The 57,671-nt window shown below is 31.8% G+C and carries 59 protein-coding genes and 1 tRNA gene (1 of these 60 running past the window's edge); 48 read left to right on the forward strand and 12 right to left on the reverse strand.

Going from position 1 to position 57,671, the window contains the following annotated elements:
- Nucleotides 1–122 precede the first annotated feature (122 nt).
- Genes thiI through nikR form a run of 6 tightly spaced genes read right to left on the reverse strand, consistent with a single transcriptional unit; the run spans nt 123 to nt 5,269 of the window.
- Complete coding sequence (gene thiI / locus OWM07_RS08875; RefSeq protein WP_423303354.1) at nt 123–1,292, reverse strand: tRNA uracil 4-sulfurtransferase ThiI; 1,170 nt, start codon at nt 1,290–1,292, stop codon at nt 123–125.
- A complete protein-coding gene (locus OWM07_RS08880) occupies nt 1,289–2,395 on the reverse strand; it encodes a cysteine desulfurase family protein (RefSeq protein ID WP_423303355.1) in 1,107 nt (368 codons plus the stop codon). Before OWM07_RS08880 ends, thiI begins: the two co-directional genes overlap by 4 nt.
- Nucleotides 2,392–2,649, reverse strand: coding sequence for a hypothetical protein (locus OWM07_RS08885; protein ID WP_423303356.1), 258 nt, complete (start codon nt 2,647–2,649; stop codon nt 2,392–2,394). Before OWM07_RS08885 ends, OWM07_RS08880 begins: the two co-directional genes overlap by 4 nt.
- Entirely contained in the window at nt 2,636–4,312 is a 1,677-nt protein-coding gene (locus OWM07_RS08890) for a molybdopterin-dependent oxidoreductase (protein WP_423303357.1), read from the reverse strand. The genes OWM07_RS08885 and OWM07_RS08890 overlap by 14 nt, the downstream gene beginning before the upstream one ends.
- The gene (locus OWM07_RS08895; RefSeq protein WP_423303358.1) at nt 4,312–4,809 is read right to left on the reverse strand and encodes a TlpA family protein disulfide reductase; all 498 of its coding nucleotides are present in this window, start codon (nt 4,807–4,809) and stop codon (nt 4,312–4,314) included. Before OWM07_RS08895 ends, OWM07_RS08890 begins: the two co-directional genes overlap by 1 nt.
- Nucleotides 4,810–4,867: 58 nt before the next feature.
- On the reverse strand, nt 4,868–5,269 hold the full coding sequence (nikR, locus tag OWM07_RS08900; protein WP_423303359.1) for a nickel-responsive transcriptional regulator NikR: 402 nt from the start codon (nt 5,267–5,269) through the stop codon (nt 4,868–4,870).
- 57 nt (nt 5,270–5,326) lie between these two features.
- On the opposite strand from nikR, the gene OWM07_RS08905 reads away from it, so the two are divergent.
- The 5 genes from OWM07_RS08905 to OWM07_RS08925 all read left to right on the forward strand — a co-directional run bounded on the left by OWM07_RS08905 (nt 5,327) and on the right by OWM07_RS08925 (nt 10,583).
- Nucleotides 5,327–6,121: a metal ABC transporter substrate-binding protein gene (locus OWM07_RS08905; RefSeq protein WP_423303361.1), complete on the forward strand. Its 795-nt coding sequence runs from the start codon at nt 5,327–5,329 to the stop codon at nt 6,119–6,121.
- A complete protein-coding gene (locus OWM07_RS08910; protein ID WP_423303362.1) occupies nt 6,114–6,896 on the forward strand; it encodes a metal ABC transporter ATP-binding protein in 783 nt (260 codons plus the stop codon). Before OWM07_RS08905 ends, OWM07_RS08910 begins: the two co-directional genes overlap by 8 nt.
- Nucleotides 6,889–7,689 (forward strand): metal ABC transporter permease, encoded by an 801-nt coding sequence (locus tag OWM07_RS08915; protein ID WP_423303363.1) that lies wholly within the window; start codon nt 6,889–6,891, stop codon nt 7,687–7,689. The genes OWM07_RS08910 and OWM07_RS08915 overlap by 8 nt, the downstream gene beginning before the upstream one ends.
- 128 nt (nt 7,690–7,817) lie before the next feature.
- Nucleotides 7,818–9,023 carry a rhodanese-like domain-containing protein gene (locus OWM07_RS08920; protein WP_423303364.1) on the forward strand — a complete coding sequence of 402 codons (1,206 nt, stop codon included), beginning with the start codon at nt 7,818–7,820 and terminating at the stop codon, nt 9,021–9,023.
- Nucleotides 9,024–9,098: 75 nt separating this feature from the next.
- Complete coding sequence (locus OWM07_RS08925; protein ID WP_423303365.1) at nt 9,099–10,583, forward strand: hypothetical protein; 1,485 nt, start codon at nt 9,099–9,101, stop codon at nt 10,581–10,583.
- A gap of 24 nt (nt 10,584–10,607) precedes the next feature.
- Here OWM07_RS08925 and OWM07_RS08930 read toward each other — a convergent pair whose 3' ends face one another.
- Genes OWM07_RS08930 through OWM07_RS08945 form a run of 4 tightly spaced genes read right to left on the reverse strand, consistent with a single transcriptional unit; the run spans nt 10,608 to nt 13,482 of the window.
- Entirely contained in the window at nt 10,608–11,246 is a 639-nt protein-coding gene (locus OWM07_RS08930) for a carbonic anhydrase (protein ID WP_423303366.1), read from the reverse strand.
- On the reverse strand, nt 11,230–11,637 hold the full coding sequence (gene mce / locus OWM07_RS08935; RefSeq protein WP_423303367.1) for a methylmalonyl-CoA epimerase: 408 nt from the start codon (nt 11,635–11,637) through the stop codon (nt 11,230–11,232). Before mce ends, OWM07_RS08930 begins: the two co-directional genes overlap by 17 nt.
- A 28-nt stretch (nt 11,638–11,665) precedes the next feature.
- A complete protein-coding gene (gene gatB, locus OWM07_RS08940) occupies nt 11,666–13,102 on the reverse strand; it encodes an Asp-tRNA(Asn)/Glu-tRNA(Gln) amidotransferase subunit GatB (RefSeq protein WP_423303368.1) in 1,437 nt (478 codons plus the stop codon).
- Nucleotides 13,099–13,482: a gamma-glutamylcyclotransferase family protein gene (locus tag OWM07_RS08945; protein WP_423303370.1), complete on the reverse strand. Its 384-nt coding sequence runs from the start codon at nt 13,480–13,482 to the stop codon at nt 13,099–13,101. The genes gatB and OWM07_RS08945 overlap by 4 nt, the downstream gene beginning before the upstream one ends.
- 106 nt (nt 13,483–13,588) lie before the next feature.
- Here OWM07_RS08945 and OWM07_RS08950 point away from each other — a divergent pair, with 106 nt between their 5' ends.
- Nucleotides 13,589–14,617, forward strand: a complete 1,029-nt coding sequence (locus OWM07_RS08950; protein WP_423303371.1) for a zinc-dependent alcohol dehydrogenase family protein — start codon at nt 13,589–13,591, stop codon at nt 14,615–14,617.
- Nucleotides 14,618–14,622: 5 nt separating this feature from the next.
- On the opposite strand, the gene OWM07_RS08955 is transcribed toward OWM07_RS08950, so the two are convergent.
- Nucleotides 14,623–16,119: a DUF445 family protein gene (locus OWM07_RS08955; protein WP_423303372.1), complete on the reverse strand. Its 1,497-nt coding sequence runs from the start codon at nt 16,117–16,119 to the stop codon at nt 14,623–14,625.
- Nucleotides 16,100–17,008 carry a Ppx/GppA phosphatase family protein gene (locus OWM07_RS08960; RefSeq protein ID WP_423303373.1) on the reverse strand — a complete coding sequence of 303 codons (909 nt, stop codon included), beginning with the start codon at nt 17,006–17,008 and terminating at the stop codon, nt 16,100–16,102. The genes OWM07_RS08955 and OWM07_RS08960 overlap by 20 nt, the downstream gene beginning before the upstream one ends.
- Nucleotides 17,009–17,093: 85 nt before the next feature.
- Between OWM07_RS08960 and OWM07_RS08965 the strand changes: the two genes are divergently transcribed.
- The 42 genes from OWM07_RS08965 to OWM07_RS09170 form a co-directional block, all read left to right on the forward strand.
- Entirely contained in the window at nt 17,094–18,539 is a 1,446-nt protein-coding gene (locus tag OWM07_RS08965; protein ID WP_423303374.1) for a thiolase C-terminal domain-containing protein, read from the forward strand.
- A gap of 166 nt (nt 18,540–18,705) precedes the next feature.
- Nucleotides 18,706–19,143, forward strand: a complete 438-nt coding sequence (locus tag OWM07_RS08970) for an Hsp20/alpha crystallin family protein (protein ID WP_423303375.1) — start codon at nt 18,706–18,708, stop codon at nt 19,141–19,143.
- 45 nt (nt 19,144–19,188) lie between these two features.
- Entirely contained in the window at nt 19,189–20,301 is a 1,113-nt protein-coding gene (gene dnaJ / locus OWM07_RS08975) for a molecular chaperone DnaJ (protein ID WP_423303376.1), read from the forward strand.
- A gap of 10 nt (nt 20,302–20,311) precedes the next feature.
- Nucleotides 20,312–20,692 carry a heat shock protein transcriptional repressor HspR gene (locus OWM07_RS08980; protein WP_423303378.1) on the forward strand — a complete coding sequence of 127 codons (381 nt, stop codon included), beginning with the start codon at nt 20,312–20,314 and terminating at the stop codon, nt 20,690–20,692.
- Nucleotides 20,693–20,706: 14 nt separating this feature from the next.
- Nucleotides 20,707–23,310 (forward strand): ATP-dependent chaperone ClpB, encoded by a 2,604-nt coding sequence (gene clpB, locus OWM07_RS08985; RefSeq protein WP_423303380.1) that lies wholly within the window; start codon nt 20,707–20,709, stop codon nt 23,308–23,310.
- A 138-nt stretch (nt 23,311–23,448) separates the two neighbouring features.
- Complete coding sequence (locus OWM07_RS08990; RefSeq protein ID WP_423303381.1) at nt 23,449–24,369, forward strand: sigma-70 family RNA polymerase sigma factor; 921 nt, start codon at nt 23,449–23,451, stop codon at nt 24,367–24,369.
- Between the two features lie 9 nt (nt 24,370–24,378).
- Entirely contained in the window at nt 24,379–24,711 is a 333-nt protein-coding gene (locus tag OWM07_RS08995) for a phasin family protein (protein ID WP_423303382.1), read from the forward strand.
- Nucleotides 24,686–25,273, forward strand: coding sequence for an NUDIX hydrolase (locus tag OWM07_RS09000; RefSeq protein ID WP_423303383.1), 588 nt, complete (start codon nt 24,686–24,688; stop codon nt 25,271–25,273). Before OWM07_RS08995 ends, OWM07_RS09000 begins: the two co-directional genes overlap by 26 nt.
- 183 nt (nt 25,274–25,456) lie before the next feature.
- Entirely contained in the window at nt 25,457–30,142 is a 4,686-nt protein-coding gene (locus OWM07_RS09005) for an NAD-glutamate dehydrogenase domain-containing protein (RefSeq protein WP_423303384.1), read from the forward strand.
- Nucleotides 30,143–30,376: 234 nt separating this feature from the next.
- A complete protein-coding gene (locus OWM07_RS09010) occupies nt 30,377–31,801 on the forward strand; it encodes an aldehyde dehydrogenase family protein (RefSeq protein WP_423303385.1) in 1,425 nt (474 codons plus the stop codon).
- 10 nt (nt 31,802–31,811) lie between these two features.
- A complete protein-coding gene (locus tag OWM07_RS09015) occupies nt 31,812–33,152 on the forward strand; it encodes a 3-oxoacid CoA-transferase (RefSeq protein WP_423303386.1) in 1,341 nt (446 codons plus the stop codon).
- Between the two features lie 64 nt (nt 33,153–33,216).
- Nucleotides 33,217–34,536: an NADH:ubiquinone reductase (Na(+)-transporting) subunit A gene (gene nqrA / locus OWM07_RS09020; protein WP_423303387.1), complete on the forward strand. Its 1,320-nt coding sequence runs from the start codon at nt 33,217–33,219 to the stop codon at nt 34,534–34,536.
- Complete coding sequence (locus OWM07_RS09025; RefSeq protein ID WP_423303388.1) at nt 34,536–35,735, forward strand: NADH:ubiquinone reductase (Na(+)-transporting) subunit B; 1,200 nt, start codon at nt 34,536–34,538, stop codon at nt 35,733–35,735. The genes nqrA and OWM07_RS09025 overlap by 1 nt, the downstream gene beginning before the upstream one ends.
- The gene (locus OWM07_RS09030; protein WP_423303389.1) at nt 35,725–36,492 is read left to right on the forward strand and encodes a Na(+)-translocating NADH-quinone reductase subunit C; all 768 of its coding nucleotides are present in this window, start codon (nt 35,725–35,727) and stop codon (nt 36,490–36,492) included. The genes OWM07_RS09025 and OWM07_RS09030 overlap by 11 nt, the downstream gene beginning before the upstream one ends.
- Before the next feature lie 10 nt (nt 36,493–36,502).
- Nucleotides 36,503–37,117 carry an NADH:ubiquinone reductase (Na(+)-transporting) subunit D gene (locus OWM07_RS09035; RefSeq protein WP_423303390.1) on the forward strand — a complete coding sequence of 205 codons (615 nt, stop codon included), beginning with the start codon at nt 36,503–36,505 and terminating at the stop codon, nt 37,115–37,117.
- Nucleotides 37,110–37,721: an NADH:ubiquinone reductase (Na(+)-transporting) subunit E gene (gene nqrE, locus OWM07_RS09040; protein ID WP_423303391.1), complete on the forward strand. Its 612-nt coding sequence runs from the start codon at nt 37,110–37,112 to the stop codon at nt 37,719–37,721. Before OWM07_RS09035 ends, nqrE begins: the two co-directional genes overlap by 8 nt.
- Before the next feature lie 20 nt (nt 37,722–37,741).
- Complete coding sequence (nqrF, locus tag OWM07_RS09045) at nt 37,742–38,962, forward strand: NADH:ubiquinone reductase (Na(+)-transporting) subunit F (protein ID WP_423303431.1); 1,221 nt, start codon at nt 37,742–37,744, stop codon at nt 38,960–38,962.
- Between the two features lies 1 nt (nt 38,963).
- Complete coding sequence (locus tag OWM07_RS09050; RefSeq protein ID WP_423303392.1) at nt 38,964–39,095, forward strand: hypothetical protein; 132 nt, start codon at nt 38,964–38,966, stop codon at nt 39,093–39,095.
- A 40-nt stretch (nt 39,096–39,135) separates the two neighbouring features.
- Nucleotides 39,136–40,170, forward strand: a complete 1,035-nt coding sequence (galE, locus tag OWM07_RS09055; RefSeq protein WP_423303393.1) for a UDP-glucose 4-epimerase GalE — start codon at nt 39,136–39,138, stop codon at nt 40,168–40,170.
- A 52-nt stretch (nt 40,171–40,222) separates the two neighbouring features.
- A tRNA-Leu gene (locus OWM07_RS09060) sits at nt 40,223–40,311 on the forward strand.
- Nucleotides 40,312–40,542: 231 nt separating this feature from the next.
- Nucleotides 40,543–40,797 (forward strand): ComEA family DNA-binding protein, encoded by a 255-nt coding sequence (locus tag OWM07_RS09065; RefSeq protein WP_423303394.1) that lies wholly within the window; start codon nt 40,543–40,545, stop codon nt 40,795–40,797.
- A gap of 579 nt (nt 40,798–41,376) precedes the next feature.
- Nucleotides 41,377–41,730, forward strand: a complete 354-nt coding sequence (locus OWM07_RS09070; protein WP_423303395.1) for a nucleotidyltransferase family protein — start codon at nt 41,377–41,379, stop codon at nt 41,728–41,730.
- On the forward strand, nt 41,709–42,191 hold the full coding sequence (locus OWM07_RS09075) for a ribonuclease toxin HepT-like protein (RefSeq protein WP_423303396.1): 483 nt from the start codon (nt 41,709–41,711) through the stop codon (nt 42,189–42,191). Before OWM07_RS09070 ends, OWM07_RS09075 begins: the two co-directional genes overlap by 22 nt.
- A 258-nt stretch (nt 42,192–42,449) precedes the next feature.
- A complete protein-coding gene (locus OWM07_RS09080; RefSeq protein WP_423303397.1) occupies nt 42,450–43,718 on the forward strand; it encodes an ATP-binding protein in 1,269 nt (422 codons plus the stop codon).
- A gap of 213 nt (nt 43,719–43,931) precedes the next feature.
- Entirely contained in the window at nt 43,932–45,071 is a 1,140-nt protein-coding gene (locus OWM07_RS09085; protein WP_423303398.1) for an ATP-binding protein, read from the forward strand.
- A gap of 409 nt (nt 45,072–45,480) precedes the next feature.
- Nucleotides 45,481–45,615, forward strand: a complete 135-nt coding sequence (locus OWM07_RS09090) for a four helix bundle protein (protein ID WP_423303399.1) — start codon at nt 45,481–45,483, stop codon at nt 45,613–45,615.
- A gap of 235 nt (nt 45,616–45,850) precedes the next feature.
- The gene (locus OWM07_RS09095) at nt 45,851–46,132 is read left to right on the forward strand and encodes a hypothetical protein (RefSeq protein WP_423303400.1); all 282 of its coding nucleotides are present in this window, start codon (nt 45,851–45,853) and stop codon (nt 46,130–46,132) included.
- 13 nt (nt 46,133–46,145) lie between these two features.
- The gene (locus OWM07_RS09100; RefSeq protein ID WP_423303401.1) at nt 46,146–46,313 is read left to right on the forward strand and encodes a nucleotidyl transferase AbiEii/AbiGii toxin family protein; all 168 of its coding nucleotides are present in this window, start codon (nt 46,146–46,148) and stop codon (nt 46,311–46,313) included.
- Nucleotides 46,314–46,424: 111 nt separating this feature from the next.
- Nucleotides 46,425–47,291, forward strand: a complete 867-nt coding sequence (gene rfbA, locus OWM07_RS09105; RefSeq protein ID WP_423303402.1) for a glucose-1-phosphate thymidylyltransferase RfbA — start codon at nt 46,425–46,427, stop codon at nt 47,289–47,291.
- Between the two features lies 1 nt (nt 47,292).
- Nucleotides 47,293–47,850 (forward strand): dTDP-4-dehydrorhamnose 3,5-epimerase, encoded by a 558-nt coding sequence (gene rfbC, locus OWM07_RS09110; RefSeq protein WP_423303403.1) that lies wholly within the window; start codon nt 47,293–47,295, stop codon nt 47,848–47,850.
- On the forward strand, nt 47,847–48,743 hold the full coding sequence (rfbD, locus tag OWM07_RS09115) for a dTDP-4-dehydrorhamnose reductase (RefSeq protein ID WP_423303404.1): 897 nt from the start codon (nt 47,847–47,849) through the stop codon (nt 48,741–48,743). Before rfbC ends, rfbD begins: the two co-directional genes overlap by 4 nt.
- Nucleotides 48,744–48,747: 4 nt before the next feature.
- On the forward strand, nt 48,748–49,848 hold the full coding sequence (gene rfbB, locus OWM07_RS09120) for a dTDP-glucose 4,6-dehydratase (RefSeq protein ID WP_423303405.1): 1,101 nt from the start codon (nt 48,748–48,750) through the stop codon (nt 49,846–49,848).
- Between the two features lie 475 nt (nt 49,849–50,323).
- Entirely contained in the window at nt 50,324–50,458 is a 135-nt protein-coding gene (locus OWM07_RS09125) for a four helix bundle protein (protein ID WP_423303399.1), read from the forward strand.
- Between the two features lie 235 nt (nt 50,459–50,693).
- Nucleotides 50,694–50,975: a hypothetical protein gene (locus OWM07_RS09130; protein ID WP_423303400.1), complete on the forward strand. Its 282-nt coding sequence runs from the start codon at nt 50,694–50,696 to the stop codon at nt 50,973–50,975.
- Complete coding sequence (locus tag OWM07_RS09135; RefSeq protein WP_423303406.1) at nt 50,941–51,570, forward strand: nucleotidyl transferase AbiEii/AbiGii toxin family protein; 630 nt, start codon at nt 50,941–50,943, stop codon at nt 51,568–51,570. Before OWM07_RS09130 ends, OWM07_RS09135 begins: the two co-directional genes overlap by 35 nt.
- A gap of 286 nt (nt 51,571–51,856) precedes the next feature.
- Complete coding sequence (gene gmd / locus OWM07_RS09140; RefSeq protein WP_423303407.1) at nt 51,857–53,041, forward strand: GDP-mannose 4,6-dehydratase; 1,185 nt, start codon at nt 51,857–51,859, stop codon at nt 53,039–53,041.
- A 64-nt stretch (nt 53,042–53,105) separates the two neighbouring features.
- Nucleotides 53,106–53,468, forward strand: a complete 363-nt coding sequence (locus tag OWM07_RS09145) for a four helix bundle protein (protein ID WP_423303408.1) — start codon at nt 53,106–53,108, stop codon at nt 53,466–53,468.
- Nucleotides 53,452–54,801, forward strand: coding sequence for a GDP-L-fucose synthase family protein (locus OWM07_RS09150; RefSeq protein ID WP_423303409.1), 1,350 nt, complete (start codon nt 53,452–53,454; stop codon nt 54,799–54,801). The genes OWM07_RS09145 and OWM07_RS09150 overlap by 17 nt, the downstream gene beginning before the upstream one ends.
- Nucleotides 54,802–54,909: 108 nt before the next feature.
- On the forward strand, nt 54,910–55,638 hold the full coding sequence (gene cysC / locus OWM07_RS09155; protein ID WP_423303410.1) for an adenylyl-sulfate kinase: 729 nt from the start codon (nt 54,910–54,912) through the stop codon (nt 55,636–55,638).
- Between the two features lie 118 nt (nt 55,639–55,756).
- Complete coding sequence (gene cysD, locus OWM07_RS09160) at nt 55,757–56,665, forward strand: sulfate adenylyltransferase subunit CysD (RefSeq protein ID WP_423303411.1); 909 nt, start codon at nt 55,757–55,759, stop codon at nt 56,663–56,665.
- A gap of 92 nt (nt 56,666–56,757) precedes the next feature.
- The gene (locus OWM07_RS09165; RefSeq protein WP_423303412.1) at nt 56,758–57,123 is read left to right on the forward strand and encodes a four helix bundle protein; all 366 of its coding nucleotides are present in this window, start codon (nt 56,758–56,760) and stop codon (nt 57,121–57,123) included.
- Between the two features lie 13 nt (nt 57,124–57,136).
- Nucleotides 57,137–57,671, forward strand: the beginning of a protein-coding gene (locus OWM07_RS09170; RefSeq protein ID WP_423303432.1) for a sulfate adenylyltransferase subunit 1. The gene runs 1,031 nt beyond the window's last position; 535 of the gene's 1,566 nt are visible here — the first part of the coding sequence; it begins with the start codon at nt 57,137–57,139; the stop codon falls past the right edge of the window.

Here is a 57,671-nt window from a genome sequence, read left to right on the forward strand (position 1 = left end):
TTAAAAATTAAGCATAATTTAGCAGAAAATAGATTAAATATCAATATGTTATATAAATTTTACTGTGCAACACCCTTGAAAGGTGTGTCATAATATAAAAACTTACTTTTAAATTATTGTTTTTAAAAAGGGGTGAGATGTTTTGTTTCCACTTCAAAGGGGAGATCGTAATTTAGAGCTTTCAAAACTTTTTCCTCTTCCTCTTTTACCATATCAATTTTGCCCCTTGTTTCAGGATTTTTTGGTGAGAATAGATGACAACAATCTATCCCTTCTTCAATCGATATGGGGTAAGTGCCAATTTTTTTCGCAAGATTTTCTATCTCCTGCTTATCAAAACCTATCAATGGCCTAAAAACAGGTAGGTTTGAAGCTTCATTTACACAGTAAAGATTTTCTAAAGTTTGGCTTGCCACTTGGCCTAAAGCATCACCTGTGATTATACCTAAAGCATTTAAATTTGTTGCTATTTCATTTGCAATTTTAAGCATAAATCTTCGAGAAAGTATTGTAGTAAATTTATCATGGGCATATTTTTTAATGGCAATCTGTATTTGAGTAAAATTAATCATATAAAGTGTAATTCCATTTACACTATAAAGAGAGAGAGTTTTAACAAGTCTTTCAATTTTATCGGTTAATTTATTACCAGTATATGGCGGAGTATAAAAATGTAATGGTACAACTTCGCACCCTCTTTTCATCATAAGCCATGTGGCAACAGGTGAATCTATCCCTCCTGATAAAAGGGAAACTACCTTTCCAGCAGAGCCATAAGGGAGTCCACCAATACAATCAATGATTTTAGTCATGATAAAGCTAAAGTTTTTATGAATTTCTACAATTATTTCCATGTCTGGGTTATGGACATCAACTGTTAGTTCTGGATAATTATCTAAAATGTAGCCACCAAGCTCTCTATTTATTTCCATAGAGTTTATGGGAAAACTTTTATCTGCTCTTTTTGCATTGATTTTAAAAGTTTTTACCCCTTTTTTCTCTGTTGTAAGCGCTTTTGCAGCTAAACAGATTTTATCGAAATCTTTATCTGTTTTGTATCCAAGGAAAATTGATTGTATCCCGAAGATTTTTTCAAAGTATTCCAGACTTTTTTGCAGTTGAGATTCATTATATATTTCTAAATAAAAGCGACCTCTTATAAACCAGGTTTTACCAAGATTAAAATGTTTAGCTATATTGTTTATATGGTGATAAAGTTTATCTTCAAAAAATTTTCTATTCTTTTTTTTTAATGATATTTCAGAGTAGTTGAAAACTAAAATCTTTTTCATATAGCAAACCTGTCTATGCACTCTAAAAGCTTATTTTTAAAACAATCTATTTCTTCAAAAGAGGTATCAGGATGAATGGATACTCTCAAAGAAGTATTTACTATGATATCAGAAAAACCAAGATTTTTAAGCACTGAAGAGCTTTTCCCCCTATCGCAGGCTGAGCCACTAGAAATTGCAATATCATTGTCTGAAAGGTAATTAATTACGGCTTCACTTGGCAATTTCAAAGTGGAAAAGTTAAAAATATAAGGCACAGAGTACTCAGGGGAGTTTATCACAAAACCGTTTTTCTTGCAAAAATCTACTAAATCATTTCTTATTGTTTCTAATTTATCCCAGTTAGCATTAAATTTTTCATGAGTAATTTCTAAAGCTTTTGCAAACGAATATGCTCCGAGCACATTTTCAGTACCACTTCTTATATTGTTTTCCTGTCCGCCACCTTCAATCAAAGGGTGGATGATATATTTATTTTTTATGTATAAACCAGCGATCCCTCTCAATCCTCCGATTTTATGGCTGCTAAAAGTGGCAAAATCGATATTTTCAAGATTTAGCTTTATTTTACCAAAGCTCTGCACCATATCACACATAATCAAAATATTTTTATCAAAGTTTTTGATAGCTTCAGCAATCTCTTCAATTTTGTTTATGGAGCCAAGTTCATTATTTACATGCATTATACATACAATTTTAGTATTACTATCAAGGTAGGGAAGAATTGTATCTTTAGTGATAAAGGGTTTCCTATTATTTATGATGTGGATGTCTGCACCTAAATCTTTTAAAAACTTATCCTGTTTTAAAACAGATTTGTGTTCAAGAGCCCAAATTATAACTTTACTTCTATCTTTATAATTTAGACCTTTTAAAACAATATTATTTGATTCGGTAGCGGATGATGTGAAAACGATATTATCAGCAGAAATATTTAGATAATTTGCGATATATTTTCTCTGATCTTCATAAAAATTCTTTGTTTTTATTGCTTCTTTGTATCTACCAGAAGGGTTAAATGGATACTGCAGTGCAATTGAGGATAAATCGTTTGCTATTTCTTTGTAAATTGGTGTTGTTGCAGCGTAATCAAGATAGATCATGGTAGAAAGCTAAACTTTTTGATAGGTTTCAAAGCCTTTGTAATGGGGAGTTTACCTTCTAAATTTTTGTATTCTTCTTTAGTGATTATGGTTTTTTCAACAAGTTTCCCATTATTATCAAATATGTATAGCTCATATTTATCTACTGATCTGTTGTTATAACTGATAAGAAGCATCAATAATACTATTATTACAAAAGCAGTATACCAGTATTTAAGATATTCCCCGCCAAAATATTTGTTAAATTTTTTCATACGCTTTTTTTACCTCGACAAAAGTATCGTAAATTGCAACCGCATTATCACTATCAGTAGGAATGGATTTTGTCAAGAGATTAAGGGGTTGGTTGTCATAGTATCTATTTTTATACATCATAATATAACCGCTGCTAATTTTATCACTTATTTTTGCTTTAGTTTTTACTTTGCCAAGTTCGTTTTGAAGAACAATTTCATCACCATCATTGATATCCAAATTTTGAGAGTCAGAAATGCTTATATAACAAACATCTTCTTTTTGATAGTTTTCAGCAAGCTGGGAATTTAAATAAAAATAGTTTGAGCAGGTAATAAGTCTAAATTTATTGGTTTCAATATAAGGCTTTTCTAATTTTGGAGGAGAAGATTTTTTATAAACCCTCTTTAGTGATTTTTTAGTTAAAGGGATGTTTCTTATTTCTGGTATTTCAAAATTAATGTTTAAGTGCTTTGAAAGCGATTTAATTACATTGATATCGTTTTTTAATTTAGCAATCGGTTTTTCTCTAATATTGTCAAAATTGAAGAAATAACTTCCCATAGCATCAGGCTGAGCAAACATTCCACCTACTTTTATGAAAAAGTCAGCAAATCTTGATGTTTCAGTAAAATTTGTATCTATGACGATAACTTTAGAATTTTTCAAAGCTTTATACCAAAGATTTGAAGTGGGGTGAGTAACTAAAGGGTTTCCAGCTACAATGACTATAATATCAAAAAAATCTTTTTCTAAAAATTTAGAGATTTCATAAATTTTGATTTTCTTTTTAGGTAAAACTGTTGGTTTTTCAAAACTTTCTTTAGATGATCTGCCAAAGTAAAGATAGTCAAGGTTATCTGTTATTACAGCTAAATAATTTATCCAGTTAATAATATTTTTTCCATTTGAATATCTTTGAAGCCCCATACCTGTGATTATGCCAGTTTTACCTCTTTTAAAAATATCAGCTAAATAAAACAAATCTTCTGTTTTTACATTTGTTATCTTTTCAAAATCGTTATCCACTTGTTTATTTTGTAATATATTGATGATATTTGCTACAAGGATGCCGTCGGTCGCAGGGTTTATCCTTATAAATTTATCAGCCAGTTTTACGGTTTCTGATTTAATCGGATCGATATAGATTATTTTTTTCCCTTTCTTTTTTAATCCCTTTAGATATGCATAAAGATGAGGGCTTGTTACTTTGCAGTTTTTCCCAAAAAGTATAATATTGTCAACTAACTCTAAATTTTTAATGTCAGGGTTTGTTATATTTTCAAAATCTTCTATGTGAGCTGTAATACCTGTTTCATCGCAAAGACTTCCTTCAACAAAGTAGCAGTTTTCAAACTGCTGAAAAATAAGATCATAATAGCTCATATAATACCCAAGGCTACCACTTCCTCTAATATAAAGGATATTTTTATCAGCATTTTCTTTTAAAAAGTGTGCTGTGATTTTACAAGCTTCTTCAAACTCTTTTTTAACTGTTTTATTATCAATCTTTATAAAAGAGTAATCGTCAGTTAAAACTTCACGCTCATAAAATTTTTTTAGCTTTATGCATAGAAAATTTTTAAAACCATTGATTTTGTTTATATAGAAAAAATTGCCCTTTTCATCTACGGAAAAAGGGCAACAGTCAGGGCAATCTTTTGAGCAGAAAAAAGATGTCATTATTGAGCTAAAAGAGATTCAATGTATTTTTCCAAATTTTTCTCATCAATAGCACCTACATGAAGGTTATATAAATTCCCTTTTTTATCGTAGAAAATATTTGTTGGAATTGTTCTAATGTTAAAATATGACTCTAACCCTCTATCAGCATGATACACTGGGTAGGTGATACCATATTTGTTTACAAAATTTACGGCATCATCAATATTATCGTCAATTGATAAACCAATAATTACAAAACCTTTATCTTTAAGTTTGTTATATACTTTTACAAAACCTGGTGTTTCTTCATTACAAGGTGGACACCAAGAAGCAAAGAAGTTTACTAAAATAACTTTTCCTGCATGTTGATTTTTGAGTTGTTTAAATTGAACTAAATTTAATTCTTCCAAACTTGAAACAATTTTTTTATTAGATGATTGCTCAGTTTTACTACAGCTTACAATAAAAGCAAAAGCTAAAATTAATATGAAAATGCCAAGAATTTTTCTTTTCATTTCATTATGCCCCCTTTTTTTTGTGTATTAATATATTAAAATATTCTAAATTTCAATTTTATTCTACATCTGCTATTGTCAAATTTGTTTGTTTTATGTTTTTTAAGAATTTTAATTTTGAAAATAGTTCATTAATTTTTGCACCTTTACCTTTTACTATGATTACTTCAAAGCAGTTGTCGTGATCAAGATGAATATGTTGAGATGAAATTATTATATCGTGATAATCGTGTTGCAGATCAAGTAAATTGTTAACGGTAGTTTTTTCGTGGTGGTCATAAAGTATGCTTATGATACCAGCTATTTGTTCGTTTGATTCCCATTTTTTTTTGGTAATATAATTTTTGACGAGGTCGTATATGGCTTTTGACCGATTTTCATACCCATCTTTTTTTATTACATCATCAAACGATTTTGCTATTTCTTTTGGCAATGAAACACTAAATCTTACAACTGGCATAAAAACCTCTTTATAAAATATTAATTTATAATATTATATAACGCTGGTGGGTGCAATATGAAAATGAGAATATTTTTTGTTGCAATTATTATATGGTTTTTTGTTTACAATGGTTATTGCTTAAAGGTTGCTACTACGCTTTTTCCTATTGCCGATTTAATTTCTCAGATTGGTAAAGATAAGGTTGATGTGGTTTATCTTATAAAAGCAGGAGAAGATCCCCATCATTTTGAACCTTCAATTGGTGACATAAAAAGATTGCAAGGTATTTCAATTTATTTTGCTGTAGATAAAAGGTTTGATGGTTTTGCTGTCAAGTTTTTCAAGGATGTTTTATTTTTAAATGATGAGATAGAATCTAGTAATCCTCATATTTGGTTATCTTTTGATAATTTGAAGCAGATTGGGAAAATTATTAGTGAAAAATTGTGTGAACTAAATAGCAGAAATTGTAAATTTTATAAAGATAACTATAATAATTTTTTAATCAAAATTAATTCTATAAAAAATAGATATATGTTTGATAATGTTAAAGTGTTAGAGTGTCACCCTGCTTGGACAAAACTTTTATCTGAGATTGGTATTACATCTATTGGTTATATTAAAAAAGGGAAAGAGCATGAGCCAGGTATTAAGTCACTTAAAAGGGTGGTAAAACTTGCCAGAGAAAATAATGTGCATCTTATGGTTTGTGCAAATAATGATAAAAATAGGATATTTGATAAATTGTCAGATGATTTAAATTTAAAAGTGATTTATTTAGAGCCAGTGGGCGGCTATGATGGGTATAATAATATTTTTAATTTATTTGATAATAACTTAAAAGTTTTGTTGAAGGTTATCAATGAATAGTCATAACGTTTTAGAGATAAAAGATTTAAATGTAGCTTTTGGTAATAAAGTAGTTTTAGAAAATATAAATCTATTTTTACATAATAAAGAGATAATGGCAATAGTAGGGCCAAATGGTGGTGGAAAAACAACACTTTTAAAAACTATTTTAGGTATTTATAAACCTATCAAAGGTGAAATAAAGATTTTAGGTAACAAATATAAGAAACTTCCAAAGGGGTTAGTGGGTTATCTGCCTCAAAAGGATTTGATTAATTATAATTTCCCAGTTTTGGTAAAAGATGTGGTATTTATGGGCCGTAAAATTTTAAAATCGTTTCCATATATTTTGAATGATCAGGATAGGGAAATTTGTTTTGATGCTTTAAAAAGGGTTAATATGGAACATCTTATTAATACTTCATTTTCGAACCTTTCAGGTGGGCAAAAACAAAGAGTTTTGATTGCAAGGGTTTTAGCAATGCAACCAAAGATATTGATGTTTGATGAACCTGCCACTGGGCTTGATGTGGTGGGGCAGGAAGATTTTTATGAGTTGATTAACAAGTTGAGAGAAGAGGATAATATTACGATTTTGATGGTTACCCATGATATTGGAGTAATCTCAAAGTATGTTGATACAGTGGCTTGTTTAAATAAGAAAATCCATTTTCATGGTTCACCTTTAGATGGGAAGTTGTCTGAAGTTTTAGATAAAGTTTTTGGTAAGAATATGCAGTTTATTGTCCATGATAGTAAGTGTTTAACCTGCATGGGACATCATACTCATGAGTGACATTTTTGGGATTGAGATTGTAAAATATGCTTTTTTAAATGGGGTTATAATAAGCATCTTGTGTGGATTTTTATCATTTTTTGTTGTTCAAAAAAGGATGTCTTTTTTGACAGTTACAATCTCTCATTCTGCATTTGGAGCTATAGGGCTTGCGTTGTTACTAAATATAAATCAGCAGCTTGCTTTGTATGTTTTAAGTTTTTTAATAGCTGTAATTGTTTTTGAACTTAAAAAAAGGTCAAAAATTGAGTTTGAAACAATACTGGGGATATTTTTTGCTATCACCATGGCAATAGGGGTAATTTCATTAAAATTTGCAAGAAACAGCAGTTTTGATTTGAGTGGTATACTTTTTGGAAGTATTTTATCATCTAATAGATGGGATTTGTTTATTTCAATTATTATATCATTAATTGTATTTGCAATGTATTTTATTTTTTTTGATAAAATTATTTTTACGATTTTTGATGAAGAGGTTGCAGAAGTTTCTGGTGTTAAAACTAACTTGATGAATTATATAATTTTAATTTCTTTGACCCTTGTTGTAGTAATTTGTATAAAAATTACTGGGATTATTCTACTTACAGCATTTTTGACTCTACCTAGTGCAATTACACTTTTATTTACAAAAAGTTATCGGATTACAATTATATTATCTATTATTTTATCATTAATTATATTTATCTCTTCCTTTTTTGTTGCCTATTCATTTGACTTGCCACCAGGGACGGTTACAGTTTTAGTTGGTGGCATAATATACTTAATTTCTTCTTTTTTAGTTAAAAAAGCCTGAAAATCTTTTCATATTAATTCCTACAAACTTTATATGAATTTTATTATATGTAAAAAATTGCATATTATAATTTACAAAAATTTAGAAGTGTGGTAATATTATAATAGATTGATTGTAGGAGGTGTAACATGTACAAAAAAATATTTTTAACAGTTTGTTCTGTGTTTATTGCATTAATTTTGTTATCGGGATGTGCCAAGCAAGTTGAGGCTCCTAAGGCTGAAAAGCCTAAAAAGTCAGTTGAGCAGTTGGTCAAAGAGGCTGGATTTGAGATTGTTGATTTTGACTATGTAAACGGGTTGGTAGGAAATGGTTTGAGAAAATTAGACAAAGTGGTGTTTATTGATGCAAGACCAGAGAGAAAATACGATGCAGGCCATATCCCTGGTGCTATCAATATCCCTGATACTAAGTTTGATAAGTATGTTGGGCAGCTTGATCAGCTTAAAGTTTCTAAAGACACATTATTAATAACTTATTGTGGTGGTTTTAAATGTGTAAAAAGCTATCATGATGCTAAATACTTGAGAGAAAAAGGTTACACGAATATCAAAGTGTATCTTGCAGGTATGCCAGATTGGTCAAAGAAGTCTTACGCTGAAATTACCTATAAATATGCTAAAAAATTACTTGATAAAGGCGTACTTTTTGTAGATGCGAGACCAGATAGAGTTTATAAAAAAGGGACAATACCTGGGGCAATTAATATTCCTGATACTAAATTTATGAGAGATCCAAAACCTTATTTAAGTATGTTGCCAGAAGATAAGAATGCACCTATAGTTGTTTTTTGTGGTGGTTATAAATGTGTTAAATCTCATAATGTAGCAAGATTATTAAAACATAAGTTTGGATATAACAAGGTTTATGTATATGCTGGTGGTGTCCCAGAGTGGAAAGAGAAAGGTTTCCCAGTAGTTGAGCCAGGTAAAGCTGTAACAATGAAAACAACTGTAGCTAAAAAAAGAGTTTCTGCAATAAAGCCTGGAGAGGATGAAGGAACAGTTGATATCGAGTTTTTCAAAAAGATATTGAGCGATAAGCCATCTAATATTCATATAGTTGATGTTAGATCCCCTGAAGAGTTTGAAGGTGGTCATGTTAAAGGTGCAATCAATATTCCAGTAGATGATATGTATAAAAAAGGGTGTGATTATACTGTAAATCAGCTTCCAAAGGATGGTTATATAATATTTATGTGTGCAACTGGTGGTAGAGCTAGTGAAATGTATTTTGGACTAAAAGAAGACTGCAACTACAAAGAGATGGATAGGTTATACTTTTTGGATGCTCATGTAAATTGTGATGCTGGTAAGTGTGAAATAGCTAAATAATTTTTAATATTTATTTAAAAAGGTAGCTCATTTTGGGCTACCTGTTTTAGAATTGATTTTAAATTGGAAGGCTTTATGAAAAGGTTATTATTTATTTTCATTACTTTAGTAATATTAGTTGGAAATCTTTTTGCAGATGGGTATTTTGATGAAAAAAATTATTATAATAGTAATGAATATCAAAAATATAAGGAGAGAAGTGCAAGAAAAGCTAATCCTCATAAATCTCTTACAGGTTATACAGGTGCTTTTTACTGTGAAAAGTGCCATCCTGGTGCTATAAAAGAGGTTATGAATTCTGTCCATTACAAATGGTCAGGAAAGGTGCCACCTAATTATTTGAAAGATGAAAATGGTAAGTTTGTAACGGGTGGCAAAGAGGTTGGTAAGAAGTTTAAGCTGGGTAGCTGCCCTGGTGCCTATCCATTGGCAAATTATTTGGGGATGTTGCCTGATAAAAATGGTAAAAAAATAGGGCTTGGTTGTGGTAAGTGTCATATTGGAGGTGGATTTCCTCCTGTAGATTATAAAAAAGCTACAATTGAAGTTAAAAATGCTGTTGAATGTTTAATATGTCATGCTGAAGAATATGATATGTCAAAAAGAAAAGTTATAAAAGTAGGCGAAAATAATGGTAAACCAATTTTAAGGTTGACTCAGGATATGAGTGATAAAGCACTACAATCTGTTGGTAGACCAACTGTTGAGGCTTGTATGAGATGTCATTATACTGCGGGTGGAGGTCCATTTTTCAAAAGAGGTGTAGATTACGCTAGTGATACAGATGTTCACGCAGCAAAAGGTTTATTATGTGTCGATTGTCACACCCCAAGACCAAGAAAAGGGCATGGAATGCTTAGAGGCCCAGGACTTGAATTATGGAATTATGATGCTTATAGTAAAGAAGAAGGGTGTGTAAGATGTCATGTGGGTAAAATTCATAAAGATGAAAGATATGATAAAAGTTGTAATGAAAAAATTGCATGTGTTACTTGTCATATCAAAACAACTGGTGGTTTAGTGTTTAAAGATTTTAGTGAGATGCACCAGAGTAAAAAATCTGGGTTTTGGTTGTTTAAAGCAGTAGTTAAAGATGAACATAGCGTTCCTGTGGAATATATGTGGTGGGATAAAACTGCTAAAGAGCCTTTCGTTCCAGAAGGTTCACCTAAAGACAAAAATAGTAAGCTGTATGTGTTTAAAAAATATGAGCAAATTGTACCAGTTGATAAAAATGGAAATAGACTCCCTTATAAACTTGGTATAGTTACCAAGGATGGTCCAGGAGAAGATAAAAATAATAATGGTATTGGTGATAATCTGGAAAAAGCTGCTTTAGTTGGTGTTAAACTTGGCAAATTTTTAAATGGGAAACCTGAAAATCCTAATATCATGAAATCTCCACTTGCTGGATTTAAAAAGGTTACTGAATATTTTATGGTAAGTCATGGTGTATTACCAAAAGACGAAGCTCTCACCTGTAAAGATTGTCACGGGGAAAAACCCGTTATCAACTGGGAAAAATTGGGATTAAAAAATCCAAAGATAATCAATGAATAAAAAAGCCCCTTAAAGGGGCTTTTTTTATTTTATGTTTAGAGGTTCGAATTTTTGTTTTTCAAAATTGAAAGTAAAAATATCACCTGTTTGAATTATGTAGTGCCATCCAAAAATATGTAATTTTTTATCTAAAACTTTCTTTTTTATATCTGGATATGTGAGAAGATTTTTTATTTGATATACGATGTTATTTTGCTCTACATAAAGTTGAAGATAGTCTGGGTTTTTTATTTCTATTGTTTTTAATTCATCTAAAATGGGAGTTGATATTTTAAGCCACTCTTTAATATTTGGGAGATTGTCCAATTTTTCGATACCATGTAATAAAGTTTTACATCCACCACAGTTTGAGTGTCCGCAAACAATGATATTTTCTACTTCTAAAATGTTTACAGCATATTCTATTGCTGCAGTTGTTCCAGCATAATCTTTTGCAATACGGTAGGGTGGTACAATATTTGCAACATTTCTTACAACAAAAAGCTCACCTGGTAGTGTTTTTGTAATTAAATTAGGAATAACCCTCGAGTCAGAGCATCCAATAAAAAGGGTATGGGGCTTTTGTTTATCTTTTAAGTCAATATAAATATTACGAAGTTTTTCAAAATCTTTCTCTTTAAACTCAAAGACACCCTTTAGGAGCTTTTCAATGCTTTTTTGCATGCTCACAGAGCTCCATTAAAACGCCATTGGTGCTTTTTGGATGAACAAAGGCTATTAATTTTCCATGAGCTCCTGCTTTAGGCTCTTCATCTATAAGCTTAAACCCTTTTTCTTTAAGATTTTTTAAGCAAGATTTAACATCCTCCACAAGATAAGCAATATGGTGAATCCCTTCCCCTTTTTTTTCTAAAAATTTTGCTATAGGGCTATCTGGTGAGGTGGGTTCTAATAGTTCTATATTTGATTCTCCAACTTTTATAAATGCGGTTTTAACTTTTTGAGATTCCACTTCTTCAAAATGATAAGGGATTATTCCTAAAGTTTTATAAAGAGATAAAGCTTCATCAATATTTTTGACGGCAATACCTATATGATCAATCTTTTTTAACATGACATCCCCCCACAGCTTAATCTAAAATTTATGATAAGAGTTTTTGTAATAACTGGTTTACAAGTTTTGGATTTGCTTTCCCTTTTGTCTCTTTCATTACCTGGCCTACAAAGAAACCTTGAAGTTTTTTCTCCCCATTTTTATACCTTTCCACTTCTTTTGGATTTGCTTCAAGCACTTTTTTAACTATTTCTTCAATTGCTGATTCATCACTAATTTGTATTAACCCTTTCTCTTCTACGATTTTAGCCGGTGATTTCCCACTTTCTAAGACAAGCTGGTACACCTCTTTACCAATTTTACCAGAGATTTTACCTTCATCAATCAGTTTTACAATTTCTGCAATGTGTTCAGGTTTTACATTTAACTCAAATATATTACACCCTTTTTCGTTGACATCTCTTAATACTTCACTCATAATCCAGTTGCTTATTGCTTTTGGGTTGTTATGTTTATTCACAGCTTGCTCAAAGTAATCTGCATAATGTTTGTTTGATGTTAAAACTTCAGAATCATAAGAAGGAAGTCCGTAATCTTTTATAAATCTTTCTTTTTTCGCATCAGGAAGCTCTGGTAAAGTAGATTTTACTTTTTCTATCCAATCATTTTCTACTATCAATGGTACCAAATCAGGGTCAGGAAAATATCTATAATCGTGTGCCTCTTCTTTGCTTCTCATTGATACTGTAATCCCCTTGTTAGGTTCCCAGAGTCTTGTTTCCTGAATGATGGTTCCACCTTCATCTAAAATTTTGGCCTGTCTTTTTATCTCATATTCAAGAGCTCTTTGGACATTTCTAAAAGAGTTCATATTTTTAATTTCAGTTTTTGTCCCAAATTTTTTTTCACCAACAGGTCTAAGGGAAATATTTGCATCACATCTTAGGGAACCTTCTTCCATATTACAATCTGAAACTTCAATATATTCGAGTATAGTTTTTAATTTTTGTAGATAGGCTCGAGCTTCTTCTGGAGTTCTGATATCTGGCTCACTAACAATTTCTATCAAAGGGACACCTGTTCTGTTTAAATCTACATAACTGTGAGCTGGTGAACCCAGATTTTCGCCATGTATCGATTTCCCTGCATCTTCTTCCATATGGATTCTAGTGATACCTATTTTCTTTTTTACCCCATCGACTTCTATTTCGATGTATCCGTTTAAACAAATAGGTAGTTCATATTGTGATATCTGATAACCTTTTGGAAGGTCTGGATAAAAGTAGTTTTTTCTGGCAAAAACACTTTTCCTCTGAATATCACAATTAAGTGCTAATCCTGCTTTTATGGTGTATTCGACAGCCTGTTTGTTTAAAACAGGTAAAACTCCAGGCATCCCTAAACATACAGGGCAAACATTTGTATTGGGATCTGCCCCAAATTCTGTGGAGCAGGAACAGAAAATTTTACTATTCGTCGAAAGTTGAACATGTACCTCTAATCCGATTACCGCTTCGTATTTCATATATTCTCCTCGTTTAAAAATTTTTTTAGATATTTTCCATCTTGTAAAAGAGTGGCATTTTTAATACTCCCAGTATATACATAAATCCAGGCAATAACCTCATTACCATTATTATCATAAACTGTTGTAATTTCCCTTTTATACCCTTGTTCAATATAATCTAAAATTTTAAAAATAATTTTAGTATTAGCAATATAATACAAAGTCCCTTCTATTTTATAATTGCCATCTTTAATATATGCAGGGTGTTTGTTGTTAAATAAATATAGAGACCCATAGGTATAAGCTTCTGTAGCAGTGATAATATATGGTTCTAAAATAGAATAATTTGGAAACCCTTTTTTCAATAATCCATAAGCAAACAGTTTATCAATTAACATGCTGCTTTTTTATTATTATTTTTAAATTTTGTAAAGATTTGATTATATTATTTATTGAAAAAGTAATTTTGAACTTTAAAATAGACTAATGATAGTGAGGGGTAATATGAAGGCAATGGTTATAGAAAAAATATGTGATTTATCAAAAGAAGATAAACCTTTATCACTTGTAGAGTTACCAATACCGAAAATAGAAAGTAATGAGATTTTAGTGGAAGTGGCTGCATGTGGTGTTTGTCATACAGAGCTCGATGAAATAGAAGGTAGAACTGCGCCACCAAAATTACCTGTAATTCCAGGTCATCAAATTGTAGGAAGGGTTGTAGAAAAAGGGGGTGGTGTCACAAAATTTAATATTGGTGATAGAGTGGGCATAGGATGGATTTATGCAGCCTGTGGTAGTTGTGAATTTTGCAAAAATGGTTTGGAAAATCTTTGTAATGATTTTAAGGCTACAGGTCGGGATATGCACGGTGGTTATGCGGAGTATTTTAAAATAAATGAAAATTTTGCAGTGAAAATTCCAGATTTTTTCAATGACTATGAAGCTGCACCACTTTTATGTGCTGGAGCTATTGGTTATAGGTCATTAAAACTTGCAGGCATTAAAAATGGAGATAGGTTAGGCCTTACAGGCTTTGGAGCTTCTGCGCATCTTGTATTAAAATTGGTAAAATTTATTTATCCAAATTGTGATGTTTATGTATTTGCCAGGAACCCTTCTGAGCGAGAATTTGCTTTATCACTTGGTGCGGTATGGGCTGGAGATATCACAGATGTTTCACCAGAAAAACTTCATGCTATAATTGATACAACTCCAGTGTGGAAACCTATAGTAGAAGGGATGAAAAATTTGTTACCTGCAGGAAAAATGATAATAAATGCCATAAGAAAAGAAGATTTAGATAAAGGTTATTTATTAAATTTTAAATATGAAGAGCATATTTGGATGGAAAAAGTTATTAAATCTGTTGCTAATGTTACTCTTAAAGATATTGAAGAGTTTATTGAAGTTGCAGCTAAAGCTGGTATTAAACCAGAGTATCAATTATATGAATTAACAGAGGCTAATATTGCTTTGAAGGAGCTTAAAAACAAAAAGATAAGAGGCGCAAAGGTCTTAAAGATTAGATAAAGTAATTAGGCAAAAAATAAAATAACTGATTGAATAAGACCAAAAATAAAACCTAAAATAAACCCTAAAATATTTATCCATTTAAATTGGTCTTTCATAAATGAAAAAATTAGATCTTCCAATTTGTATAAGTCTAAAGAATTAATCTTGTCTTCAACCAATTTATCAATATTTAAAGATGTCACTATTTTATCTATGTTCGAACTTAAAATTTCGTTTACACCTTTTATCACGGATTTTTTGATACTAAAAAATGTTTTTTTTGGTATTTTGTTATAAATATTGCCAATTTGAAAATTATTCAAAATATCTTCAATCGATTTTATTAAAATTGGATATATGGCAACAGTTTCTTTATCCGTAATTTGTAAATTAATTTGGGATAGATCTATTCCACCCTTTTTAAGTAATTCTTCAAAAGTAATATCAGGGTTTTGTGATAGATAGTTTTTAATTTTTTCAACAATTTTATTTTTTAAACTTTCTGATAGTAAATTATTTTTTAACCAGTTGATAAATTTTACATAAAATGAATAAATATTTTCTAAACCTACTTTTTCTGCCAATTTATAAAGAGGTGTTGAGAGTAATTGATCTGTCTTGTTTTTAATAAAATCTTCTATTTTTAGTTTAGTGTTTTTATCCTCTTTTAGAGCTTGCACCAATTTTGGAAGTTCGTTATTGACTAGCTCTTTTATTGTTTCTTCATTCAGGAAAATATTTAAAACACCCAGCTTAAGTTGATCAAAAAAACCGTTACCAAAATATTGATTTTTTATCTCTATTAATTTTTTGACAATATTATCCTTTAACTTTTCATCTTGAAGCAATTTATCAAAAAAACTTAATATACTTTCAGATAAAGCGGCAGTTTTTTCAATTATTAAACTTTTTTGTTCTTCAGATAATATATCTGATAATGATTTACCAGATAGTAAAAAGTTGTTTATATATGAAATAACCTCATTTGCTAAATACTCTTTTAATTTATTGTTGCTAAAGATATTATTTGCTATATTATCTATGATTTCTTCAAAGTTATTTATACTATTAGCTTTTTTTTGTAAAATATTTGATATAAATGTCTTGCTAATATTATTAATAAGCTCTGTAAGTTGAGAGGATTTTGAGTAGAAAATTGTTTGTAATATGTCGTCTATATCTAAACCAAATAAATCTATTATATTAGCTAATGTCCCAAAATCTTTGTTTAAAAAGTTTTTTATCTCATTTTCTATAGTATGTTCTAAAACATATTGAAATTTTTCCGATTCTATGGCTTTTTTTAGCTCTGTATCTGTGATTAATTCGTTACCTACTAATTTTCCAATTTCGTTTGCAAGTTTATTTCTATTTTTTGGTATGACTCCTTGCCAACCAAAGGAATACCATTTTCTCTGATGGGGTCTAAATAACATTTTGATTGCAAGATAATTTGTGAAATATCCTACAAATCCTGTTAATAATGGTGTTGTAACTAAACTAATGACATGAGGCTGCATAGATGGCTACACCTTCCCTTACACCAAAGTCGCTAACTGTAATATTGTCAATGTTAGCTATTTGCATAATTTGTAAAATTATCAAAGTTCCAGGGATTATAAGATCTTCTCTGCCTGGTTCAAGCCCAATGATATTTTTCCGTTCTTCGGCTGTTAAGTTGGACAAAGTTTTCAAAATTTCTTCAATCTCATTTTTAGTTAATGTAATACCATGGACTTTTTTATAGTCGTAATCTTTTAATTTTAAATGTATTGCAGCTAATGTGGTAGGGGTGCCTGCTGTAGCAATAAGTTGATTAGCTTTTTGTATAAAGTCAACCTCTTTTAGCATATCAGAAATAGTTTTGTTAACATCTTCAACGAGATTTTGTGATATTTTGGAACTAAAGTTATACATATCAGCAAGCTTTACAACACCTAATTTGATGCTTTTGAAAATAAAGTTATCATTTTGTTTTAAAATAAACTCAGTAGAACCACCGCCAATATCAAAAATAAGAAAGTTTTCAGATTTTATCTCTAATCCTGAGGTAACACCTAAAAGGGTTAATTGGGCTTCTTTTTCTCCATCTATTATATCCACATTAAAGTCTATCTCATCGCATAGTTTGATAAATTCTTGGCCATTTTCAGCTTCTCTAACAGCACTTGTGGCTACTGCATAATATCTATTAATCGAAAATAGGTCTAAAATATTTTTAAATTGCTTTAATGCTAATATAGTTCTTAAAATAGCCTTTTCAGATAATCTTTTAGTTTTTATAAAATCTTCTCCAAGCCTTGTTATTTTTCTGTTTTGATAAATAATTCTATCTATTTTATTATCTTTAATATCTGCAATTAATAATCGTACTGTGTTTGTCCCTATGTCTATACCAGCTACTCTCATGGATTCCTCTAAAAAGTTTTTGTTTTTTTAGTTTTTATTTTTTCAAAATTCAAGTTAAAATAATATAAAAAGGTGGGGGAGTTAAATGGGTGTTTTTATCTACAAGGCAGGTTTATCAAAATTTGGGAAAAGGAAGTCTAATATAATTCATCTCATACAAGAAGCAGTTTTTAATATGAAAGCTGATATAAGTGATGTGGATGCTGTGTTTATTGGATTGATGAACCCTGAAGAATTCACAGGTGTGGGGAATATTGCTTCTTATGTTTTGGATAAGTTGGGGCTTTATAAAATACCTGCAGTAAGGATAGAAACTGCCTCAAGCACTGGTGCTGCAGTGTTATATTACGCTTATGCTGCAGTAAAATCAGGTATTTATAAAAATGTTTTGGTTTTAGCAGCTGAGAAAATGACAGATATGCCAACAAAAAAAGTTACAAGTATATTATCAGAAGTTATCCATCCAGCTGAAAGAAAGACTGGTGCTACCATGCCAGCTTTAGCAGCTTTGGTAACTAATAGATTTGCCTATGAAAATAAATTAAAATACGAAGAACTTAAGAGATTGCTTTTTTATGTAGCTGAGAAAAATCATTATTATGGCAAATTTAATGAATATGCTCAATTTAGAAAAGATATTGATTTTGATACTTATATGAAAAGTAAGAATGTTGCTTTCCCTTTATCCCTTTATGATTGTGCTCCCATAAGTGATGGAGCAGCAGCAGTATACTTATCATCAGAAAAAGGGGATATTTTAGTTGCTGGTATTGGGCAGGGGACAGATAAGCAAGCCTTATGTGAGAGAGCCTCAATAACATCTTTTGAATCAACAAAGGCTGCAGCGTTTCAAGCTTTGCAGATGGCTGGGTTATCACCTGATGATATAGATTTTGCTGAGATACATGATGCCTTTACCCCTTTTGAGATTACAGGATTGCTTGATTTAGGTTTAGTTAAAAAAGATGAAATTTTAGATTTTTATGAAAACAGAAAAGGGTTTAATGATGGTAGTTTACCCATTAATATTTCTGGAGGTTTAAAGGCAAGGGGGCATCCTGTAGGTGCATCAGGTTTGGCTCAAGTTGCGGAAGTTTTTAGGATAATGAGCGGTTTTTATCCTGCAGAAATAACACCAAAGAAATGTGATATAGCTTTAACTCAAAGCATAGGTGGGCTTGCCACAAATAATTTTGTAATAATTCTTAAACGGAGAGAAAAAGCTTTAAAAAATGTGCCCGTAAATACAGATATTAAAACATTAGAAAAATCTAAAAATGAAAAAGTTAATAAAGTCCCAGTAGTATACTCTTTTACAGAATTATTTATTACACCAGATGGTATAGAATCCCCATTAAACTTAGTAATTGTAAAGAGAAAAAATAAGAAGTTTTTGGCTCGTTATAAAGGGGAGTTTAAGCCTAAAATTGGTATGAAAATAAAAATTGAAAAAGATGTAAAGGGGATTTTAAACGCTTATCCAGAAAAAAGTATCATAAAAAGGTTAAAAGAGAAAATAAGTAAAAAGTAATATTCCAGATTGTTCCCTGAATATTAATCATTACAATATTAATGCTATTTTAAATGGTAATATTTTGAACTTTAAAAAATATGAGCATATCTTTATAAAAAGACTTGACATAAATTGGCTCAAATATATTTTATTAAGTGATTATAAATTTTAAAAGGAGGTTATTATGGCAATTGTTAGATGGGATCCTTTGAAAGATCTTGTTTCAATTCAGGAAAGGATAAACAGATTATTTGATGATGCACTTTCATCAAGAAAAAGTGGTGTACAATCAGACTGGATTCCACCTGTCGATGTTTTAGAGACTGAAAAAGGGGTTTTATTGATAGTAGAGGTTCCAGGATTAAAAGAGGATGATATAGATATTCAAATATCTGATAATATCTTAACGATTAAAGGTGAGAGAAAATTACCAGATGTTGAAAAGGAAAATTATTACAGGCTCGAAAGACCTTACGGTAAATTTTCAAGGAGTTTTCAATTACCAGACAATGTGGATGTAAACAAAGTTAAAGCAAGCCTTAAGGATGGGATATTAAAAATATCTTTAGAAAAAAGTGAAAAAGAAAAACCAAAAGTAATTAATGTTATTAAAGAAGACTAAACAATAAAAGAGGGGTGTTCCCCTCTTTTTTAATGAGGGTGGGTTATGGCAGAGACTTATTATGATATTTTGGGTGTTAGTAAAAATGCTACACAGGATGAGATAAAAAAAGCTTATAGAAAATTAGCCAGAAAGTACCATCCTGACTTAAATCCTGGGAATAAAGAAGCAGAAGAAAAGTTTAAAAAGATATCAGAAGCATACGCTGTATTATCTGATCCTGAAAAAAGGAAACAGTATGATACATTAGGACATGATGCTTTTACTTCAAGTGGTCAAGGGTATGATTTTTCAAATATGAATTTTGAAAACTTCAAGACCACTTTTGGTGATTTTGATATATTTAAAGATATTTTTGAGGATCTTTTTGGAACAGGCACTAAAACAGGCAGATCTAAAAGAGCTTCAGCCCCTCAAAGAGGGGAAGATTTATACTATAATATCCAAATCCCATTTCGTGATGTAATTTTTGGCAATGAAGTTGAGCTTAATGTTAGAAGGTTGAAAAACTGTGATACTTGTTTTGGTAAGGGTGGAGATAAGTCTATATGTGGTGTTTGTGGAGGTAGTGGAGTTGTAAGGCAAGGATCAGGATTTTTTGCAATATCAACCACTTGCCCACAGTGTAAAGGTGAAGGAGAAATAATTTATAAGCCATGTAATAAGTGTGGAGGAAAAGGTAGATTTTATGTAACTGAAAGAATTAAAGTAAGAATACCGCCAGGTGTAGATAATAACTCTAAAATAAGAGTACCAGGTAAAGGTAATGATGGTTTAAACGGTGGATTGAGTGGCGATTTATATATTGTAACTAATGTTATACCTCATGAGATTTATAAAAGGGAAGGTGATAATTTATATGTAAATGTAGATATAGATATGTTTGAAGCTGCTTTAGGTGGGAAAATCACAGTACCTACCCCTTATGGTGCTGTTAATATAAATATCCCTGCAGGGACACAGCCTGGTCAGAAGTTTAGAATAAGAGGTAAAGGTGTGCCTCATCTAAAAGGTGGAGGCAATGGAGATTTATATATAGTTATCAATGTGAAAATTCCGCAAGTGGCGGTAGATGAAGATAGAAAGTTGTTGCGTGAAATGTCTAAACGATATCCTCTAGCAAATAGAGATCAACTTTTAACCAAAGGTAGATTATAGGGGGTGAACTATGAAAAAGAAACCTTTGTATGTAATTAGTATTGTTTCTGAGATGCTTGACATACACCCCCAGACTTTAAGGCAGTATGAAAGGTTAGGTTTTGTCAAACCGACAAGGACAGAAGGGAATACCAGGCTTTATTCGGATGAGGATATAGAAAAATTAAAATTTATAATTACGCTTACAAAAGATTTAGGGGTAAATTTGGCAGGTGTAGAGATTATTTTGAACATGAAGGAGCAGATTAATGAGTTACAAAATCAGGTAAAGATGTTGGTTGATTATATAAAAAACAGATTAGGGGAGGATTTGGATAAGAATATTAAAGAAGGCGCAATAGTGCCTACTAAACAGGCAAATATTATTAAAGTAAAAATTGAAAAAGAGTAGTTTGGAGGTGAATTATGATAAATTGGAATAAAATGACTATAAAAGCTAGCGAGGCATTGCAAAATGCCATAAAGCTGGTTGAAGATAAACAGCAACAACAACTTTTACCAGATCATATTTTATATGCATTAATTACCCAGGAAGATGGTCTAATAGTTCCACTTTTACAAAAAATAGGTGTCAATGTAGCTTCATTAAAAGAAGATGTTATAAAAGCTATTGATGGTTTGCCAAAGGTTAGTGGCTCAGAGCAAGTTTATATGTCTCAAGATGCTAAAAAAGCTATCGATTATGCCTTTGAAGTAATTAAGCAATTTAAAGATGAATATGTTTCTACTGAGCACCTACTGCTTGGTATTGTTGAACATGCTGGTTATGGCTTAAGGCAGATATTTACAAAATATGGGATTGATAGAGCTGTAGTGGAAAAAGCTATTAAAGAGATTCGTGGTTCAAGCAGAGTAACTGATCAAAATCCAGAAGAAAAAATGAATGCTTTGGAGAAATACACTATCGACTTAACTGAGGCAGCAAGAAGTGGAAAACTTGATCCAGTAATTGGTAGGGATGAAGAGATTCGAAGAGTCATACATGTTTTGTCAAGAAGGACAAAAAACAACCCTGTATTAATTGGTGAGCCTGGTGTAGGTAAAACTGCGATTGTAGAGGGGCTTGCCCAAAGAATTGCAAATGGGGATGTGCCGGATTCGTTGAAAAATAAAAGAGTGCTTGCACTTGATATGGGTGCATTGATTGCAGGGACAAAATTTAGAGGAGAATTTGAAGATCGATTAAAATCGATTTTAAAAGAGATAAGGAAAAGTGAAGGTGAAATTATCCTTTTCATCGATGAATTACATACTTTAGTTGGAGCTGGTGCTGCTGAAGGAGCTATGGATGCCGCAAATATCTTAAAACCTGCTTTAGCTAGAGGTGAATTACACTGTATTGGTGCAACGACACTTGATGAGTATAAAAAATATATAGAAAAGGATGCAGCGTTAGAAAGGAGATTCCAGCCTGTATTTGTGGATGAGCCATCAGTTGAAGATACAATTTCAATCTTACGTGGTCTTAAAGAAAGATATGAAGTTCATCATGGTGTAAGGATAAAAGATACAGCATTGGTTGCTGCTGCATATCTTGCACATAAATATATAAGTGATAGGCATATGCCTGATAAGGCAATCGATTTAATTGATGAAGCAGCAGCTAAAATAAGGATGGAGATAGACAGTCTTCCTACAGAGCTTGATGAGTTAGAGAGAAAAATGAGGCAGTTGGAAATAGAGCGTCAGGCTTTGAAAAAGGAGAAAGATGAAGCAAGTAAAAGCAGATTGGCCAAACTTGAGGAAGAAATAAGTAATTTACAAGAAAAAATAAGTGAGTTGAAAACTCATTGGCAAAACGAAAAGAATCTCATTATGGAATCCCGTAAGATAAAAGAGGAGATTGAACAGGCTAAAATAGAGATGCAAAAAGCTGAAAGGGAAGGGAATTTGGAGCTTGCTTCACAGATAAAGTATGGAAAGTTGATTGAGTTGCAACAAAAGCTTGAAGAAGTAAATAATAAGTTGAAAGAGATTCAGAAGAATAAGAAAATGCTAAAAGAAGAGGTTGACGAAGAGGATATCGCTTCAATTGTATCTAAGTGGACAGGGATACCAGTTAATAAACTCTTAGAAGAAGAAGCTGATAAGCTTATAAAAATGGAAGAGCATTTGCACAAGCGTGTAATCGGTCAAGACAAAGCGATAAAGGCAGTAAGTGAGGCTATCAGAAGAAGTAGAGCCGGATTGAATGATCCAAAAAGACCTATAGGTTCATTTATATTCCTTGGTCCAACAGGTGTGGGTAAAACAGAGCTTGCAAAAGCGTTGGCTGAATTTCTTTTTGACTCAGAAGATGCTATGATTAGGATTGATATGAGTGAATATATGGAAAAGCATGCCGTTGCAAAACTGATTGGTGCTCCTCCTGGTTATGTGGGTTATGAAGAAGGCGGACAACTTACTGAAAGGGTAAGAAGAAGACCATATAGTGTGATTTTATTAGATGAAATAGAAAAGGCTCATCCTGATGTGTTTAACTTATTGTTGCAAATACTTGATGATGGTAGGTTGACCGATTCAAAAGGTAGAACAGTAAACTTTAGAAATACAGTAATCATTATGACTTCCAATATTGGTAGTGATTTAATTCAAAATGAATTTTCAAAAGAGGGTAGCTGGGAAGAAAAGTATGAAAGGATACACAATCTGGTATTTCAACAACTAAGTAACTACTTTAAACCAGAGTTTTTAAACAGGGTTGATGATATTATAGTGTTCCATCCACTTGGGGATGAACATTTAAGGGAGATTGCTAAATTGCTTCTTAATAATTTTGCAAATAGGTTGAAAGAGAATAATATAGAAATTGAGTTTGATGAAAGCGCTATAGATATGGTGGTTAAGGCTGGTTATGATCCAAAATTTGGTGCAAGACCTATGAAGCGATCTATACAGAGATTAATAGAGAATAAAATAGCCGAAGAGATAATTAAAGGGGAAATAAAACAAGGGGATAAAATTAAAGTATCTTTTCAAAATGATGAACTTGTTATCTCAAAGATATAAAATTTTTTTACAAAAAAGAGGGGGGTTCCCCTCTTTTAAAATTTTTTATTATTTTGCTTACTAAATTGTAAAAAATATGTTATAATTATTGAACAAATAGTATAATTATTAATCCTTTTAATAAAGTGTTGGTGGGGTATGGAGAATATAAATACTGATAAAGATAAAGAATTTAAAGATACAGAAGAGTTTTTGGAAGAGGATGAATTTTTTGAAATACCTATACTTGCTGAAATTTCAGAGGATGGTTTAAAGAATTATCTAAATAGGATTTCCCAGTTTAAGCCTTTAAGTAGAGAAGAGGAATATGAGCTTGGTAAAAGGATACAAAAGGGTGATGTGAAAGCATTGGAAAAGCTTGTATTATCCAATTTAAAATTTGTTGTCTCTATTGCAAATAGATATAAAAATACTGGTTTGCCTCTTGCTGACATAATAAATCAAGGTAATTTAGGATTGCTTGAAGCTGCAAAAAGATTTGATCCAGATAGAGGTGTAAAATTTATTTCTTATGCTGTATGGTGGATAAGACAGGCGATAATTCAAGCATTAGCCGAGCAATCTGGGACAGTAAAACTACCTTTAAAACAAGCTAGTATCCTATACAAAATAAATGAAGCTATAGAAGTGTTAAGTAAAGATTTGGGCAGAGAACCCACTTCAGAGGAGATTGCGCTATACCTTGAGATGGATCCAGAGGATGTGGAAAATGTTTTAAGGGTTTCTAGGAATTATTTATCTTTAGAGGCTCCTATAAAAGATGGTGAAGATAGAGCTTTTATAGATTTATTGGAGTCTGGTGGTAAAAGTGTTGAAGAAGAGATATTTTTAAATACTTTGAAATCGAATATAGAAGAGATAGTAGATGAATTAAATGAAAGGGAAGCTCAAATAATTAAATGGCGATTTGGACTGGAAGGTGAAACACCAAAAACTTTAGAGGAAATAGGCGAGATACTGAATATAAGTAGAGAAAGGGTTCGTCAGATTGAAGCTAGGGCATTGAATAAGTTAAAAAAGAAAGCTCTTAAAAGAAAGCTTAATGATTTCCTTAATTAGGAGGGCTTTATGAACGAGTTAGCTAAAAAATTTATTGTTTTGGGGTTAGGTTTGGCAGCAATGACTGAGGAGAAAGCAAAAGCATTTTATGATAATGTAATTAAAAAGGGGGAGCAATCACTTAATCAGGATTCAAAGTTTTTGAAAGATGTAGTGGAAAATTTTGAGAAAAATAGCAAAGAAGTGGAAGAGATAATAGAAAAGATGCTGAAATCTTTTGCTGATAAAATGGGACTTGTTACTAAAAATGATTTAAAAAAATTTGAAGTTAAATTAGCTGAAATAGAATCTAAAGTGGAGAGATTAAATAGGGAGATTGAGGCTGTCAAAGAAGGAAATTGATTGTATATCTGAGATTCTAAAAGGGTACAAAAGAGAAAAAAAAGAGAGCACACATAGGGCAGCTGCAGTATTAATCCCTATTATATATAATAAAAACGATCTTGAAATAGTTTTTACCAAAAGACAACCTTGGCTCAATAATCATAGTGGAGAAGTTTCTTTTCCTGGTGGTGGAGCGGATAATACGGACAATAAATTAAGTGAAACTGCGCTTAGAGAAATGTTTGAGGAGACTGGTGTTAGTAAAGATTATATTACTATTTTGGGAAAATTGGATGATGAGTATTCCATTACTAATATAAAAGTGACACCTTATGTAGGTTTTATAAAGGATGATTTGAGCAGGATTAGATTTGTAATGGATGAATATGAGGTGGAAAGGATTTTTACTGTTCCTATTAAATATTTTTATAAAAAAGATATTTTTTGGACAGAGAATTGGGTAAGAAACGGTCTAAAAAGAAAGGTTTATTTTTATAAATATAATGATTTGATTATCTGGGGCTTAACAGGTAGAATACTCTATAAGTTTTTAAAAATGATTAAAAAATGTATAGTGTGATTGAAATTAAGGGATGTCTTAATTGTTATTTAATTAACTAATATTATCTCAGTAAAATTACTAAAAAAATAATATTTTTTTTAAAATTAAAATAATTTTTTTATTATCAATAAAATAGCTTGTTTATTTATTCAGTTTGTTATATTAATAAAAAGTTGAAAAAATCAATATCGGGAGTGTCTTATGTTAAATATATCCTGTTTAACTGCCAAAGAAATATTAAAAGATCAAGGTCAAAAAGAAAATTTTAAAAGGTATCATGATGTAGTATTAAAAAGTTATGGTGATAAAGGTGTAAAATATAATTTTGCAAATCTTCTATATAAGCATTTACCCCAAAATTTATTAGGTATTTTGAGTGATGATGATCTTATAAGTTTTTTGGATTATCTTTTCTCTATTTTAAATAATCGGAAAAGGAAGAAATTTTTTATAGAGAAGACACATGCTTTTAAGTCAAAGTTTTTTATTGGGAATTTTTCTTTAATTTCTATTGTTACCGATGACAGACCCTTTATTGTGGATAGTATTAGAGAGTATTTTTATGAAATACAGTATAATCAGCAGTTTTTATTACATCCAATTTTTTCTGTTAAAAGGGATAAAAAGGGGGATGTTGTTGATATTGGGGAATCGGATTTAGGGTGCAATAATGAATCTTTTGTAATAATCTTTTTAGAGGAGGTTGATGAAGAAAAATTACAAGAAATAACTAATGAAATATGTCAAATTTATGAAGAGCTTTCATTAGCAGTAGATGATTTCCCTAAGATGTTAAAAGTCTTAAATAACCTTTCTGATTATTATAAAAATAAAAATCCTGAGATTTCAGATTTTATAGATTGGCTTGTTGATGGAACTTTTATAATTCAAGGTGTTAGGATACTTGATGTTTTTGATCTTGCAAATGGGAAGTTTAAAGTAGATCAATTTGGTGTGTATAGACTTAATAGAACCACCAATATAATCCCAAAACTTGTCGATGCTATAAAAGAAAAAAGAATCAAGTTTATTGAAGGTTATCCAATTGTTTTGGATAAAGCTATATTTAAATCGAAAATCAAAAAGAGAAGAAATTTTGACAGGATTATGTTTGTTGATTATGAAAATGGTAAATGTAGAGCTATAACAGTTTTAGGGATATTTGGTAAACAAGGGATAGCCACACCCCCTCACAAAATATCTATATTAAGGAAAAAAATAGATTCGCTTTTTGAGTATTTTAAGTTTGTAAAAGGTTCCCATGATTATAAGTGGATTCAGGATACACTTAATAACTATCCAAAAACTGAGATTTTTAATCTTGGTTGTGATGATTTAAAGGATGTAATAAGGCTTTTGTTAACTATTCAGGGGAAAGACCAAATTAGGATTTATACAAGAGATTTTAAGCCATCAAAACATTTTTATACCTTGATAATATTTCCTACTGATAGATTTTCTGCTGAGACAGTAAACAGTATTAATAAAAGAATTGCTGAGCTTTATAAGGCGAAAATTCTAGATGTTTCTATTAGATATGATGAGCATGGTTACACATTTTTGCACTTACACCTTCTTGTCAAAGATATGACAGCTATTGATGCAGTTAAAGAAAATGATTTAAAAGACATTGTTATCGAAGAAATTAAAGATTGGAATGATATCTTTTATGAGATGTTATCTTATAAATTTTCAGGTAGAAAGGCTGATGAGTTATATTATCAATTTGTTAATGGTTTGTCAGAAAGCTATAAATCTAAGATGCCCCCAAAAGAAGGGGTAAGAGATGTTAGTATCCTTTCTGATTTAAAAGATTTTTATTCAAGATTAGCCGTAGTTAATAATAATGTTTATTTAAAGTTATATTCAAAAAAGAGAATACTTTTAACAGATATTATGCCAGTTATTGATAATATTGGTTTGAAAGTTATTGAGGATGAGATATATGAGGTTAAAAAAGGTGATGAAGCTTTTTATATAAGTAGTATTCTTTTAGCTAGTATTGATGATCCAGAACAGTTTTATTCAAGGTTTAATAAGATACTACCTGAAATGGTTAAAGCTGTAATTGAGGAAAAGTGTGAAAATGATAAGCTGAATTCACTCCTTTTATTAGAAGGGTTAAATTATAGAGAAGTTAAGATTTTAAGAACGCTGAGGAATTATATATCTCAGGTGGATTTTAAGCTGAGTAAATCAACTATTAATCAAACTTTATTAAAGTATCATAATATTGCAAAAAAAGTTGTTGAGATATTCAAAGAGAAATTTGATGTAAATAAAACAGAAAGGAAATATGAAGAAATTAAAGATATAGCATGGGGGCTTCTTGAAGAAGTACAGACTCTGGTTGAAGACTCTGTATTTAGGGAAATGTTTAAATTAATGGATGCAATTGTTAGGACAAACTTTTACAAAAAACCTGAGAGAAATTATATTTCTATTAAGATTTCTAGTAGGCAGCTTGATTTTATTCCAGAGCCTAAGCCCCTTTATGAGATTTATGTTCATAGCCCCAAAATGGAGGGTGTGCATCTTAGAGGTGGCAAAGTAGCAAGAGGTGGTTTAAGGTTTAGTGATAGACCTGATGATTTTAGAACAGAAATTCTAGGCTTGATGAAAACGCAGGTTGTAAAAAATGCGGTAATAGTCCCCACTGGTTCCAAAGGTGGTTTTATTGTTAAGAAGAGATTTTCAGATAGACAAAAGGATATGGAACATGTAGTTGAGCAGTACAAAACATTTATTAGAGGTCTTTTAGACATAACTGATAATTATCAAGGGCGTAAAATTGTTCACCCTGAAGATGTAGTTGTTTATGATGAAAAAGACCCATATTTAGTTGTAGCTGCTGATAAAGGTACAGCTACTTTTAGTGATATTGCAAACAGTATTTCTTTCGAATACGGTTTTTGGCTTGGAGATGCCTTTGCTTCTGGTGGTAAAACAGGTTACGATCATAAAAAGATAGGTATTACAGCTAAAGGTGCTTGGGAGAGTGTAAAAAGACATTTTAGAGAGCTTGGTAAAGATATTCAAAAAGAGGAGTTCACGGTAGTTGGTATTGGGGATATGTCTGGTGATGTTTTTGGTAATGGTATGCTGCTATCCAAAAAAATTAGGCTGCTTGCTGCATTTAATCATATACATATATTTGTCGATCCTAATCCAGATGCTGATACAAGTTATATTGAAAGGTTGAGATTGTTTAAACTACCAAGATCCACATGGAAAGATTATAACCCAAAATTGATTTCTGAGGGTGGTGGAGTATTTGATAGATCAGCAAAAAGTATAAAACTTACCCCACAGATGAAAGAGATGTTTAAAACGACCAAAGATGAAGTTTCAGGGCAAGAGCTTATACAGATGATATTGAAAATGGATGCAGAACTGCTCTGGAATGGTGGTATAGGAACATATGTTAAAGATTCCAGTGAGACAAATGATGAAGTTGGTGATCATGCAAATGATGCTGTAAGGGTTAATGCTGAGGATTTAAAGGTTAAAGTAGTAGGAGAGGGTGGAAATTTAGGCTTTACACAAAAAGCAAGGATTAAATTTGCTTCTCTTGGTGGTAAAATAAACACAGATGCACTAGATAATTCAGGTGGGGTAGATATTTCTGACCATGAAGTCAATTTGAAAATTATACTTGATCAATTCTTGAAGAAAAAGCTGGTTAAAGATTCAAAAGAAAGGGATAAGTTAATATTAGATTTGACAAAGGCTGTAGAAAAATTAGTTTTACACGATAACTATATGCAATCTCAAACTGTAAGCTGTGATTTAATCCGCTCAAAAGAGAATCCAATTATCTTTCAAGAAACTGCAAGGTTTCTAAAAGATATAGGACTATTGGATTTTAAATTAGAAAATATAAACTTTATTAAAGAAAATAGGGATATAACAAGGCCTGAACTTGCTGTTCTGCTTTCTTATATTAAGATATTTTTGTATAACGAGGTTGAAAAAAATATAGATTTTAATGACCCTGTGGTTAGGAAGTTATACTTAAGTTATTACCCAGAATACATGGTTAAAAGGTTTGGGGATAATCTTTTTGAACATAGGTTGGCAAAGGAGATAACAGCTACAGTTATTGTAAATAAAGTTATAAATCAAACTGGTATTACATTTTTTATTGAGCTTTATAAAAATACAAATCAACCATTTGAAAAGCTAATAGATAAGTATTTGCAAATTGATGAGCTGTTAAATACTGATAATTTCAGAAGTGCTATTTATGCGTTGGATAATAAAGCTAAATCTGATGCTCAGTATAGAGCTCTTATAGAAATAGAAAAGACACTTAAACTTGGTGTAGAGTGGTTAGTAAAAGATGGGAATGATAAACTACTTCAAGAGAACAAAGATCTCTTTTTAGAAATTGTAAAAAGAATTCCTGCTAAAGTAAGCGGTGTTGTTAAAGAGCAAATGAAAAGGTTTGAAGAGGAGCTTATAACTGATGGTTTTCCAAAAAGACTTGCAAAGGCGATTGCAGAGTTAAAATATTCTAAGCCAGCTTTTGATATTTTTGATATAGTAGTATCACAAAACATTAATATTGATGTGGCAATATCTAACTATTTTAAGATTGGTGATGCATTCAGATTTATAGATATGAAAGAAGCAATCAAAAAAATCCCTATCAGCAGTGAATGGGATAGAATTAACAGAGAAAATTTACTTAAAAAGTTAAAATACCTTCAAAAACAAATATTAGCTAAGGGCTGTATGGATGTAGGTTATATAAAGAAAATTAAGAACAAAGAGGAAAGATTTTTTGAAAATTATAATAACTTTTTAAATGATGTGGATCTTGGAAAGGTTGCTACACTTGTACCATTTAATGTTATATTGGAGATGTTTTTAAATATTTTATAATATTGAATATATATTTTCCTCATGAAAGGGTTTAATCTCTGACCTTTTCATGAGGAAATTTTTTTTATAAGAGTTTTATAGTATTAAAACAAAGTCTCAAACTCTTTAATATTACTTGATAATAAAGCCAAAATGAGTTAAATTTATTTATTAATAGTCTTAAAATTATGTTTTACATAATTTGATAGGAGTGAGTGTAAAAATAATAATTAAATAATCTTATGGGGGTGACTTATGGGTATATATAAGCTTTTTTGGGATGGGAAGTGGCAGGAAACAGAAAAAATTATCGATGTAATTAACCCTTATGATAATAAGCCTTTTGCAAAGATTTATGAAGCTTCTATTGACGATGTAAATAAAGCAATCGATACAGCTTATAATGCAAAAGAGAAAATAGCGTCTTTAACTGCAAAAGAGAGGGGGGATATCTTAGATAAGATTGCAGATTTAATAGCCGATAGATTTGATGAGTTTGCTAAAACGATTTCTTTAGAGTCTGGTAAAGCTATAAAATTTGCAAGAGGAGAAGTTGCAAGAGCAATCGAAACTTTTAAATTTAGCGCGGATGAAGCAAGAAGATTAAGTGGTGAAGTTGTGCCACTTGATGCGGCTGCTAGTGGTAAAAATAGGTTTGGCTACTATAAGAGGTATCCAGTGGGTGTTGTTGGAGCGATAACCCCATTTAATTTCCCTTTGAATCTTGTTGCACACAAAGTTGGTCCAGCTATAGCAGCTGGTTGTCCAATAGTTTTAAAGCCTGCTACTGCTACACCTATTACTTCTGTTAAACTTGTTGAAGTAATTTTAGAGGCTGGTTTTCCTGCAGAAGGGATAAATTTAGTGGTAGGTTCTGGCTCTACAGTTGGAAATGCCATAGTTACCTCTGAAAAGGTTGCAAAAATTACATTTACAGGTTCACCAGAAGTTGGCTTACAGATTAAAGCTAAATCAGGAATTAAAAGAGTTACATTAGAGCTTGGGAATAATGGCCCGGTTATCATAAATAAAGATGCTGATATTGCAAAAGCTTTACCAACTTGTGTAGTAGGAGCTTTTGCTAATTCAGGGCAGGTATGTATCAGTGTTCAAAGAATTTATATTCATGAAGATAGATATGATGAATTTAAAGAGCTTTATGTAAAAAGTGTTGCTGAGATGGGGGTTGGTGATCCATTAAATGATAATGTAGTAGTTGGACCGATGATAGATTTAAAAGAGGCTGAAAGGGTTGAGCAATGGGTTAATGAAGCAGTGAGTCAAGGTGCAAAAATTTTAATTGGTGGTAAAAGGGAAGGGAGTATTTATTATCCAACAGTTCTTGAAAACTGCACTAGTGATATGAAAGTGGTAAAAGATGAAGTTTTTGCACCTGTTGTATCACTATTTAAATTCAAAGATTTAGATGATGCTATAAAACAGGTAAACGATACAAAGTATGGCTTACAAGTGGGAGTATTTACCGAGAATATTAAGACCGCTTTTTATCTAATTGATAGACTAGAGTTTGGTGGTGTCATGGTTAATGATGTCCCAACCTTTAGAGTGGATAATATGCCTTATGGCGGTGTAAAGTTTTCTGGACTTGGTAGAGAAGGGGTTAAATACGCTGTTGATGAAATGACAGAAATAAGGATGGTTATGTTTAATTTAAATTAAGAGGTGTGTTATGGCAGAAATTTTTAAGTCCTCGATAGATGCTATTAAAGATGTTATAAAAGATGGGATGGTTATTGCTGCTGGTGGTTTTGGACTTTGCGGAATCCCTGAAAATCTTATAAATGCAATTAAAGAGCTAAAGGTAAAAGATTTAACATTTGTCAGTAATAATGCAGGTGTAGATGATTTTGGATTAGGTATATTACTACAGACGCGTCAAATAAAAAAAATGATATCCTCTTATGTGGGTGAAAATAAAATTTTTGAACAGCAATATTTAAATGGTGAGCTTGAATTAGAACTAGTACCACAAGGTACTTTAGCTGAAAAATTGAGAGCTGGGGGAGCCGGAATCCCAGCTTTTTTTACAAGGACAGGGTATGGTACTATATTAACAGAGGGGAAAGAAGTCAAAGTATTTGATGGTAAGGAGTATGTTTTAGAAGAAAGTATCAGACCTGATCTTGCAATTGTAAAGGGTTGGAAGGCTGATAAAAAAGGGAATGTTATCTTTAGATATACAGCAAACAATTTTAATGAAGTTTGTGCAAAGGCAGCAAAATTTACAATAGTTGAAGTTGAAGAGATTGTTGAAGATTTAGATCCAAATTTTATCCATTTACCAAGTATCTATGTGGATCGTATCGTTTTAGGTGAAAGATACGAAAAAAGGATTGAACAACTAACAACTTTGGAAAATATGAGCGAAACTAAAATGAATGAGAAAAGGGAGTGGATGGCAAAAAGGGTTGCAAAGGAGTTTAAAAAAGGGATGTATGTAAATCTTGGAATAGGGATGCCAACTCTTGTAGCTAACTTTATAACTGATGATATGGATATTACACTGCATTCGGAAAATGGTTTATTAGGTATTGGCCCATTTCCTAAAACTGAAAAAGATGCTGATCCTGATTTGATAAATGCTGGTAAGCAAACTATTACATATAAGAAAGGTGCAGCTTTTTTTGACTCTTCAGAATCTTTTGCAATGGTTAGAGGTGGCCATATTGATTTGTCCGTTTTAGGTGGTATGCAAGTAAGTGAGAAAGGGGATCTGGCAAATTGGATGATACCTGGCAAAATGGTAAAAGGGCCTGGTGGTGCTATGGATTTGGTTAGTGGTGTTAAAAAGGTTATTGTAATGATGGAGCATGTTGCAAAGGATGGCTCTCCTAAAATATTAAAAGAATGTACGCTCCCAATAACTGGTAAAGAAGTTGTTGATATGATTATTACAGATAAAGGGGTTTTTGAAATAAAAGATGATGGTTTATATTTACTTGAAATTTCACCTTTTTCATATTTGGATGATATTAAGAAAAGTACAGGCTGTGAAGTCAAGGTTAAGTGAAATCTACTTGATTATTTGGAATTTATAAATATAATTATAATGATTTTAAATTAAAGGGATTGAGATGAGAGAAATAATGTTTAAAAGGGGGCTTAGGCTACCTATTGGTAAGGTCAGCGAATTTAAAGGGGAAAAGTTATCTCGCGAAATTGGTTTTGTAGGTGATGATTTTACAGGTTTAAAGGTAAAGTTTTTAGTCAATGAAGGGGATAAGGTTTCTACTGGCACACCACTTTTTATTAATAGAAAAGATGAAGATGTGGTATTTGTTTCTCCTGTAAATGGTGTTGTGAAAAATATTGTAAGGGGAGAAAAGAGAAAATTTTTATACTTGAGTATAGAAGTTGAAAACCATGCATCAGGAGAAGCTATCGATTTTGAAGATAAAAATTTGAATTATAAAGATATTTTATTAAAATACGGATTTTGGCCATATTTTAGAAAGAGACCTTTTGATAAAATCCCTTCTTCAAAATCAAAACCTGTAGCAATTTTTATCACAGCTATTGATACTAGAGGTTTTGCACCAGATCCTAATCTTATCATTGAGAAGGAAAAAGATAATTTTATAAAAGGGGTAGATGTCTTAAAGGAAGCTTTTGGTGTAAAGACATTTTTATGTGTTGATAAAGATTTTAATAAAAGTATGTTATCTGAAGATGAATTATTAGAGATAGCTGTTTTTCATGGTCCGCACCCTGCTGGGCTTGCTGGTACACATATCGATCATTTACGAAAACCAACAATGGAAGAAGAAGTATGGTATATAGATTATCAAGCTGTAATTGATATCGGCTATTTTTTTTATACAGGTAAAATTAATCCCTATAAATATGTTTCTATTGCTGGTTATGACTTTAAAGAAAATGGTATCTTTAAAATATTAAAAGGGAGCAGGCTTGATAATATATTGGATATAAGCAACGATTATAGATATATTTCTGGATGTTATCTGTATGGAAGAAAGATTGATGAAAATACTCCTTTTGTTGGTTTTTACGTTAATCAGGTCTCAATTATAAAAGAGGGGGGAGAAAAAAGGCTATTTGGGTGGATTTCTCCTTCTGGTAAATATTTTACTGTTTTAGGCGTTGCCCTTTCAAAATTTATTAGACCTAAAAAGTATATTTTTGATACATCGATGCACGGTAGCCTGAGACCTATTATCCCTATTGCTTCTTACAATAAAGTTACAGCTATTGATACAGAACCTTTAGCATTATTAAGAGCTGTTTTGACAAAGGATATTGATAGAGCCATAGATCTTGGTATTTTATCTTTAGGTGAAGAGGATTTTTCTTTATATACCTATGTTTGCCCAAGTAAAATAGATTTTATAAAACACTCAAGAGAACTACTTGATACAGTAGAGAAGGAATGGTGATGAAAAGGTTGCAAAAGTTTTTTGAGAAGATAGGTGAGCACTTTAAAGAAGGTGGTAAATATAGCAGATGGTACCCTCTTTATGAAGCTACAGAATCTTTCTTTTTCTCACCAGATACAAAAGCCACTGGTAAATGTCATATAAGGGATGTAGCTGATTTTAAAAGGGTTATGATTTTTGTTGTGATAGCACTTTTACCTGTGACAATATTTGCTATTTATAATACAGGATTACAAACGAACCTTTTAATTAATAAATATAATATAATTCCAGATGGTTTTCGCTGGGATATTTTAAAATGGTTTCATGTAAGTTTTGATAGTAGTAGTATTGTTAGTAATTTCGCTGTGGGGCTTGCATACTTTTTACCCCTTTATGCAGTTACTATGGTTGTGGGTAGTTTTTGGGAAGTATTGTTTGCTGTTGTTAGAAAACATGAAATAAGTGAAGGTTTTCTTGTAACAAGCTTATTATATCCTTTAATTCTCCCACCAAATATCCCTTTGTGGGAAGCTTCAGTGGCTCTTTCATTGGGGTTAGTGCTTGGTAAAGAGCTTTTTGGTGGCACTGGGATGAATGTTGTAAACCCAGCACTGATATCAAGGGCTATTTTGTTTTTTTCATACCCTGCAAGTATGACGGGTGATAGAGTTTGGACTGGTATTGATGCTGTAAGTGTTGCTACGCCTTTAACACTTGCATCATCAAATAATATAATTAGTGAACATTACAGATGGATAGATGCATTTATAGGATTTATCCCTGGCTCAATGGGTGAAACATCTACGCTCCTATGTATCGTGGGTGCTTTAATTTTGGTTGTTAGTAATGTGGCATCATGGCGTATAATGGCTTCTGCTGTAATAGGGCTTATTTTTACTTCTACACTATTTAACCTAATCGGTAGTCAAACAAATTATATGTTTAATCTACCTTTTTATTGGCACTTGGTTTTGGGTGGATTTGCTTTTGGAGTAGCTTTCATGGCGACAGATCCTGTGAGTGCTGCTTATACAGATAGAGGGAGATGGATTTACGGTTTTCTTATAGGTTCTTTAACAGTGCTTGTGAGGGTTGTAAATCCTGCTTATCCAGAGGGGACTATGCTTGCTATTATTTTTGCAAATATTGTAGCGCCAACAATAGATTATTTTGTGATAAAATCTGTTATTAAAAGGAGAAATAAAGTTGCAGCCTGATAGCAAAAGAAAAACGCTTTTTGTTGCTTTTGTCATATCTTTTGTTTGCTCCATACTTGTTTCTGCAGCTGCTGTATTATTGAAACCTGTTCAAGAAAAAAATCAGATTAAAGATGTTTTAAAGAATGTTATTCAGGTTGCAGGGATAAATGAAAGAAATGATATGAATGAAATTTTGGGTAAAAAGTTAGTGCCAAAATTATTGGATATGGAAACATATAATTTGGAGGACATCAAAGATATTGGTGGTTATTATAAAAATTTTAAAAAGATGCTTAATGATGATACAAAATCTATAAAGTTAAAGCCTGAAGAAGACTTGGCAGGTATAGGGAGAATACCAAAGAAGGTTTTAATTTATTTTGTGAAAGATAATAATAGTGTTAATAAAATTATAGTTCCAATCTATGGAAAAGGGCTTTGGTCAACATTATACGGATTTCTCTGTATTAATGCAAAAGATAAATCTATTTGTGGTATAACTTTTTATGAGCACAAGGAAACTCCTGGGCTTGGTGGAGAAGTGGATAACCCTAATTGGAAAAGAAAATGGGTTGGTAAGATGATTTATGATAAGGGTGGCAGCTTAAAATTGACAGTAATTAATGGTGAAGTAAATCCTGATTCTGTTGAAAAGGCTTATCAAATTGATGGTTTAAGCGGTGCTTCAATTACAACTGCTGGCGTAAATAACATGGTTAAATTTTGGCTAGGTGACAGAGGTTTTAAAAAATTTTTGATGAAAAATACATTTTAGAGGATGTTATATGAAAAAGTATAAAGAAGTCCTCTTAAAACCTATATTTAGAGATAATCCGATTGCTGTTCAGGTGTTGGGGATTTGTTCTGCTTTAGCAGTGACTTCAAAACTTGAGACTGCTATTGTGATGTTTTTTGCAGTTACTTTTGTTGTGGCTTTTTCAAACCTTTTTATTTCACTGATAAGAGATAATATCCCTACAAATATAAGAATTATTGTTGAGACAACTATAATTGCCACTTTAGTTATTATAGCAGACCAGTTTATCAAAGCGTATTTTTTTGAAATCAGTAAACAATTATCTGTGTTTGTGGGGTTAATCATAACAAACTGTATTATTATGGGTAGAGCTGAGGCATTTGCATTGAAAAATGGTCCGATAGAAAGCTTTTTAGATGGAATAGGTAATGGTATTGGTTATGGTGGGATTTTGATAGTGGTTGCAATAATTAGAGAGTTAATTGGTTCTGGCAAACTACTTGGTATTACAATTCTAAAACCTGTATCTGAGGGTGGTTGGTACACTCCAAACGGATTGTTCTTACTAGCACCTAGTGCATTTTTTATTATTGGGCTTTTAATCTGGCATGTTAAAAGGCAGATAGGGGATTATGATGCTTGAGCATTTGCTTAGTCTTTTTGTAAAATCTATATTTATAGAAAATATGGCATTATCTTTTTTCCTTGGTATGTGTACATTTATAGCTGTTTCTAAAAAGATGGAAACAGCTGTTGGGCTTGGGATGGCTGTCGTCGTTGTGCAGTTTATTACTGTGCCAGCTAACAATGTCATTTATCAATATATTCTAAGAGAAGGAGCTTTGAGCTGGCTTGGTTTGAAAAATGTGGATTTATCGTTTATTGGGCTTGTTTCATATATTGGTGTGATTGCTGCGATGGTTCAAATTTTGGAAATGGTTGTGGATAAGTTTTTTCCAAAACTTTACAACTCACTTGGAATTTATCTTCCGTTAATTACAGTAAACTGTGCAATACTGGGTGGCTCTCTCTTTATGGTTCAAAGAGAGTATACACATATTGAATCGATAGTGTTTGGGCTTGGATCAGGTATGGGTTGGGCTTTGGCAATTATCTTACTTGCAGGTATAAGAGATAAATTAAAATATAGCAATCCACCTAAAGGGCTTGAAGGGGTTGGTTTAACCTTTATTGTAGCTGGTTTGATGGCGATTGCTTTTATGATTTTTTCAGGAATAAAATTATAAAGTATTGAGGTGGGATGTTGATAGAAATAGTTTTAGGGGTATTATCTTTCACATTTATTATTTTGATTCTTGTAGTTGTTATTTTATATGCAAGAAGTAAGCTTGTTCAAACAGGCGAAGTAAAAATTTATATAAATGATGAAAAAGAACCATTAGTTACACAAAAAGGTGGTAAGCTTTTATTTGCATTGGCTGAAAATGGGATTTATTTATCTTCTGCTTGTGGTGGCCAGGGAACATGTGGTTTGTGTAAAGTGAAGGTGTTGGAAGGTGGCGGTGATATCCTCCCTACTGAGCTTTCACATATCTCAAAAAGAGAAGAAAAGGAAGGTGTAAGACTTAGTTGTCAGGTGACAGTTAAAAATGACCTAAAAATTGAGGTATCTCCTGATGTTTTTGGTGCAAAACAGCTTGAGTGTGAAGTGATTTCAAACAAAAATTTGGCTACTTTTATTAAAGAGCTGGTTTTAAAGATCCCTGAAGGTGTTGATTTTGATTTCAAAGCAGGTGGTTTTATTCAAGTGTGGGTACCACCTTATACTGCTTATTTCAAAGATTTTGATATAGACGAAGAATATAGAGAAGATTGGGAAAAAGCTGGCTTATTTGAACTTGTATCCAAAGTAGATGAGCCTGTTGTAAGAGCTTATTCTATGGCAAACTACCCCTTAGAAAAGGGGATAATAATGCTCAATGTGAGAATTGCAACTCCACCTCAAAATAGAAAAGATATTCCACCTGGTAAAGGGTCTTCATATATTTTTAGTTTAAAACCTGGAGATAAAGTAACCGTTTCGGGCCCTTATGGTGAGTTTTTTGTAAAAGATACAGATAATGAAATGGTTTTTATCGGTGGTGGTGCTGGTATGGCACCAATGCGTTCTCATATTTTTGATCAATTAAAAAGGGTAAAAACAAAAAGAAAAATGACATTTTGGTATGGTGCAAGAAGCAAGAGAGAGCTTTTTTATGTGGAAGATTTTGATAGGCTTGCAAAAGAGCATGATAACTTTGAATGGTTTATAGCATTATCAGATCCTCTGCCAGGGGATAACTGGGATGGTTTTACTGGGTATATACATCAGGTTGTTTATGAAAATTATTTGAAAAATCATCCTGCTCCTGAAGATTGTGAATATTATTTGTGCGGTCCACCTGTTATGATTGATGCTGTATTAAAGATGCTTGATTCTCTAGGGGTTGAGAGAGAAAATATCCTTTTTGATGATTTTGGAGGATAATGTGTTAGATTATATAATTTTTGTAGTAATAGTAACTTTTGTATTTTTTATTTTCATAATGTTTATGAAGAATAAGAATAAAGGTGGTTGCTGTTCTCATACTGGTGATAGTTGTTCTTGTAATAAAGAATAATTTATAATATTAATTTCATTATTTCTTTAAAGGGGGGCTTATGAATATCCTTGTTACTGGTGGAGCTGGTTATATTGGTAGTCATGTAGTAAAGGAGATTCTTGAGAAAAGATCTGATAATGTTGTTATCCTTGATAATTTTTCGACAGGTAGTAGAAGAAATACTGATACTTTGAAAAAAATTGATGTGAATGGTAGATTAAAAATAATTGAGGCTGATTTATCCAATTTTAGTTTAGTAGAGGGGATTTTTAAATCATATTATTTTGATGCAATAATACATTTTGCAGCAAGCATTATTGTACCAGAAAGTGTGGAAAACCCTCTCAAATATTATATGAATAATACTGTAAATACGACAAATTTGATTAGACTGGCAAATAATTATGGGGTCAAAAGATTTATATTTTCTTCCACAGCTGCAGTTTATGGAGAGCCTGAAGAGGTACCAGTAAAAGAGACGACGATTTTAAGTCCGATAAACCCTTACGGTATGAGTAAATTAATGAGCGAGAGAGTGCTTATCGATACTGCAAAGGCAAATAACGATTTTAAATATGTGATTTTAAGGTACTTTAATGTGGCTGGTGCAGATATGAACAATGCAAAAACAATAGAGGATATAAATCCTCGAATTGGTCAGGCATTTCCTGAAGCGACACATTTGATAAAAGTGGCAGCTGAAACAGCTACAGGGAAAAGGGATAAAATCTATATTTTTGGTGATGATTACGATACAAAAGATGGTACATGTATCAGAGATTATATTCATGTCGATGATCTTGCAATGGCTCACTTGCAGGCACTTGATTATTTAAATGAGAATGAGAGTGATATTTTTAATTGTGGATATGGTCATGGTTATACGGTAAAAGAGGTTATAAATACAATGAAGAAGGTCAGTGGAGTTGATTTTAAAGTGGGAATAACTGGTAGAAGAGCTGGTGATCCATCAAAATTGATCGCTGATAATAGCAAAATTTTAAATAAACTTGGGTGGCAGCCAAAATTTGATAATTTAGAGTTGATTTGTAAAAGTGCTTTTGAGTGGGAAAAGAGATTAGATTTAGCTTGATTATTATATTTGTTGACAAGGGGTACTAAAATACATATATGTTTTTTGTTTCGCCCAAGTGGTGGAATTGGTAGACACGCAGGATTCAGGATCCTGTGGCCGTAAAAGGCCGTGGGGGTTCGAGTCCCCCCTTGGGCACCATTATTTTCAAATATAAAGCTATTTATATCCTTTGTTTAAACATCATTAGTTAACAGAATTTCAAGTGGTCTAATAAGTTAGTTTAGGAAATGTATAAAATTTTTTATATTTATAAAAATTTATTGCGAGCAAAATGATAAAATGATAAAATATTAGTAAATTAACCGTTATTTGGTAAACGATAATCGAGTAACGATTTTGTTGGGGGGCTAAATAAAGTAGGGGGATGTTATGAAGAAATTCTTATTTTTAATGATTTTCATCTTTATTTCTTCTGTTTTATTTGCAAAAATAAATATAAATACTGCCACAAAAGAGGAGTTGATGAGTTTAAAAGGTTTAGGGAAGAAAAAGGCTGAAGCTATAATTGAGAGGAGGGAGAAAAAACCATTTAATAGTATCGAGGAACTATTAGAGATAAAAGGGGTAGGTAAAAGGTTTTTAGAAAAGAACAAAGACAATATTTGCGTAGGCTCTGATTGCTAATTTAATAAATAGAGCCCCCCATTTTTTTATAACAATGGATAAACTATGATAAATGAAAAATAGATTTAATTAAAAAAAGTTGAGGATGTTGTGCAATAGGCTAACATGTTGATAGTTATTACATCATAAGATTGCTTCGCTACGCTCGCAATGACAGCAATTTTGGGTCATTGCGACTCCGCCATTTAGTAGCAATTTTAAGCTTAAAGCTTTTTATGTGTAAAATATTTGCATATAGTTTTAAATATTTGAAGCTTAATGGCGGGGGAAGCAATGTGGGACTTTTGCAGATATTTTTAATAGTAGCAAATATCATGTTGAGATAGAATAAGATTAAAAAATGAGTATATGAAGAATTTTGTATTAGGTGGTGGTAGTGTATTGACATAGTGTTTTTGTCATAAATGTAGGGTTTATTTGGATTTTTTATATAATAATGGCTTACAATATAATTAAAAAGAAATTAAAATATCAGTAATAAACAAATTTATGTTATAATTGTTTTGAAGGTAATCATTGACAGGTAAGTAGTTGGTTTATATACTAAATTGTATAATAGATGCTAAAGGTACGTTTAATATGAAATTTTCAACAATATTATTAGATCAAACTTTAAAAAAAAAGAGATATGAACAGGAAGAGTTGCGCAAACAAACTCTAAAAAAATTAGATAAAATACTTCATGAAATGTCAAAAATTATACCTTTTAGGGGTGCTTACATTTTTGGTTCTATAACAAAGCCTTATCAATTTACCAGAGAATCCGATGTGGATATAGCTTTTTTGGGGTTGGATGATTGTGACTTTTTTAGAGCAATGTCTATTTTATCAATAAAATTAAAGAGAGATGTGGATATTGTACAGCTAGAACATCATAGGATAAAAGATAAAATTATTAGGGATGGAATAAAGTGGAAAAAGAGTTATTTATAATTTTAAAGTCTGAAATAAATGCACAACTTGGTGAAATCGAAAAAATTTATAAGAAATTGCAAGAGAGAGAAAGTTCAAATGATAGATTTTCATTAGAAGCAGTTGCGTATCAATTACATAATTTATACTGTGCTTATGAAGATTTGTTTAAAATAGTGGCTAGAACCTTTGAAAATAATATTACAGATCCATCACAATTTCATATAGAGTTATTAAAAAGGATGGCTATCTCAATTGAAGGAGTAAGGCCTAACATGATTTCTGAGAAAACTTTCAAGTTACTCAATAACTTAAGGGGTTTTAGGCATTTTTTTAGACATGCATATTCTTATGAACTTGATGACAGGAAAATAAAAATTGTATTAGAAGATGCTTATAAAGTAAAAGATTTATTTAAAAATGACTTAGAAAAATTTTTATCAATGCTTAATGATACCTCAAATGAAAAACTATGTGAATAAACCTTGAATAGTTAAAACGTTGAATCGTTGAAATGTTAGAACGTTGAAACGTTGGAAAGTTAAAACGTTAAAACGTAGAACGTATAACGTTGAACCTATAACCTATAACCCTACTAGGAAGCCGTTGATCGAAAACCGGATACTGAATATCGGAAAACGTTAAAACTAAATACATGTTTTGTAGAAAATATTGACTTGTGTTCCGAAAAAGTATAGTATTTTTCGGAGAATATTCCTGAAAAAGTATAGGGGAAGTTGGTGAAAAAAAGGGAAATTTTTGAAACATTAGAAAAACAGATAACAAATAACAAAGCTACCATTCTCATTGGACCAAGGCAAGTTGGAAAAACAACATTAATGAAACAATTATATGAAAAGTATAAAATTAATTATCCATCTTTATTTTTGGATCTTGATATTTTTTCAAACTATGAAAAAGTAAGCACTTATGAAAATTGTATTAATACATTGAAATTAAATGGTTATAAGGAAAATAGTGGAACAAAGTTTTTGTTATTCCTTGATGAATTCCAAAGATACAGTAATATTGGTAAAATAATAAAAAATATTGTAGATAATCATCCTGATATAAAGATTTATGCTTCTGGTTCTTCTAGCCTTGAAATTAGAAATAATATACAGGAAAGTTTAGCTGGGAGAAAGAGAGTTTTTTATATTTATCCTTTGAGTTTTAAAGAATATCTACATTTTATTGGCAGAGATGATTTGATTATAAAAATTGAAAATTTGTCTGAAATAAAATCAGATTCACTTACAGAGTTAATTCCTGAGCTTTATAATGAGCTAAATAATTTTCTGATATATGGTGGATATCCAGAAGTTGTTCTTACTAAATGTAGTGAAAAAAGAGATGTTTTATCATCTATTTTTGATTTATATGTAAAAAAAGATTTGGTGGATTTCTTAAATTTTGATAAAGTGAAAAATGTAAAAATGATGATAGATTTTCTTGCAGTTAATAATGGCCAGCAAGTAAGCTATAATCGATTATCTCAAATATGTGGGTTGGATGATAAAACTGTCAAAAATTATTTAGAGATTTTGAAAGAAACCTTTTTAATAAAAATAAATACTCCTTGGTATACTAATAAAAATAAAGAATTAGTCAAAATGCCAAAAGTCTATTTTTTAGATAACGGAGTTAGAAATTTTTTTATAAATAATTTTAATCCTCCTGAAATTAGGGAGGATTCATCCTATTTGTTTGAAGGATATGTTATTTCTGAGCTACTGAAATTAGGTTATTCTGATAGTCAAATTAAATTTTGGAGAACAAAGAATAAACATGAGGTGGATATTATTATAGAAGTTGAAGGAAAAGTGATCCCTGTTGAAGTAAAGTATAAAAAAAATTTAAAAAAATCGGATTTTTTATCACTTAAGAATTTTTTGGAAAATTATCCCTATTATAGTCCTGCCTATTTAGTAAATCTTAGGAATAATAAGGTAGAAATGAGCGGTATTAGATTCATATCACCATTTGAGTTAAGAACGTTGAAAAGTTAAAACGTTAGAACGTTAAAACGTAGAACGTAGAACGTAGAACCTAGAACCTTGAACTGGAACCGTTAATCGAAAACCGGATAACGAATATACGAAAACGTTAAAACGTTAAAATGTTAAAATGTTAAAATGTTAAAATGTTTGTAAGTTTAACATTGACTTTTGACAGATTATGCCTATTATAATATTAAAAAAGGGAGTTAGTTCACTGAAATTATGTTAATTAGGAGAACAATTCAAAAAGAAATAGAGAAAAGACTATTTAAAGGGAAAGCGATTATAATTTATGGTGCAAGACAAGTAGGTAAGACTACGCTTGTAAAACAAATTGCTGATAAATACAAGAATAATAGTATTTATTTAAATTGTGATGAGCCTGATATTAGAGATAAGCTTTTTAATAAAACATCAACAGAACTAAAACAACTTATAGGCAATAAAAAATTGGTTATTATTGATGAAGCGCAAAGAGTAAAAGATATTGGTATAACACTAAAACTTATAGTAGATAATTTTAAACAAATTCAAGTTATTGCTACTGGTTCATCGTCTTTTGACCTATCAAATGACATTTCTGAACCGCTTACTGGTAGAAAATATGAGTTTTTTTTACCTCCTTTTTCAATAGAAGAGTTACGAGAAATTTACTCTGATATAGAGTTAAATAGAATACTGGAAAACATGATAATTTATGGGTTGTATCCTGAGATTATTTTAAATAGTGAAGATAGAGAAATAAATTTGAAATCTCTAACAGATTCTTATTTGTTTAAAGATGTATTGATGTATCAAAATATTAAAAATCCAGATATCTTACGAAGGTTATTGCAAGCTTTAGCGTTGCAAATTGGTAATGAAGTATCATACACAGAGCTATCAAAACTTTTAGGTATTGATAAAAAAACGGTTGAATCATATATAAATATCCTTGAGCAAGCATTTATTATTTTTAGGTTAAATCCATTTAGCAGTAACTTAAGAAAAGAGCTCAAAAAATTAAGAAAAATTTACTTTTATGATACAGGGATAAGGAATGCTTTAATTAATAATTTTAACCCGTCTTATTTGAGACAAGATTGGGGAGCGTTGTGGGAAAATTTTGTGATTGTTGAAAGAATTAAATATTTGAAGAACCATCTTGTAAATAAAAGTTATTTTTTCTGGCGTAATATTTATAAACAAGAAGTTGATTATTTAGAGATTGGGAGTGATAAAATTTGTGCTTTTGAAATAAAGTGGAAGAAGAGTAGATCGAAATTACCAAATATGTTTAATGACTTATATCCTAATAATGAGTTGATTTTGGTAAATAAGGATAATTTTTTAGATGTGATATACGATAAATTAGATCGTTAAAACGTTGAAAAGTTAGAAAGTTGGAACGTTAAAACGTTAAAACGTTGGCACGTTGAAACGTGTAAACGTTAAAACGTAGAACGTAGAACGTAGAACGTAGAACGTAGAACTTAACACTTAACACTCTTATCAATCTAAGTTAATTTCCACTTGACTTTTTTAATGATATATTTTAAAAACTCAAGCTGTTGTTTGATGATTGGGTTGTATTGGGGAGGAATTTGTTATATTATATACACAAGTAAGCTAAACAGTATAATTGTATGTTGATGATAGTATTGTTGTACTCAAATCTGGTACTTTTTTTAAGCCACTCTGAGAGGTGGCATTGGCGGTAGCCTGCCCTGGTTTGGGGGTTGGTTAGTTAATAGTTAGTTTTGATTAATTACAGGTTAGTTGTGGTTAATTGATGGTTGATTGGAATGAGTTAATTGTTTGGCAAGAAAGCCATAATTTTGTTTTAGATATTTATAAATTAACATCAAAATTTCCTAAAGAAGAAATTTATGGATTAGTTATCCAAATACGCAGAGCTGCAAGCTAACAATTAATTAACGATGAACTAACCTCATGACTGATTTCCCATTTTTATGTTGAACCAGGACTTCTCCATTGTTTTATGGGCTTGCAACGGTGGTATATAAAGATATATTAAAAAGAGGTGACTTTGGAATTCAGAATGCAAGGCCATCCATTGAGGCTGTTTATAGGATTAGAAACTTCAAGTACATTAGATTTACAGATTGAGAGTATCCGTTGGAAGAGGAGAAGTTAAATAAATGAGTATTTACTGGAATATCAAGAAAAACAGTGATATTGATGAGACCACCATGATAGAACATACACTGAAATACGGTGATCTTGATGATATAATAGAGTTGTTTAAAAGAATTAATAATGACAAAATAAAGGAAATCTGGTTAAAAACAATGGCTCCTGACAGGAGATTTTTAAAACTTAACCTTATGATAGCAAGAATCTTTTTTGATATGAATGTTGAAAAGGATTATTTTGAAAGCTTAGATAATGCAAGGTTTAAAGTTAGAGTGTCTGTTAAATAGTACGAAGGATATTTTGTTAGAACTCATAAAAAACGATTATATGAGAAATTTTGTTTTGGTGGATGGCAGTGCGTTAGCATTATATTTTTGTCACAGGTTCAGTGAGGATTTGGATTTTTTTACTTATCAAGATAACAACTTCCAAATAGAAAAAGTGTTCAAGATTATCAATAAAATATAAGCATTAAGTACTAAGCACTAAGAGCTAAGTATTAAGCTCTTAACACTTAACACTTAACACTTAACACTTAACGCTTAATGCCTAACGCTTAAAACTATTTTCGGAGGTTTTATGAAAGGTATAATTTTGGCAGGTGGTTCAGGCACCAGACTTTATCCGATCACTAAAGCAATATCCAAACAGATTCTTCCGGTTTATGATAAACCTATGATCTATTACCCCTTATCCGTTTTGATGCTTGCAGGTATCAGGGAGGTGCTTATTATCTCTACACCAAGAGATATAAATGTATTCAAAGAGCTTTTGGGGGATGGTCAATGGCTGGGAATGAGGTTTGAGTATGCCATTCAGGAAAAACCCAGAGGTCTTGCGGATGCGTTCATTGTGGGGGAAGATTTTATAGGTAATGATAGGGTGGCAATGGTATTAGGTGATAATATCTTTTATGGCCAGCATTTTACGGAGATATTACAAAAAGTTGTATCGAGTAGCTCTTCAGCTACTATTTTTGGATACTGGGTAAAAGATCCAAAGTCTTATGGTGTTGTGGAGTTTGATGCTTCCGGCAAAGCTCTTTCTATTGAAGAAAAGCCACAAAATCCTAAATCCCACTATGCCGTTCCAGGACTATATTTTTATGACAGCAGAGTTGTGGATATAGCAAAAAATATAAAACCTTCAGATAGAGGGGAGCTTGAAATAACTGCTGTAAACAATGAGTATTTAAAAATGGGTGCACTAAACGTGGAGATTTTAGGTAGAGGTATGGCATGGTTTGATACTGGTACCTATGATGGACTGCTTGATGCAGCCAATTTTGTGGAGGCCATTCAAAAAAGACAGGGGTTATACGTTGCCTGTATTGAAGAGATAGCTTATAGGAATGGATGGATAAATAAATCTCAATTGCTAGAACTTGCAAATGGCATTAAAACAGATTACGGAGCATACCTTCGTTTTATAGCTGAGGGGGAATAAGATGCCTTTTACGGTAATTGACTCTCCAATTGATGGGCTTTTAGTGATTAAGCCCCAGATTTTTAGGGATGATAGGGGCTTTTTTATGGAAACTTACAAAGAAAGTGATTTTAAGTCGTTGGGCATTTTAGATCGATTTGTTCAGGATAATCATTCAAAATCGAAAAAAGGAACTATAAGAGGGCTACATTTTCAAAAACATCCTTATGCTCAGGGGAAACTTGTGCGTGTTACTCGTGGAGTTGCCTGGGATGTAGCCGTAGACCTACGGAAAGGATCACCAACTTTTGGGAAATGGTATGCATTGGAGTTGTCTGGAGAAAATAATCTCATGTTATGGATTCCGGCAGGTTTTGCCCACGGTTTTCTTGCACTTGAGGATGACACTGAGCTTTTATACAAATGCACGGCAGAATATCATGCCCCATCAGATGGTGGAATACGATGGAATGATCCAATTATTGGTATAAAATGGCCTGATCTTGGCATTTCATACATTATATCCCAAAAAGATATGCAGTTACCGTATTTAAAAGAGATTCAGGAGGATATGTTTTGATATGGATTATCGGTGCCAGAGGGATGCTTGGCACAGAGATTTTGGAGATGCTTAAATCGATTTCGGTACCTTTTATAGCTACAGATAAAGAGATTTCTATTACTGACTATGATTCTCTCTTTCAATTTGCAAGAAATAGATCAATTAAATCCATTGTAAACTGTGCCGCCTACACAGCAGTGGACAAAGCAGAAGATGAAGTAGAATTATGTACTGCTATAAATGTAGATGGTGTTGAAAATATTGCTAAGGTGGGAAAGCAGATAGGTGCCACTGTCATTCATATTTCCACAGACTATGTTTTTTCGGGAGAACCGATAATAGAAAATGGTAAGCCCCGACCATATCTGGAAGATGATCCTACTTATCCTACTTCCATTTACGGTAAGACGAAGCTTGAAGGGGAAAAGCGGCTTTTATCAATATTTCCTGAAAGCATTATCATTCGCACTTCATGGCTTTATGGGGAGCATGGTAATAATTTTGTATATACAATGCTTAAGTTGATGAATGAAAGAAAAGAAATCTCTGTAGTTTCTGACCAATTTGGAAGTCCTACCTGGACATACGATCTTGCAAAGGCTATTTTACAAATGATAAATTTGTCGAAAGATAAGCCGCCTATAGGTATTTACCACTATTCGAATGAAGGGGAGATATCATGGTATGATTTTGCCGTTGAGATTTACAGGCTTGGTAGGGAGTATGAGATTTTAAAAGAGGAATGTAATATAAAGCCAATTAAAACAGAAGATTACCCCACAAAGGCAAAGCGTCCTAAGTATTCAGTTTTATCAAAGGAGAAAATCAAGAGCTTAGGTGTGGAGGTGCCCTTTTGGAAAGATAGCTTGAGAAATTTTATCAGTAGTATATCACAAAGATACAGGAGCTAAAGTTATGAGAAATTTCAATACAATTTTAGTGACTGGTGGTGCAGGTTTTATAGGATCTAATATGATTAGATACCTTTTGTCAGAAGATTCTGGTTTTAAAGGCGTTGTAATAAACGTAGATTTACTAACCTATGCAGGTAATCTGGAAAGTTTGATAGATGTAGAGGAAAGATTCGGTGGTGGTTCAAATCCCAGACACATTTTTGTAAAGGCTGATATTAGAGATCGAGCTGCTATAGAAGATGTTTTTAAAAAGTACAATGTGGATGCAGTGATTCATTTTGCAGCAGAGAGCCATGTGGATAGATCTATTCTTGGGCCAGAAGCTTTTATAACTACAAATGTTCTTGGTACTTATACACTTCTCGATGTGGCAAGAAATTACTGGCAAGAAGTTTATGGTAATTTATCTGATGCACCAGTGTTGTTTCATCATATTTCAACAGATGAAGTATATGGCAGTCTTGGCGAGACTGGATATTTTACTGAAAACACCCCCTACGATCCGAGATCCCCATATTCAGCCAGCAAAGCAGGTAGCGACCATCTGGTAATGGCATACCATCATACCTATGGGTTACCTGTTACTTTGACAAACTGTTCAAATAATTATGGGCCATATCAATTTCCAGAAAAATTTATTCCACTTATGATATTAAATATGCTTGAGGATAAGCCTTTACCTGTATATGGGGATGGGAAAAATATCAGAGACTGGCTATACGTGGAGGATCACAATATAGCTGTGTGGCAGGTAATTAAATATGGTAAAGTGGGTGAAAAGTATAATATCGGTGGGGAAAATGAGTGGGAGAATATAAGACTGCTTGAATACCTGATTCAGATAGTATCAGAGGAAACAGGTAAATCGCAGGAAAAGTTAAAAGATCTCATTACATTTGTAAAAGATCGACCCGGCCATGATAGAAGATATGCCATAGATTGCACAAAAATAAAACAGGAACTTGGCTGGAAGCAATCAGTCTCATTTGAAGAAGGCCTCCGCAGGACAGTAAGATGGTATCTGGACAATAGGAAGTGGGTGGAAAATATTAGGTCTGGGGAGTATTTGAAGTGGATTGAGAAGAATTATGTGGAACGTTAAGTTTTTAAATTAGAATTTTTAAGTTAGGAATTTATAAACGTATAAAATTATTTATAATATGAGAAAAATGTAAAAAAGGAAAAAAAGCTTTTGGGACTAATTTTTGTGATAACAACTGAGAAAAAATGATAAAGTTTTATTAGGTTTGTACCTTGGTAAAATAAAACTTTAAAACGTAGAACCTAGAACTTAGAATTTGAATCAGTTAATGTCCATTTGATTTTTTTAACTCAAAAAGTTATAAACAAAAGCTGTTGTTTGATGATTGGGTTGTATTGGGGAGGAATTTGTTATATTATATACACAAGTAAGCTAAACAGTATAATTGTATGTTGATGATAGTATTGTTGTACTCAAATCTGGTACTTTTTTTAAGCCACTCTGAGAGGTGGCATTGGCGGTAGCCTGCCCTGGTTTGGGGGTTGGTTAGTTAATAGTTAGTTTTGATTAATTACAGGTTAGTTGTGGTTAATTGATGGTTGATTGGAATGAGTTAATTGTTTGGCAAGAAAGCCATAATTTTGTTTTAGATATTTATAAATTAACATCAAAATTTCCTAAAGAAGAAATTTATGGATTAGTTATCCAAATACGCAGAGCTGCAAGCTAACAATTAATTAACGATGAACTAACCTCATGACTGATTTCCCATTTTTATGTTGAACCAGGACTTCTCCATTGTTTTATGGGCTTGCAACGGTGGTATATAAAGATATATTAAAAAGAGGTGACTTTGGAATTCAGAATGCAAGGCCATCCATTGAGGCTGTTTATAGGATTAGAAACTTCAAGTACATTAGATTTACAGATTGAGAGTATCCGTTGGAAGAGGAGAAGTTAAATAAATGAGTATTTACTGGAATATCAAGAAAAACAGTGATATTGATGAGACCACCATGATAGAACATACACTGAAATACGGTGATCTTGATGATATAATAGAGTTGTTTAAAAGAATTAATAATGACAAAATAAAGGAAATCTGGTTAAAAACAATGGCTCCTGACAGGAGATTTTTAAAACTTAACCTTATGATAGCAAGAATCTTTTTTGATATGAATGTTGAAAAGGATTATTTTGAAAGCTTAGATAATGCAAGGTTTAAAGTTAGAGTGTCTGTTAAATAGTACGAAGGATATTTTGTTAGAACTCATAAAAAACGATTATATGAGAAATTTTGTTTTGGTGGATGGCAGTGCGTTAGCATTATATTTTTGTCACAGGTTCAGTGAGGATTTGGATTTTTTTACTTATCAAGATAACAACTTCCAAATAGAAAAAGTGTTCAAGATTATCAATAATTTTAACAACAAAGAAATAGTAAATATTAGCAACGATCAGATTGATGTAATGATTAATGGTGTAAAAGTTACTTTTTTTAATGCGAAGTGGCACTTTTTAAAACCAAAAGAGATAAGGAACTTCAATGTAGCCACACTGGAGCAGATCGCAATAATGAAGATAAATACACTTTTTTTAAGGGCGAAATATAGAGACTATTATGATTTGTATTTCTTAGAACACCATTTTAGTTTGAAGCAAATCTTTGAACTATCAAAAGACATTCTGAATGGTATAAACTTAAAGCTTTTTATAACGGCTTTAACTTTTATTGATGATATAGAAGATGAAAAATTGGACTATTTAAAACCGGTAAAAGAACTTTCATTGAAAGAAATCAGGGATTTTTTTGAAGAAAAAATTAAGAAAGAATTTCTTTAAATGAAAGGTTCTTAGTGATAAAAATTTGAGCTTTTGAAATAAAGTGGAAGAAAAGTGGATCGAAATTACCGAATATGTTTAATGACTTTTATCCTAATAATGAGTTTATTTTTGTAAATAAAGGATAATTTTTTCGATGTGATATATGATAAATTAGATCGTTAAAACGTTGAAAAGTTAGAAAGTTGGAACGTTAAAACGTTACAACGTTATAACGTTACAGCGTTATAACGTTAGAACGTGGAACGTTGAACATAGAACATAGAACTTACCTTTGGAGGCATACATGAATAAAAAAGTTGCACTTATTACAGGTATTACAGGTCAAGATGGGTCATACTTGGCTGAATATTTACTTTCAAAAGGGTATGAAGTCCACGGCATAAAGAGAAGGAGTTCTCTTTTTAATACAGAAAGGATAGACCATTTATACCAAGACCCTCATGAAGAAAAAACCAACTTTTACCTCCATTATGGTGATCTTACAGACAGTTTAAACATTACAGCAATCATCCAGAAGGTTAAGCCTGATGAGATTTACAATTTAGCAGCTCAGTCCCATGTGTACGTTAGTTTTGAGCAACCTGAGTATACTGCTCAGGTAGATGCCCTGGGTACCTTGAGGGTGCTTGAAGCTGTTAGACTGCTTGGTTTTACAGAAAAAGTGAAAATATATCAGGCTTCTACTTCAGAGCTTTTTGGAAAGGTGCAGGAGATGCCTCAGACAGAAAAGACTCCTTTTTATCCCCGTAGCCCTTATGGGGTCGCCAAGATGTATGCTTACTGGATAACAGTAAATTATAGAGAATCTTACAATATGTTTGCCTGTAATGGCATCTTGTTTAATCACGAATCACCTGTTAGGGGCGAGACCTTTGTTACCAGAAAAATAACCCGTGGCCTATCCAGAATATTTCTTGGCCTTGATAAAAAGATTTACCTTGGAAATCTTAATGCCAAAAGGGACTGGGGGCATGCGGAAGATTTTGTAAAGGGGATGTATTTGATACTACAGCAGCCTGAGCCGGATGACTTTGTGTTGGCAACAGGTAAGACTACTGAGGTAAGGGAATTTGTAAGGAAATGTTGTGAAAAATTGGGCTGTAAGATAGAGTTTACAGGTAAAGGAGTCGATGAAAAAGGAATTTTGGCAAATGTTGAATTAGAAATGTTGAATGATGAGTTGAAAAAAATAGGAGCTACTGAAGAAATAATTCAAAATTTAACATTAAACATTAAAAATTTAATCGGCAAGCCAATTGTTGAAGTTGACCCAAGATATTTCAGGCCTGCGGAGGTTGACATACTCCTTGGCGATGCTACTAAAGCCAAAGAAAAGTTAGGTTGGGAGCCAAAGAAAACCCTCGACGATTTAATTAATGATATGCTCAAATATGACCTTGAAAAGAGCTACAGAGAGCTAGTGTTGAAGCAGCATGGATTTGATATTCAGGGGAGTTGTGGGGTTTGAAGAGCAATTAGCGAGTAGCGGATAGCGGGTAGTGAGTAGCAAGTAGTGGGTAGAGAGAAGATAGATGAAGTGTGAAAATCTTGATGTATGGAAAAGAAGTTGTAAATTAAGTGTTGAAATTTACAAATATTTTGCAAATTTTAAAGATTACGGATTTAAAGATCAAATTACAAGAAGTTCATTATCTATTCCTAGTAATATTGCTGAAGGAGTGGAAAAAGAATCAAATAAAGAAACGATTAGATTTATTGAGATTGCAAGGGGCTCATTAGCAGAATTGATTACACAAATTTATATAGGAATGGAAATTGGATATATAGATAAAGATGAAGGATTTTTATGGATTAAAGAATGCAATGAATTATTAAAAATGTTAAATGGCTTAAAAAAATCTTATGAAAGGAAAAATAATGAAACAAAACAATAAACCTAATTCCTCACTACCCACTACCCGATACTTGCTATCATCTAATCGCTACTCGCTTAACAAAGATAGCAAAATCGTAGTCTTTGGTTCTTCTGGCCTTGTAGGTTCGGCAATCGTAAGAAAGCTAATTGAAAAAGGATATAAAAATATAATAGGAACATATAATCATAGACTACCCACTACCCGCTACCCGCTACTCTCTACTAGCTACTCGCTACCTACTATCCGCTATTATAAGATTGATTTATTAAACAATGTCGCGGTACGAGAATTCTTTGAAGAACATAAGCCTGAGTTCGTATTTCTCGCTGCTGCCAAAGTCGGTGGAATAATTGCAAACAATACTTACAGGGCAGATTTTATTTATGAAAACCTTCAGATACAAAATAATGTAATTTATAACGCCTATAAATATGGTGTTAAAAAACTACTGTTCTTGGGGAGCACTTGTATTTATCCTAAAAATTGTCCACAACCTATAAAAGAGGAATATCTATTAACTGGTCCTTTGGAATATACCAATGAGCCTTATGCCATTGCCAAGATTGCAGGTATAAAAATGTGTGAGAGCTTTAACCTTCAATATGGTACAAATTTTATCTCAGTTATGCCAACAAATCTATATGGTCCAAATGATAATTTTGATTTAGAAAAATCACATGTTTTACCGGCATTAATAAGAAAAATGCATCTGGGAAAATGTCTGGAAGAAGATAACTGGGAAGCTATAAGAAAAGACTTAAATAAAAATCCTATTGAAGGTATTGATGGAAGCGCAACAAAGGAAGAAATATTAGCTATTTTAGAGAAATATGGAATAAAAATACAGCAAGTAGCAAGTAGCAAGCAGAAATTAGCAAGTAGTAAGGAGCAAGTAGAAAGTAGTATTCCCACTACTCACTACCCGCTACATTCTGTTTCTATAGAAATCTGGGGTAGCGGTAAACCAATGCGCGAATTCCTCCATGTTGACGACATGGCAGATGCTTGTGTATTTTTGATGGAAGAAATAGATTTTAAAGATATAGTTGAACAAAATAATTCAAAATTCAACATTCAACATTCAAAATTTTCAAATGAGTTTTCATACGAAGTTAGAAACACTCATTTGAATATTGGCACCGGCAAAGATATCTCAATCAAAGAACTTGCCTATTTAATCAAAGATATTGTAGGTTTTAAAGGAGAATTTTATTTCAATACAGATAAACCAGATGGAACTATGAGGAAGGTAACAGATGTAAATAAGTTAAATAGCTTAGGCTGGCGACATACTATTGAACTAAAAGATGGGATAAGAAGGGTGTATGAGTGGTATTTATCAAATGGCTAATTCAAAATTAAACAATAAAAATTCTTTATTAAATAGATTGCCCACTGTATGCGACATCCTAACTTGCTATATAAGTTTAATTAATTAGCAACTAAGAAAGGTTTAAAAATGTTCATTGAAACTAAAAAACGTTCGCTATTAAAAGCAATTTCATGGAGAGTTTTTGCTTCCTTAACAACGACTTTAATTGTGTTTGTATTTTTTGGAAGATTAGACTTAGCAATTGCCGCTGGTGTGACAGAGACCGTAATAAAAATAGGTATTTACTTTGTTCATGAGAGAATATGGGAAAAAATTAAATTTGGTAAGAAGAGAGTTGATCCTTTTGTATTATGGTTTACTGGCCTCCCTTTATCTGGAAAATCTACTATCGCAGATAAGGTCTACGAAAAACTAGTAAAATATGATCATTTATTACTTCAGAGATTGGACAGTAAAGATATTAGGGAAATGATACCAGAAGTCGGATTTAGCAAAGAAGAAAGAATTCGTCACCTTAAAAGGGTTGCATTTTTAGTAAAAACTTTACAGTCAAACTCTATATCTGTGATTGCGTCCTTTGTATCACCTTATATTGACATAAGAGAGTATGTAAGAAATAATACAAAAAACTTTATAGAGATTTACGTTAAAGCAAATATTGAAGAATGCAAAAAAAGGGACTACAAGGGTGTGTATAAAAAAGCTGAAAAAGGTGAAATTAAAAATTTAACAGGTATCCATGAAAAATATGAAGAGCCTGAAAGCCCCGAAATCATACTAGATACAACTAAATATTCACCAGATGAGCTTGCTGATATGGTTTATGATTATGTGATAAAGAAGTTGATAAAATAGCATTAAGTGCTAAGTACTAAGTTCTAAGTATTAAAAAGAAAGGATTTCGAACTTAGCACTTAATACTTAGCTCTTAAAACTTAACATTTAACACTTAACACTAATAAATGAGGTTAATATGATTAAAGAAAGACTCACCCATCTAAAGCTACTTGAATACGAAAGTATACATATAATAAGAGAAGCAATAGCAGAAGCTGAAAATCCTGTGATGCTATATTCTATTGGTAAGGATTCTTCGGTAATGCTACATTTAGCTATGAAGGCTTTTTATCCTGCCAGGCCACCATTTCCTTTAATGCATGTTGATACTACATGGAAGTTTAGGGATATGATCGAGTTTAGAGATAGAAGAGCAAAAGAGTTAGGATTAGATCTGATAGTGTATGTAAATGAAGAAGGGATCAAAAGAGGGGTTAATCCTTTTACTCATGGTAGTAAAGTTCATACTGATATTATGAAAACAGAGGCATTAAAACAGGCTTTAAATAAATATAAATTTGACGTTATATTTGGTGGTGCGAGAAGAGACGAGGAAAAATCAAGGGCGAAGGAAAGAATATTCTCTTTCAGGGATAAAAATCATAGATGGGATCCTAAGAATCAACGTCCTGAGCTGTGGAATGTGTATAATCTGAAGAAAAATAAGGGTGAGAGTATCAGAGTATTTCCATTATCAAATTGGACTGAGCTTGACATATGGCTTTATATTTATCTTGAGAATATTCCAGTTGTACCGCTTTATTTTGCAAAGGAAAGACCTGTGGTGGAATATGAAGGGGCGTTGATTTTAGTTGATGATGACAGGATGCCAGAAGAATTGAGAAAAAAAGCAGAAATGAAATGGGTACGATTTAGAACATTAGGCTGTTATCCTCTAACCGGTGCGATTGAATCAAAAGCCACCTCATTACCAGAAATAATTCAAGAGATGTTGGTGGCAAAATATTCAGAGAGACAGGGTAGACTTATTGATTTTGACCAAGTGGGTAGTATGGAAAGGAAGAAGATAGAGGGATATTTTTAAAAGATTTTAAATTATAAATTTTGAATTATGAATTGTAAATGATAAAGTATAAATTATGATATGATTTTAGATGATAGATTTTGGATTGAAAAGTGAAAGAAGAAAATTTAATTAAAAATAAAACATATAGTTTTGCATTGAAAATTATTGATCTTTATAAATTTCTAAAATATGAAAAGAAGGAATATGTATTATCAAAACAGATTTTAAAAAGTGGTACATCAATTGGAGCAAATGTAGAAGAAGCTCAGGCTGCACAATCCAGAAAAGATTTCTTGAGTAAACTTAGTATTGCAAGTAAAGAAGCAAGGGAGACATATTATTGGTTAAGAATCTTAACGGATTCTGGATATTTAGATAACTATTCAGATAAAGATATTTTGATAACAGAAATAAATTCAATTATTAGTGTATTAACAAAAATAATTAAAACTTTAACGGAGAGTAAATGTGAGTAATTCAAAATCCAAAATCCAAAATTCAAAATCGTTAATCGAAAGTGATATACTCGAATATTTAAAAAGGCATGAAAACAAGGAGCTTTTGCGTTTTATCACTTGCGGTAGTGTGGATGATGGTAAGAGTACTTTAATAGGGAGACTTTTGTATGAGTCAAAAATGGTTTTTGAAGATCATCTTATGGCTTTGAGAGCTGAAGCAAAATATAAACGGACAGAAGATGAGATTGATTTTTCGCTGCTTGTTGATGGTCTTCAGGCTGAAAGGGAGCAGGGGATAACTATCGATGTGGCTTATAGATATTTTTCTACGGATAAAAGGAAGTTTATAATAGCAGATACCCCTGGTCATGAGCAGTATACAAGAAATATGGCCACCGGTGCTTCAAATGCAGATATAGCAGTTATTTTGATAGATGCAAGAAATGGTGTGCTTACGCAGACGAGAAGACATTCTTTCATTGTTTCTCTATTAGGTATAAGAAATATAGTCGTAACAATAAATAAGATGGATCTTGTAGATTATTCTGAAGAAGTTTATAATAATA

The organism is Deferribacter thermophilus, from assembly GCF_049472675.1.
Taxonomy (GTDB): Bacteria; Chrysiogenota; Deferribacteres; order Deferribacterales; family Deferribacteraceae; genus Deferribacter; species Deferribacter thermophilus.

Coding starts and splice junctions, on each gene's coding strand:
- thiI (WP_423303354.1), bottom strand. CDS start 1,292: ATGAAAAAGATTTTAGTTTTCAACTACTCTGAAATATCATTAAAAAAA.
- OWM07_RS08880 (WP_423303355.1), bottom strand. CDS start 2,395: ATGATCTATCTTGATTACGCTGCAACAACACCAATTTACAAAGAAATA.
- OWM07_RS08885 (WP_423303356.1), bottom strand. CDS start 2,649: ATGAAAAAATTTAACAAATATTTTGGCGGGGAATATCTTAAATACTGG.
- OWM07_RS08890 (WP_423303357.1), bottom strand. CDS start 4,312: ATGACATCTTTTTTCTGCTCAAAAGATTGCCCTGACTGTTGCCCTTTT.
- OWM07_RS08895 (WP_423303358.1), bottom strand. CDS start 4,809: ATGAAAAGAAAAATTCTTGGCATTTTCATATTAATTTTAGCTTTTGCT.
- nikR (WP_423303359.1), bottom strand. CDS start 5,269: ATGCCAGTTGTAAGATTTAGTGTTTCATTGCCAAAAGAAATAGCAAAA.
- OWM07_RS08905 (WP_423303361.1), top strand. CDS start 5,327: ATGAAAATGAGAATATTTTTTGTTGCAATTATTATATGGTTTTTTGTT.
- OWM07_RS08910 (WP_423303362.1), top strand. CDS start 6,114: ATGAATAGTCATAACGTTTTAGAGATAAAAGATTTAAATGTAGCTTTT.
- OWM07_RS08915 (WP_423303363.1), top strand. CDS start 6,889: ATGAGTGACATTTTTGGGATTGAGATTGTAAAATATGCTTTTTTAAAT.
- OWM07_RS08920 (WP_423303364.1), top strand. CDS start 7,818: ATGTACAAAAAAATATTTTTAACAGTTTGTTCTGTGTTTATTGCATTA.
- OWM07_RS08925 (WP_423303365.1), top strand. CDS start 9,099: ATGAAAAGGTTATTATTTATTTTCATTACTTTAGTAATATTAGTTGGA.
- OWM07_RS08930 (WP_423303366.1), bottom strand. CDS start 11,246: ATGCAAAAAAGCATTGAAAAGCTCCTAAAGGGTGTCTTTGAGTTTAAA.
- mce (WP_423303367.1), bottom strand. CDS start 11,637: ATGTTAAAAAAGATTGATCATATAGGTATTGCCGTCAAAAATATTGAT.
- gatB (WP_423303368.1), bottom strand. CDS start 13,102: ATGAAATACGAAGCGGTAATCGGATTAGAGGTACATGTTCAACTTTCG.
- OWM07_RS08945 (WP_423303370.1), bottom strand. CDS start 13,482: ATGTTAATTGATAAACTGTTTGCTTATGGATTATTGAAAAAAGGGTTT.
- OWM07_RS08950 (WP_423303371.1), top strand. CDS start 13,589: ATGAAGGCAATGGTTATAGAAAAAATATGTGATTTATCAAAAGAAGAT.
- OWM07_RS08955 (WP_423303372.1), bottom strand. CDS start 16,119: ATGCAGCCTCATGTCATTAGTTTAGTTACAACACCATTATTAACAGGA.
- OWM07_RS08960 (WP_423303373.1), bottom strand. CDS start 17,008: ATGAGAGTAGCTGGTATAGACATAGGGACAAACACAGTACGATTATTA.
- OWM07_RS08965 (WP_423303374.1), top strand. CDS start 17,094: ATGGGTGTTTTTATCTACAAGGCAGGTTTATCAAAATTTGGGAAAAGG.
- OWM07_RS08970 (WP_423303375.1), top strand. CDS start 18,706: ATGGCAATTGTTAGATGGGATCCTTTGAAAGATCTTGTTTCAATTCAG.
- dnaJ (WP_423303376.1), top strand. CDS start 19,189: ATGGCAGAGACTTATTATGATATTTTGGGTGTTAGTAAAAATGCTACA.
- OWM07_RS08980 (WP_423303378.1), top strand. CDS start 20,312: ATGAAAAAGAAACCTTTGTATGTAATTAGTATTGTTTCTGAGATGCTT.
- clpB (WP_423303380.1), top strand. CDS start 20,707: ATGATAAATTGGAATAAAATGACTATAAAAGCTAGCGAGGCATTGCAA.
- OWM07_RS08990 (WP_423303381.1), top strand. CDS start 23,449: ATGGAGAATATAAATACTGATAAAGATAAAGAATTTAAAGATACAGAA.
- OWM07_RS08995 (WP_423303382.1), top strand. CDS start 24,379: ATGAACGAGTTAGCTAAAAAATTTATTGTTTTGGGGTTAGGTTTGGCA.
- OWM07_RS09005 (WP_423303384.1), top strand. CDS start 25,457: ATGTTAAATATATCCTGTTTAACTGCCAAAGAAATATTAAAAGATCAA.
- OWM07_RS09010 (WP_423303385.1), top strand. CDS start 30,377: ATGGGTATATATAAGCTTTTTTGGGATGGGAAGTGGCAGGAAACAGAA.
- OWM07_RS09015 (WP_423303386.1), top strand. CDS start 31,812: ATGGCAGAAATTTTTAAGTCCTCGATAGATGCTATTAAAGATGTTATA.
- nqrA (WP_423303387.1), top strand. CDS start 33,217: ATGAGAGAAATAATGTTTAAAAGGGGGCTTAGGCTACCTATTGGTAAG.
- OWM07_RS09025 (WP_423303388.1), top strand. CDS start 34,536: ATGAAAAGGTTGCAAAAGTTTTTTGAGAAGATAGGTGAGCACTTTAAA.
- OWM07_RS09035 (WP_423303390.1), top strand. CDS start 36,503: ATGAAAAAGTATAAAGAAGTCCTCTTAAAACCTATATTTAGAGATAAT.
- nqrE (WP_423303391.1), top strand. CDS start 37,110: ATGCTTGAGCATTTGCTTAGTCTTTTTGTAAAATCTATATTTATAGAA.
- galE (WP_423303393.1), top strand. CDS start 39,136: ATGAATATCCTTGTTACTGGTGGAGCTGGTTATATTGGTAGTCATGTA.
- OWM07_RS09065 (WP_423303394.1), top strand. CDS start 40,543: ATGAAGAAATTCTTATTTTTAATGATTTTCATCTTTATTTCTTCTGTT.
- OWM07_RS09070 (WP_423303395.1), top strand. CDS start 41,377: ATGAAATTTTCAACAATATTATTAGATCAAACTTTAAAAAAAAAGAGA.
- OWM07_RS09085 (WP_423303398.1), top strand. CDS start 43,932: ATGTTAATTAGGAGAACAATTCAAAAAGAAATAGAGAAAAGACTATTT.
- OWM07_RS09090 (WP_423303399.1), top strand. CDS start 45,481: ATGGTTGATTGGAATGAGTTAATTGTTTGGCAAGAAAGCCATAATTTT.
- OWM07_RS09095 (WP_423303400.1), top strand. CDS start 45,851: ATGAGTATTTACTGGAATATCAAGAAAAACAGTGATATTGATGAGACC.
- rfbA (WP_423303402.1), top strand. CDS start 46,425: ATGAAAGGTATAATTTTGGCAGGTGGTTCAGGCACCAGACTTTATCCG.
- rfbC (WP_423303403.1), top strand. CDS start 47,293: ATGCCTTTTACGGTAATTGACTCTCCAATTGATGGGCTTTTAGTGATT.
- rfbB (WP_423303405.1), top strand. CDS start 48,748: ATGAGAAATTTCAATACAATTTTAGTGACTGGTGGTGCAGGTTTTATA.
- OWM07_RS09125 (WP_423303399.1), top strand. CDS start 50,324: ATGGTTGATTGGAATGAGTTAATTGTTTGGCAAGAAAGCCATAATTTT.
- OWM07_RS09130 (WP_423303400.1), top strand. CDS start 50,694: ATGAGTATTTACTGGAATATCAAGAAAAACAGTGATATTGATGAGACC.
- OWM07_RS09135 (WP_423303406.1), top strand. CDS start 50,941: ATGCAAGGTTTAAAGTTAGAGTGTCTGTTAAATAGTACGAAGGATATT.
- gmd (WP_423303407.1), top strand. CDS start 51,857: ATGAATAAAAAAGTTGCACTTATTACAGGTATTACAGGTCAAGATGGG.
- OWM07_RS09145 (WP_423303408.1), top strand. CDS start 53,106: ATGAAGTGTGAAAATCTTGATGTATGGAAAAGAAGTTGTAAATTAAGT.
- OWM07_RS09150 (WP_423303409.1), top strand. CDS start 53,452: ATGAAACAAAACAATAAACCTAATTCCTCACTACCCACTACCCGATAC.
- cysC (WP_423303410.1), top strand. CDS start 54,910: ATGTTCATTGAAACTAAAAAACGTTCGCTATTAAAAGCAATTTCATGG.
- cysD (WP_423303411.1), top strand. CDS start 55,757: ATGATTAAAGAAAGACTCACCCATCTAAAGCTACTTGAATACGAAAGT.